Annotated in this window: 32 protein-coding genes and 1 pseudogene; 16 read left to right on the top strand and 17 right to left on the bottom strand. The window is 42.6% G+C overall.

From position 1 onward, the window contains the following. The 6 genes from AAGA18_11700 to AAGA18_11675 form a co-directional block, all read left to right on the top strand. Nucleotides 1-2,822: sulfatase-like hydrolase/transferase (locus AAGA18_11700; protein MEM9446000.1), on the top strand; the 2,822-nt coding region annotated here is incomplete at its 5' end. A 352-nt stretch (nt 2,823-3,174) separates the two neighbouring features. Then, complete coding sequence (locus AAGA18_11695) at nt 3,175-3,735, top strand: sigma-70 family RNA polymerase sigma factor (protein MEM9445999.1); 561 nt, start codon at nt 3,175-3,177, stop codon at nt 3,733-3,735. Next, on the top strand, nt 3,732-5,129 hold the full coding sequence (locus AAGA18_11690; protein MEM9445998.1) for a FecR family protein: 1,398 nt from the start codon (nt 3,732-3,734) through the stop codon (nt 5,127-5,129). Before AAGA18_11695 ends, AAGA18_11690 begins: the two co-directional genes overlap by 4 nt. Before the next feature lie 35 nt (nt 5,130-5,164). Then, a complete protein-coding gene (locus tag AAGA18_11685; GenBank protein MEM9445997.1) occupies nt 5,165-5,809 on the top strand; it encodes a hypothetical protein in 645 nt (214 codons plus the stop codon). A gap of 250 nt (nt 5,810-6,059) precedes the next feature. Beyond that, on the top strand, nt 6,060-7,550 hold the full coding sequence (locus tag AAGA18_11680; protein MEM9445996.1) for a hypothetical protein: 1,491 nt from the start codon (nt 6,060-6,062) through the stop codon (nt 7,548-7,550). 437 nt (nt 7,551-7,987) lie between these two features. After that, nucleotides 7,988-12,241, top strand: a complete 4,254-nt coding sequence (locus AAGA18_11675; protein MEM9445995.1) for a DUF5060 domain-containing protein — start codon at nt 7,988-7,990, stop codon at nt 12,239-12,241. Nucleotides 12,242-13,650: 1,409 nt separating this feature from the next. Here the strand turns inward: AAGA18_11675 and AAGA18_11670 are convergent. Then, on the bottom strand, nt 13,651-14,316 hold the full coding sequence (locus tag AAGA18_11670; GenBank protein MEM9445994.1) for a hypothetical protein: 666 nt from the start codon (nt 14,314-14,316) through the stop codon (nt 13,651-13,653). Nucleotides 14,317-15,061: 745 nt separating this feature from the next. Between AAGA18_11670 and AAGA18_11665 the strand changes: the two genes are divergently transcribed. Continuing rightward, complete coding sequence (locus AAGA18_11665; protein MEM9445993.1) at nt 15,062-15,796, top strand: DUF1080 domain-containing protein; 735 nt, start codon at nt 15,062-15,064, stop codon at nt 15,794-15,796. Between the two features lie 58 nt (nt 15,797-15,854). Here AAGA18_11665 and AAGA18_11660 read toward each other — a convergent pair whose 3' ends face one another. From AAGA18_11660 to coaE, 7 genes and pseudogenes are all read right to left on the bottom strand, one after another. Next, the gene (locus tag AAGA18_11660) at nt 15,855-18,215 is read right to left on the bottom strand and encodes a cation:proton antiporter (GenBank protein ID MEM9445992.1); all 2,361 of its coding nucleotides are present in this window, start codon (nt 18,213-18,215) and stop codon (nt 15,855-15,857) included. Nucleotides 18,216-18,244: 29 nt separating this feature from the next. Next, nucleotides 18,245-20,008: a phosphoenolpyruvate--protein phosphotransferase gene (gene ptsP, locus AAGA18_11655; protein ID MEM9445991.1), complete on the bottom strand. Its 1,764-nt coding sequence runs from the start codon at nt 20,006-20,008 to the stop codon at nt 18,245-18,247. Nucleotides 20,009-20,056: 48 nt separating this feature from the next. Then, entirely contained in the window at nt 20,057-20,362 is a 306-nt protein-coding gene (locus AAGA18_11650; protein ID MEM9445990.1) for an HPr family phosphocarrier protein, read from the bottom strand. A gap of 10 nt (nt 20,363-20,372) precedes the next feature. After that, complete coding sequence (hprK, locus tag AAGA18_11645; protein MEM9445989.1) at nt 20,373-21,341, bottom strand: HPr(Ser) kinase/phosphatase; 969 nt, start codon at nt 21,339-21,341, stop codon at nt 20,373-20,375. 16 nt (nt 21,342-21,357) lie between these two features. Then, nucleotides 21,358-22,329 carry a UDP-glucose 4-epimerase GalE gene (gene galE / locus AAGA18_11640; GenBank protein ID MEM9445988.1) on the bottom strand — a complete coding sequence of 324 codons (972 nt, stop codon included), beginning with the start codon at nt 22,327-22,329 and terminating at the stop codon, nt 21,358-21,360. A gap of 22 nt (nt 22,330-22,351) precedes the next feature. Beyond that, nucleotides 22,352-23,614, bottom strand: a pseudogene (gene rho, locus AAGA18_11635) (transcription termination factor Rho). A gap of 414 nt (nt 23,615-24,028) precedes the next feature. Continuing rightward, a complete protein-coding gene (gene coaE, locus AAGA18_11630; GenBank protein ID MEM9445987.1) occupies nt 24,029-24,646 on the bottom strand; it encodes a dephospho-CoA kinase in 618 nt (205 codons plus the stop codon). A 66-nt stretch (nt 24,647-24,712) separates the two neighbouring features. Between coaE and AAGA18_11625 the strand changes: the two genes are divergently transcribed. The 3 genes from AAGA18_11625 to AAGA18_11615 all read left to right on the top strand — a co-directional run bounded on the left by AAGA18_11625 (nt 24,713) and on the right by AAGA18_11615 (nt 28,334). Beyond that, nucleotides 24,713-25,909 (top strand): glycosyltransferase family 4 protein, encoded by a 1,197-nt coding sequence (locus AAGA18_11625; GenBank protein ID MEM9445986.1) that lies wholly within the window; start codon nt 24,713-24,715, stop codon nt 25,907-25,909. Nucleotides 25,910-25,948: 39 nt separating this feature from the next. Continuing rightward, complete coding sequence (locus AAGA18_11620) at nt 25,949-27,445, top strand: PrsW family glutamic-type intramembrane protease (GenBank protein ID MEM9445985.1); 1,497 nt, start codon at nt 25,949-25,951, stop codon at nt 27,443-27,445. A 70-nt stretch (nt 27,446-27,515) separates the two neighbouring features. After that, nucleotides 27,516-28,334 carry a chlorite dismutase family protein gene (locus AAGA18_11615; GenBank protein MEM9445984.1) on the top strand — a complete coding sequence of 273 codons (819 nt, stop codon included), beginning with the start codon at nt 27,516-27,518 and terminating at the stop codon, nt 28,332-28,334. Between the two features lie 54 nt (nt 28,335-28,388). On the opposite strand, the gene AAGA18_11610 is transcribed toward AAGA18_11615, so the two are convergent. The 3 genes from AAGA18_11610 to AAGA18_11600 all read right to left on the bottom strand — a co-directional run bounded on the left by AAGA18_11610 (nt 28,389) and on the right by AAGA18_11600 (nt 31,929). Further along, nucleotides 28,389-29,141 (bottom strand): hypothetical protein, encoded by a 753-nt coding sequence (locus tag AAGA18_11610; GenBank protein ID MEM9445983.1) that lies wholly within the window; start codon nt 29,139-29,141, stop codon nt 28,389-28,391. Between the two features lie 75 nt (nt 29,142-29,216). Beyond that, nucleotides 29,217-30,473 (bottom strand): 4-hydroxy-3-methylbut-2-enyl diphosphate reductase, encoded by a 1,257-nt coding sequence (locus AAGA18_11605; protein MEM9445982.1) that lies wholly within the window; start codon nt 30,471-30,473, stop codon nt 29,217-29,219. 49 nt (nt 30,474-30,522) lie between these two features. Continuing rightward, a complete protein-coding gene (locus tag AAGA18_11600; GenBank protein MEM9445981.1) occupies nt 30,523-31,929 on the bottom strand; it encodes a sigma-54 dependent transcriptional regulator in 1,407 nt (468 codons plus the stop codon). Between the two features lie 319 nt (nt 31,930-32,248). On the opposite strand from AAGA18_11600, the gene amrB reads away from it, so the two are divergent. Together amrB and ppk1 are read left to right on the top strand one after the other, a co-directional pair. Continuing rightward, nucleotides 32,249-33,169: an AmmeMemoRadiSam system protein B gene (amrB, locus tag AAGA18_11595; protein ID MEM9445980.1), complete on the top strand. Its 921-nt coding sequence runs from the start codon at nt 32,249-32,251 to the stop codon at nt 33,167-33,169. 76 nt (nt 33,170-33,245) lie between these two features. Next, the gene (gene ppk1, locus AAGA18_11590; GenBank protein MEM9445979.1) at nt 33,246-35,402 is read left to right on the top strand and encodes a polyphosphate kinase 1; all 2,157 of its coding nucleotides are present in this window, start codon (nt 33,246-33,248) and stop codon (nt 35,400-35,402) included. 26 nt (nt 35,403-35,428) lie between these two features. Here ppk1 and AAGA18_11585 read toward each other — a convergent pair whose 3' ends face one another. After that, complete coding sequence (locus AAGA18_11585; protein MEM9445978.1) at nt 35,429-36,400, bottom strand: ThuA domain-containing protein; 972 nt, start codon at nt 36,398-36,400, stop codon at nt 35,429-35,431. 332 nt (nt 36,401-36,732) lie between these two features. On the opposite strand from AAGA18_11585, the gene AAGA18_11580 reads away from it, so the two are divergent. Genes AAGA18_11580 through AAGA18_11570 form a run of 3 tightly spaced genes read left to right on the top strand, consistent with a single transcriptional unit; the run spans nt 36,733 to nt 41,079 of the window. Further along, entirely contained in the window at nt 36,733-38,301 is a 1,569-nt protein-coding gene (locus AAGA18_11580) for an alginate export family protein (GenBank protein ID MEM9445977.1), read from the top strand. Nucleotides 38,302-38,317: 16 nt separating this feature from the next. Beyond that, a complete protein-coding gene (locus AAGA18_11575) occupies nt 38,318-39,145 on the top strand; it encodes a phosphate/phosphite/phosphonate ABC transporter substrate-binding protein (GenBank protein MEM9445976.1) in 828 nt (275 codons plus the stop codon). Nucleotides 39,146-39,174: 29 nt separating this feature from the next. Then, nucleotides 39,175-41,079 (top strand): ATP-binding protein, encoded by a 1,905-nt coding sequence (locus AAGA18_11570; GenBank protein MEM9445975.1) that lies wholly within the window; start codon nt 39,175-39,177, stop codon nt 41,077-41,079. A 54-nt stretch (nt 41,080-41,133) separates the two neighbouring features. Here the strand turns inward: AAGA18_11570 and AAGA18_11565 are convergent, their stop codons facing one another. From AAGA18_11565 to AAGA18_11550, 4 genes are all read right to left on the bottom strand, one after another. Continuing rightward, nucleotides 41,134-42,348: an HD domain-containing phosphohydrolase gene (locus AAGA18_11565; protein MEM9445974.1), complete on the bottom strand. Its 1,215-nt coding sequence runs from the start codon at nt 42,346-42,348 to the stop codon at nt 41,134-41,136. Between the two features lie 5 nt (nt 42,349-42,353). After that, nucleotides 42,354-43,529: an HD domain-containing phosphohydrolase gene (locus AAGA18_11560; GenBank protein MEM9445973.1), complete on the bottom strand. Its 1,176-nt coding sequence runs from the start codon at nt 43,527-43,529 to the stop codon at nt 42,354-42,356. Then, nucleotides 43,529-44,725 (bottom strand): response regulator, encoded by a 1,197-nt coding sequence (locus AAGA18_11555; protein MEM9445972.1) that lies wholly within the window; start codon nt 44,723-44,725, stop codon nt 43,529-43,531. Before AAGA18_11555 ends, AAGA18_11560 begins: the two co-directional genes overlap by 1 nt. Nucleotides 44,726-44,881: 156 nt before the next feature. Beyond that, entirely contained in the window at nt 44,882-46,711 is a 1,830-nt protein-coding gene (locus tag AAGA18_11550; protein ID MEM9445971.1) for a glycoside hydrolase family 71/99-like protein, read from the bottom strand. Between the two features lie 321 nt (nt 46,712-47,032). Between AAGA18_11550 and AAGA18_11545 the strand changes: the two genes are divergently transcribed. Then, complete coding sequence (locus AAGA18_11545; protein MEM9445970.1) at nt 47,033-47,392, top strand: DoxX family protein; 360 nt, start codon at nt 47,033-47,035, stop codon at nt 47,390-47,392. A 150-nt stretch (nt 47,393-47,542) separates the two neighbouring features. Here AAGA18_11545 and AAGA18_11540 read toward each other — a convergent pair. Continuing rightward, nucleotides 47,543-47,878: hypothetical protein (locus AAGA18_11540; GenBank protein MEM9445969.1), on the bottom strand; the 336-nt coding region annotated here is incomplete at its 5' end.

The following is a 47,878-nucleotide window of genomic DNA, read 5'->3' as shown; positions in this document are numbered from 1 at the left end:
GCAGCGCCGTGATAGGCGGTTCTCTTTCGGGTTACGTTCATCGGGTCGGCTTTTATGCAGTCCTTGGAGACGGCTCGGCAAATGGTGCGGGCGGTCCTTTGTTGATGGATAACTTACAGATTACTTCTAAAAGACCCAATATCCTCTGTTTGGTGAGTGAAGATAACGGACCTTTTCTTGGTTGTTATGGGGATACGGTTGCACGAACACCAACTATTGACCAGTTAGCCCAAGAAGGTATTCGCTTCACCAATGCATTTGCCAATGCTCCTGTGTGTGCGGTTGCCCGGTTTTCTCTTATCACCGGCACCCATGGCACTCAGTTTGCGGGCCCTGGCCAGATGCGTAACCAGCAAGCTGATTTTCCTTCATGGCTTCGTTACTGGCCAGAGTATTTGCGTCAAGCCGGATATTACACCACCAATAACCGTAAGACCGACTATAATCCTACTATCCAAGAGCTTGCCGATGCTGCGTGGGATAAAAATAACAGCTCAGCGAAATGGTCAGCCAGAAGCGATGGCCAGCCCTTTTTCGCTGTCTACAACCAAAACAATACCCACGAACGTAAACACTTTCTCGATGGCTTAGATGAGGATGGGTTCCCAGACATCACCGATGATCCTCTCAACATAGCTACGGTGACCGATCCCGATTCAGTTGTCTTGCCGCCGATCCACCCGGATACCTTTATTTCTCGTATCACCTGGGCCCATGTCCACGATACCATCGAGGACACAGATAAATGGGTCCAACGAAAAATCCGCGAGTTGGAGGACGCAGGTTTGTTGGAAGACACCATCATCTTCTACTACAGTGATCATGGAGGCCCCTTACCCGGAGGCAAACGCCATGTCAATGATTTTGGCCTACGGGTGCCCCTGATTGTTCGTATTCCCGAGAATTGGAGTCACTTGTTTAATCTTGCTCGTGGCAGTGTGGTTGATGAACCGGTGAGTTTTCTAGACCTTCCGACAACCATGTTGGCCTTGGCTGGGGAGTCCATCCCAACTCATCTGCAGGGACGTATTGCCTTCGGAGTAAACAAAGAGAGTGCGATGGCCTACATTCCTTTTTACAGAAACCGCATGGATGAGCGTATTGCCTTAGCGCGTGGGGTGCACAATGATCGCTATCGATACGTGCGTAACTACCTGCCAGAGTTTCCTGTGGGCCGACGCATGGAATATCGCAGCAGAGGCTCTCTGGCAAAAGAGTGGGCTGCTTTGTATGCCAAAAATAGTCTTACAGAAACTCAAGGAGATTTTTATCAAACACCTGGTTATGAAGAACTCTATGATTTTCAAATAGACCCTTGGGAAACCAACAATCTCATTGATGACCCAACCTATGCTGCCCTTCTCCAAGAGATGCGAGCGGCAACCGATAGCTTTATTCTAGATAACCGAGATACCGGCTTTATTCCCGAAGGAAGCTCAAGCTATAGTTATATCAATGCTTCCTCAGAAAGCACTTACCCACTGCAATCTCAGATCCTTGACCTAGCCAACAAGGCCGCTTCAGGAGATGTGAGTTTTCTATCCGAGTTGACCACCGCTCTAGGAGATAGCAATTACATCGTGCGCTTCTGGGGTGCTATGGGATGCGCCCATCTGGGAATGGAGGCTCTACCAGCAGCTATGGCGCTGGAAAACCAGCTTAGCGATGTAGAACCCTGTGTGGCCACTGCAGCGGCTTATGCACTTTGTAGAATGGGGCAAACCACTAACGCGCTCACGTTATTAAACAACCAGATTCTTACCGAGGTCGGCTTCAACTTGCTATTTGCCTTGGAAATTGCCGACAGGATTGATGATCTGGCCTTTGCTCTATTGCCAAGCATCCAAGCTTCTCAAGGGGCAGGTGTTTCCAACAATGACGTTGCCTCTCTGCTGGACTTCCTGGTTGACAAACTCACCTCTGGGCCAAGGCAAAGCCCTTACCTCGGTGTCGTTGGCAGTATTCCCGGTCGCATTGAAGCCGAAGATTTTGACCAAGGACTCCAGTATTGGGCTTACGCTGATCAAGACCAAGGCAATACCGATACCGGAACAAACTATCGTCCCGGAACTGAAGGTGATGTGGATATCCTAGAAAGTGCCCCTGGGGAATACCGGGTGAGCAAGACTCGAAACGGCGAGTTTCTCGAATATTCAGTCAATGTGCAAGCCGGGGTCTATGATGTGATCCTTTATGCTGCTAGCGGTGATCCCCATCCCGGAAGTCTTGGCCTGAAGATAAATGGTCACTCATTAGGGGTGCTCGATATTGCTAATACGGGCACCTGGAACGATTTGCAGGCTTTCACTCTAGAGAATGTTACACTTGAAGGTGGAAACAATCATTACCTTAGGCTCGAGATCATTGATGGTCATTTCGATATGGATGCCATGGAGTTTGTTGCCCAGGGTGTCAGCAATAACTATGCAGAATGGATTGCCGGTTTCCCTGGTGTCGGTTTGTTTACAGGGATCAATGACGATCCCGATGGTGATGGATATAACAACGGTTTAGAGAATTACTTTGGAACTGATCCAAGTGTGTCGTCGGGTCGCATTGTATGTTGCACGATGGTAGATAGCGACACTTTCTCTTTCACACATCCTGAGAGTACTAATCCAGCCAGTAACATCAATTTGGTTTACAGCTGGTCGAAGGATTTGCAAACTTTCTACTCCAGTGGTCTAGCAGAAAGCGGTGGCACTTTAGTGACCATCCATGCTGAAAAAAACACGCCCTCGCCAGGCATTACGACCGTGACAGCAAATAGCTCCGGAACACTTACAAGTAGGCTTTTTGTTCGTTTAGAGATAGAGCAGTAAATACTAAGTTCCAGTTTCTATAAATCTTGCATCTTGATGCTAGGAACTCTATCCAATCGATTTTTAAGAATCTAAATAAATTCCATATTTACTATACAAAAAGCATTAAAAACATTAATTGATGCTTTAGATAATTCTTAATTTGATTAATAAAAGTAGATCTATTGTTGCTATATACTCTTAGTGAATCAGTAATAAACAAGCTTGCTAATGCTAGGAAAATGGCAAACGCGCTAAGTAAAGCATCTTAACAAAGCTTGACGATAGAAATGGATGATTTAATTATAAGGAATTAATCAGAGTATGAAGATTTCTGTAAGGATTTTCTTTTTCAGGCAAATACGTACTAGGAATGGCTGATTCTAAGCAATTCGAGAATATTGAAGCTAAGCGAGAATATTTGCTTATGGAAACCATGAAATGGTCACATGCGCTAACTGCTAACGCCTATGGTATTTTACGCGACTGGGCTCTAGCAGAGGATGCCTTTCAAGAGACTCTTATTGAGGTAAGCCGCAAAGCGAGTGAATTCGAAGAAGGTCGTGCGGTGTTACCCTGGGTGCGCCAAATCATTAAATTTAAGTCTCTAAACATATATCGGAAGCACAGCCGTGAGCAGACCGGTACCGAAGAGCGGCTTATCGATCTCGTCGATAGCACTCTTGGAAATTATTTGCAAGAGACTCCGCTTTCAACTCTAAACCAAAAAAAAGCCGCTTTGGAAGCCTGTCTTTCCAGGCTCGATAAAAGAATGCGTGATTTGCTTTTGTCTTTTTATGCAGACGGTGATCGCTGTGAAGTTCTTGCTCAGCGAATGCAAAAGACTGTGAACGCTATATATGTCATCCTTAATCGCCTGCGCGTCAAACTAAGGCAATGTATCACAAGTTATATGAGAGGAGTTGTTCAATGAACCAACCTCAATCAGAATGGGTAATCAGATATCTTGAAGGTAACCTCGATGAAGAATCAAAGGCAGAACTCGCCAATGCACTGGAAGAAAACCCCCACTTTGCTGAAGGCTTTGCTGAGGAGTTAGTGGAGGTCAGCTTGATGGTCCAAGCATGCTCCCGTTTGAAAAGTCTTGAGCCTCAAAGTCAGTATCCAATCAATCAATTAAGTGGACCACCAAGACGAGCAAGGCTTACTCATCATCTCCAGCGCTATCGCCAACAGAACCAACAATCTCCCGTTTTAATCGGCTTGGTAGCCGTACTTGTCATATCATTGAGTTTGGCGGTTTTCTTTAGATTTCAAAAAAATCAAGCGAAACCGATTGTTGAAAATAGCTCACCTCAGGCAGTTGAAGCGCCTGCACTGGCGCGTCTAAGTGTAGAGAAAGGATCCTTGGTCTCCTGGACTAGGGGTGGCACCCCTCTCGACCCATTAAGTTCTCAAAAAGCTAAGGCTGGAGATCAGATTAAGGTGCTCAATGGTTTTGCTAACTTAACTTATCTGTCTGACGAAACGACTCTTCATTTAAAAGCTGGCAGCATCTTAAAATTGTTGGCCCCCGCCCCAGGCAAGATGGTTCACTTTTCAGCTGGAGAGCTCACTGCAAATGTAGCTCCACAAGCGAACGGTCGGCCTTTCAAAGTTCAAACAGGAAATGCCCTCATTGAAGTTCTCGGAACTATTTTTTCGATTCGTTCCGAAAAAAATTCAACAAATGTAAATGTCCTTGAAGGATCAGTGGGTGTTCAAAGGCTATCCGATCAAACGTCTGTTCATTTAGAACAAGGCGACTATACGACTGTTAGAAAAACAGGAGAGTTAACTTCATGGCAATTGGCTCTAGGTGTCAATTTCAATGGTGATGCTTGTGTCATAGATGGAAACCAGTGGTGGTCTCAAAAGCAGGCAGAGCGTAACGGAATGATTGTTGAAGTAAATACCGAAATTAGAGGTTTTGATTCTGTAGTTACTCCGCTGGACGTTGAACCTGGAAGTAGTCTAGAACAAATGCTCATGTGTAATATCACTGCTAAAGACAGAAGGAAAAAAGATCTAGGTGGTGTCATATCCCTTCGCCAACCCCTTCCTAATGGCCGCTACCAAATTTTTCTTTGGAGCATGGCCAACAGCACATTTGGATTGGATTACGCTCGTTCTATAAACTTACAAGTAGAAGACAAGCTTGTGGAGACTGGAATGGAGGCTGATCTTCCTCACAGAGCATGGAAAAAGTATGGTCCTTATGAAGTTCTTGTGGCAGACGGCAGATTAGATCTTTCACTCGAAGCGGACAAGACACTCATGCTATGGGAACCGCATATATCAGGCATGGCAATCTTTAAGGCCAACTAACGCTTACCAAAATATTGCCCCATGCCCCCCAGTTGATGAGCATCAAAGTTACCTTTCAACTTCTGGCTATCACTTTTGCTCTGCTGAATTTTGCTGCGGCTTCTAATCAGGCAGGTTTCATTTTATTTGAAGCAGAGGAAACCACGCGAAGCAAAGGAAGATGGAAATTAAAAACCGATATCCAAGGGTACACGGGAGCCGGATATCTCGAATTCACAGGTAATTCGCCTATTAGCGGGAAAGCAAGTTCGCCGATCACATTTGATTTCACCATCGAAAAAGCAGGCCTATATTACCTCCATCTTTATTGCGCCAGAGAATCCATTACCGAGAAAGGGAAAGTCAGGCATGACCTAGCTAATGACTGCTATGTCCGGGTAAAAGGTGATTTTGATGCAGGACCTAATAAAGGAGACGCTCCACTAGATATGCTAAAAGAAGATACTAAGTTTTTTGGTGGAAATGATAAAGAATTTGCTTGGGTTTCCGGTGGCCGTCTTGACCAAGGACATAAAAAATTTAATGCCGTTTACAATTTTAAAGAGGGCAAATCCTATACTTTAACCGTTTCTGGGCGCTCTCAGTTATTCAAACTAGATAAAATTGTTTTTCGCCACGAAGACACTCCCAAAAATCTATTCGAGGGAGGTAAAAAAAAGAAAAAGAAGAAGAAAAAGTAACCTAATCTCGATAGTATAATAGAGTTTACGATAAGTGGGTAGACTTATTAAGTCTCTATTACAATATTCGGACATAAGCAACTTGTTTTGATTTGTTTCTTACTATTACAATCTCCTTCAACCCCAACCATTAAGACAAAAATAGCATCACAAATATCAGAATAATATTTTTCCATACTATTCATAAAATAGTGATTGCCTTTTTTTAGATTTTCTATATTTTTGTTATAACTACTAAAGAAAGGTCTATGTGAGATTAACACAGCTATTTTCACCTACTAATCAATCACTTATATTCGTATTAGCTATCACAATTAATACTATTCAAGCTCAAAGTTATCAATTTGAGGAATCGGGAGGTCTTGTCATCATGGAGGCTGAAAGTACCCCCTCACCTTATGGTTTATGGATCCTTAATACCACTACAGACCCTAAAAATATCACAGGAGAAGGATCATTAGAATATGCTAATGGAGAACCCGTTGGCTACAATGGTCCTATGAGCCCATTGGAATATACGTTCAAGATCAATCAAGCCGGCATTTACTTCCTCCACCTTCATTGCGCCAAATTAGATCAGGAAGTAGATGGAATACCAAGGGTCGACGTCGCAAATGATTGTTTTGTTCGTATGGAAGGCGATTATGAAGCGAGAAACCCCGATCCTGAGGATGTTTTTGAGGTAGTGAATGGTAAAAAAGTCTATGATCCTAAGTTCGACCAAAATGATGCGCCTCTAACCATGTTGCGCGATAATACCAAGTTCTTTGGAGGTAGACATAAGAAGTTTGCATGGTCATCTGGAGTTACACTAGATCCAGGAGGCCACAAAAATAAGCGAGCTTGTGTCTACAGGTTCAAAGAAGGCGAGGTCTACAAGTTGGTGGTTCACGGTCGCTCAGGCGACTTTAAAATTAACCGTATTATGTTGCGACTTAGTAGCATAGATCGAAAAGTAGCCGAAAACCTCAATAACCCTGAAACATTAGGTCAGCCTATTGGACCCGTTATTAATTCCCTTAGCATCACAAACATTGACGATTATGATAATTTCACTGATGACATCGTCATCAATACTGACCTTGCCGGAACGGCTGATCTCCACATCCGCGCCAACACTACGCCCGCTCAGGATTTTGGCAAAGTTGTCTTTGAACTTACTGGCGCCACCACTTCAACATGGACTGACAAAAGCTATACATGGGATTTTAAAGCCAGGAAGCGCATTCCAGAGGGCCAATTCAGCTATGGTGAACACACCCTTACTGTAACCCCTTATGATACAGAAAATATAGCAGGAACTCCATTCATCGTGAATATAGACGTGCAAAAAGGTGCTTCCAAGAGTCCGTATGAACTCTGGGAAGAAAATAATGATTTACCTCGAAATTCCGCTAACTTAGACACAGATAATGACGGTCATACCAATAAATATGAATTCCTCTTTGGTCTTGACCCCAATAACCCGCTTAACCCGAGGCGATATACTCATTACATCAACGAAGACGGTTATCTGACAATAAATTATACCCGCCGCCGGAATGAATCCATAACCTATACTGTTGAAATCTCCCAGGATCTCACTCAAGATTCTTGGAAGCCCTTGGCTGATGAGGATTATGCAATCACTAACGGTCCTACAGTTAACAGTGATGGAACTGAAACGCTTAGTCTCACTTATGAGACCGCCATAAAAGATATTGTAGATAGACTATTCATTAATATCAAAGCGTCGGAATAAAAATCAGAACCTTCATAACTTTAAGCATTACACATGATGTACGGTTCTAGTTTTTTGATTTAAGCAGGGTTCATGCAATAGGGATTGAAAGAGAAACCTAAAAACTTGAACCACAGGGCAAAGAAAAAGGTGTATTAAAAAGTCATGCCTCTAAGTGACTCGAGGATTCTTCAGGCCAAGATCTTTGAGTCTCTATGGCACCCTTCGGTTTTTAAGCATCAAAAAACAGTTAAAAAGAAAAGTATTTCCACTTGCATTCAAAATTCTGCTGGCCCTCACCTTCTTCTTTTTTACCTCCAACAAATCAGTCAAAATAAAGCAATTTAACTAATATAGTCCTAGAGCCACTATGCTTAGTATTATTAAAGTGGTAATTGCTTTTTTTAAAATTTTCTGTAAGTTTTTGCCGATTTACTAGAAAGGTATATGTAGAGTTTATGAAACTAAACGCAATTGTTATTATTCGGTTCATAGCCGTTTCTTTGGCCATAGAAACCCATTCAGCCTGGGCACAGAGTTATCAGTTCGAGGAATCAGAGGGTCTGGTCATTATGGAAATGGAAAGTACACTATCTCCGTATGGTGAATGGATCCTCAACACGACTACAGACTCCGCCAATACAACTGGCGAAGGTTCATTAGAATTTGCAGGAGATAGTCCAATCGGTCAACCTAACCCCACCAGTCCACTGGAGTACACATTTAAAATCAATCAAGGGGGCATTTACTTCCTCCATCTTCATTGTGCAAAATTAGATCAATTCGACGAAGATGGAGTATTTAGGACGGATATAGCAAATGATTGTTTTGTCCGTGTTGACGGTGATTATGATGCTAGAAATCCCGATCCTAAAGATGTTCCTGAGACTAAGAAAAATGGAAAAGTTGTATATGATGATCAGTATCATCTAGGAGATGCTCCTTTAAGTATGTTACAAAGCGATACGAAGTATTTTGGCGGTAAGAACAATCAATTTGACTGGGTAGACGGAACCAGGTTAGACCCAGGAGGTCATGATAACAAACGGGTCGCCGTTTATGACTTTAAATCCGGAGAGGTTTACAAGCTAGTAGTTCATGGACGTTCAGCGGACTATAAAATTAATCGTCTGATGTTTCGACATAAAAACGTAAAGCGGAAAGTTGCGGAAGACTTAAGCAATCCTGAAACACTAGCTCAGCCTGTTGGACCAGTGTATGTGAAAGGAGAACTCAAACGCTGGCACAAGGTTACCTTGGAGCTCGACGGACCTTCAACCGGTGAAATGGCTTCTCCTAACCCATTTACAGATTACCGAATGTCGGTCACTTTCACTCACACTAATAGCGGCTTGAGCTATAAAGTTCCCGGTTATTTTGCTGCTGATGGCAGCGCCGCCAACACATCAGCTACCAGTGGGAACAAATGGCACGCTCATCTATCCCCTGACGAAATTGGCCAATGGAATTATGAGATCAGCTTCCGAGAAGGAACGGATGTGGCTATCGATTCCGCTGCAATAGCTGGAAGTGCTGTAGTTCCCTATGACGGACTCACAGGTTCTTTCACAGTAGAAGAAACAGATAAAAGCGAGCCTGACTTCCGAGCCAGAGGACGTCTTACTTATGTTAACAAACATCATTTAAAGTTTGCGGGTAGCGGCAAATACTTCATAAAGGCAGGAGCCGATGCCCCTGAAAATCTATTTGCTTATAATGACATTGATGACACTCCTAATGATCCCAAAGTAAACCCCAATTTGCGCAAATCATGGGTTCCACATGCGGAGGACTACGATGCAACTGACGCATCGGGTTATACTTGGACAGATGCTGAAACAGGTGAACTTCAAGGGACTGAGCTCCTTGGAGCACTTCGCTACTTAAGTGAGATTGAAGGCCTCAATTCCTTTTCATTTCTTACCTTCAGCCTAGATGGAGATGATGACAATGTGTTTCCTCATCTATTAAGGAGCGATGTAGCAGGTTATGAATCCATCGAGGACGATCCAGCTGGATCTGAAGGCGGTGAATTGCCCACGACTGGACGTTGGGCAGACCCTACCCACGGTGTCCACCACGATCGGTTCGATATATCTAAGATGGCACAGTGGGGCAAAATTATGTCTTACGCAGGCAAGAAAGGCCTTTTCATGGATATTAAAACTCAAGAAAACGAGAATGACCGTAAAATGGATGGCGGAGACTTGGGCCGAGAGCGAAAGCTCTATTACCGTGAATTAATTGCTCGTTTCGGTCATCACTTAGGTCTGCAGTGGAACTTGGGCGAGGAAAGTGATATTCACCGCAATGACGAACTCGCAGATAAAAACCAAACCCGGGTCAAAGCATACACGCAATATTTCAAAGACAATGACCCTTACAACCATCTTGTCGCCATACATTCTTATCCTAATGAAAAGGAGAAAAAAGCGGTTTATAAACGCCTTTTAGGGAGTAAATCACAGTTGACAGGTGCGTCTCTACAGGCAGGCCAAGCTGATTTTTCTGACGTCTTCGATGAAGTTAAAAGTTGGGTAGACCAGTCTGCGGATGCAGGAAAACCCTGGGTCGTTTTTTGCGATGAACCAGGAGATGCCAGTTCAGCTTTAAGACCTGATTCAAATCCAGGAGGTGGAAGCGAAGAGGACCCCATTAACTCCCATGAGAACGGTCGCAAAGATGCGCTTTGGGGATCTGTCATGGCAGGAGGTGCCGGCACTAACTTTTACTTTGGCTATGAATATGATCATTCCGATCTAACCTGTCAGGACTGGCGTAGCCGCGACAATTTTTGGGATTATTGCAGATATATGTTACAGCTATTTGAAAACTACAACATTCCTTTTCAGGATATGACTAGTGATAATTCTTTGACCAGCAATCTTGATAGTTGGTGCTTGGCCAAGCCTGGTGATACCTACCTAATTTACCTCAGAAACGGTGGCACTACCACTATAGACCTTTCAGATGTCAGTGGTACTTATAACGTCAGTTGGTATGATCCCCGCAATGGTGGTGCACTGCAGCAGACTTCTACTGCCCAAGTCAATGGCGGAAATATCCGTAACCTTAAAAAAGCACCTAGCAAGACTAGTCAAGACTGGGTCATCCTCCTTCAAAATGCAGATAATCCTTCCAATCCTTATATGCTCGATGCAACCGCAGATTTCCCCAATATCACGGCAGGAGCAATTCCTTACTATAGAGACAATTCTCAAAACGCCCTTGCTATTGATGCAGCAAATAAAGGATACCGCGGACCTTTTGCTCGAGCAACTGCTACATTTGCAGGTGTGAGCGATGTCTATCAAGTAACCATCAATACTATAGGCGAAGAGGATGGGGATTGCTTATATAGATTTTATGTCGATGGCACCCTTATCGGCGAGGTGACGAATGATCCAACATCTGAGGCATTCGAACCGCAAGTTCACATCATTGCCACCAGTGTTGAAATCCCCGTCGGAGCTATCCTGGCAGTAGAATCCAACGCAGTAACTAATGGTCTTATTCCAGAAGGGGATGGAACAGCGTGGGCCAGAGGCCGCTGGACTGGCCTGTCTTTTGAACCAACTGACATTGTCACACCCCCTTCTGTGGAATCTTTTACCCTCATTAACGCAACCACCAATGAACCTGTTCCCGGTTTCGATCCTATTCCTGATAATGCAATCATTAATACCAATGAGATTGGGACTACTAGCTTGAATATTCGCGCGAACACCTTTCCCAATTCGGATTTTGGTAGTGTCATCTTTAGCCTCACAGGATCTACCAATCAAGATCAAGTGGAAAGTGGTTACCCATGGGCACTATTTCTTGACAACGGTGGAAATGACTCAGGTGCATCCTTCAATAATGGCCTTCACAGTCTTATAGCCACACCCTTTAACCAAGATGATGGACTAGGCAGCGCAGGCGACGCTTTTTCTCTACAATTTACCGTAACGGATGAAGATCCCTTACCACCCATCAGCGTGGACTCTATCAGCTTCACGAATATAGATGGTTATAATACTGTCACGGATGATGTCGTTATAGACACATACCTTGCTGGAACAGCAGATCTCCACATCCGCGCTAACACCACTCCCGCCGAGGACTTCGGCACAGTTACCTTTGAACTTTCTGGGGCTGCCTCTGTGACAAGAACAGATGGAGACTATACATGGAATTTCAAAGCAAAGAATCACCTTCCTGATAAAAAGTTCAACAATGGCCAATATACCCTTACCATTACACCTTACGATACTGAGGGTGTCGCCGGCACCTCGCTAACCGTGAATATCACAGTGGAGAGCAGCGCTCCCCAAACTCCATATCAACTTTGGGAAGATGAGAATGGTTTACCAACAAACTCTGGTGACTTAGATACCGACAATGATGGTTACAACAATAAATATGAATTCCTCTTTGGCTTGGATCCCAATAACTCTCTCAACCCGAGGCAACAAACTAGCTATATGGACGAAGACGGATTCATATTTAAGACTTATACTCGCCGTCAAGATGAATCCATTACTTACACGGTCGAAATCTCATCAGAGCTTACCCCAGATTCTTGGACAACCTTGGGTGATAAACAGTACGAAGTGACTAGTGGTCCAGTTGGTAATGGTGATGGAACCGAAACTCTTACCATTAAGTACAACACAGCCTTGGCAGATATTGGAGACAAATTATTCATCAATATTAAGGCCACTGAATAAACTACGAGAATTTTGTAATAGTAGTAGTAGTAGAAACCATGGGGCGGCAGGTACATCCTGCCGCTCTTTTTTTGCACTTATAGCATTTTAGAATTACCGGAACATACCGAAGTGGAAGAGATTTCCTACAAAGTTTCACACATCTGGAGACTAAAGTACCTCTGATCGGTAAAAGTCATTTTTTAGATCTTTAAAAAGCTATCGAAGGCTCTTTGAACTTTGAATCACCTCCGAGATGATATTACTTCCAGGTCTCATTGCCTTATTCTATAAAATGAGTTGTCATATTGAAAAGATATTCGACCAAATCAAAACCAAACTTGGAGAGAAAAAAGCGTGGGCTACCCAGCAAGGCTACCAAAGAAATGCAAGCGTACTTCATGTGCTTAGCTCATCATGCTATGTTTCTTTACGAATATCACATCAGAGAAAAACACAACATCGATTACACTGCTGAAAACAAAGATAGAGAAAAACGACATCGTAAAAGAAAAGTGGCTTTTCTTTTTGAAAGATTATTCCCATTCAGAGATTTATACTTTGGGCTCTTTGCTACCCAAAGAAGCCTGAAATTCATTAGCTTTAAGATCCTCCCTACAATCTCAGGCTTGTGAAAATCAAACTTTGCCTCGCCTAGCTACCTTACACCAAAGCTTATAACTCTATTCTTTGTACATGCGAATTCACATCTGAAACGCAGCACCAGCTTCCAGTCTTGGGTGAAAGAATTGCCTTGGACTGAGTTATTGTGCTTATACAACATAAGCATCTCACTCTCACTGAAAGAGGAATTATCGGCTATTTAAAGAAGGATGGCTTCTCTCTAATATTTGTTTATCTGTGGACCCTTTTTGTGTCTTCCCCTAGAGCTCCTCCGATCAAATCTGAGGGTGACATGGGGGACAGTCAGAGTGGTGATGAAAGGGTAAATAATCGAAAAGTGACGTAAAGAGCGTAAGGTCCCTTTCTTTACCCCACGACACCCTACACTCTAAGCCCCTGCAGAGATCTGTGTAGTCTCCTGGTATTTGGATCCATGTTGATATCAAGAAACCGATCCACCGGAAAAATCTATGAATACTTCATCATCTCCTGGATAGCATAGGATTAATCTCTCCTGTATACCCTTTTTGCTGTAGCGAGTATTTACCGGCAAAACGCTTATTGCCCGCTTTCTAACTAATCCTTGTGACTCGAAATTTTCAGCATCTCGTCCAGCTTCTATTACATCATTCTGGATCAAAAGGTGAATCATATTTGAAGGAGAGTAGGATATAAAATGAAGCCGACTGATCTAGTTTTAGGCTAATCTTGTCCTCTACTCGAAAGAGCCTAAAGAAACGAAGTAGTAACATAGTCTCTAATTCTTAGCGGAAACCAGAAACTGTATAAAAGAAGCAGTTTCTCTATTAAAGATAATCTTGCCACCAGCCTTCGATACGAGTCCAATCGACATCAAACCAATAAATCGCGGTTGACCCTGCTGTTGTTGACACTAAATAATTGCCCATGGTGGCAGGACCTCCACTATCTCCGCTGTCAGTTCCAACTTCGTTCTTATAATTTTTATCATAAATGTATCGTATCCTGTTTGGTGACCAAAAAACGTCTACTTCATTTCGACCGCCGCGCCAAATACCAAAGCCACCGACCCCTCTGCCTCGATTACCACTTAAGCTCGTTTGTCCGGATCTTCCCCTTCCTATTTTTTGGAAGCGGTCACCTACTTTAAGATCGGATGCTCTGGGAGCAACGCGACCAGATGGCAGTTTCTTACCAACTCGATAAAGCCGAGCATCAGAAACAGGATGAACCACATTTTTGGTGACTTTATATGTTTTACCATCTTGGTTAATTGAATTTTTTGCCCCACAGTGTCTTGCACTAGCAATCCATTTTTTTTGAACTTTGACGGCCGAACAACCGCCCACGCCGATCTTCCATGTTTTATTTTGTGCGAAGGCTTGTGCCTTCGATTCACTGTATTTATCCGAATCCCATACAATAGCTTGTAGCCAGCTTGTCCATTGGATCGCGATGTAAGCGGTAAATAGGACCGCGTAGTATTTTCCCATTTGTAGTCTCCTTTATGAGTTTAGGTAACCTATAGTTTCTACAATTAGTAGTAAGACTTTATAGATTTTAAAATGTTTACGTTTGACTAGATGCTACAACACCTTTGGAGAAATGCGAATGGTTTGTTTATTTTAAAACTGGATGATGCAGAGGCTGAAAATCCGTTTCCACAATCACCAGAATAGAGCTGGCGAATTTAGTAAATGTATTATTTTAAAATATCGTAATTCAGCAGTTTAAAAATCCCAAGCATAAGCAGATAGAGGACTACCGTGACCAGACAAGCGAGGCCTAGAGAAAGCATAAATGAAAAACGAGCAAGAAACCAGGGCAGTGTGAGGAATAGTCCTAATGAAGGAAGCACAAACCAAAAGACCTGGATGGAAAAGTTCGATATCTTCTGAATGTCGTGAGTGTCCGAGTAAATCCAGATCATAGAGATAATGGAAATCAAAGGGAGAGACGCTAAGAGAGATCCCCAGAATCCAAAGCGCTGCGTCATCTCTGAGATACCGATAATTAAAACAAGACTCAAGAGGATCTTTAATAGATAAGGCATTTTATATATGGAGCAGATTAACAGAAAAAGCTCAATAATTAATTGATAACATATCTCATTCTTAAAGTCTTTCTATTTTAAGGCCGTATAATGCCTGAGAGACCTAGAGATTTAGTCAAAAAAATGTTGCTGGTTGAGCTTTATCCGTGAGGAGCTCTTTGCTAGAGTAAAGAGAGTTCCAAGATATGAAAACAGTCATTGCTTACTGGTTACTTTTATTGACGAGCTGCACCCTGCTGTTGGCTGAAGAGGCATCTGAGGAGCTTCTAAGCAAGGGGGATTTTTCAAAGTTTAAGGCGGAAACGACTAGTGGGTGGGAATTTACCAATGAGGTAAAAGCCGTTTCAGGGGAAAAAGCATTAGCCTATGAAGCAACTGACGAAGGTCCTATACTGGTTAATGGAAAGACCAAGCAAAAAGCTAGTTATCTCTTTACTAAAAAAGAATATCGTGATTTACGCATTGAATTAGAGTTCATGGTGCCCAAGGGCTCTAACTCCGGTGTTTATGTTATGGGACGCTATGAAATTCAAATCCTTGATAGTTATGGTAAAAAGGAACCAAAATTTTCTGGCCTGGGCGGTTTATATCAACGATGGAAAACAGAGGGACCGAAGGAACAAAGAGGGTTTGAAGGTGTTGCTCCGAAGGTCAATGCAGCTAAAGCACCCGGCCAATGGCAAATTCTAGAGATAACTTTTAAGGCACCGCGGTTTGATTCGTCTGGTAAAAAAATAGGGCCAGCTCAATTTATAGAAGTGCTTGTAAATGGAGAGTTAGTGCATGAAAACCAGGCTGCCTTAGGACCTACCCGATCCGCACAATTCACTGATGAAAAAAAAACCGGCCCAGTAGTCATTCAAGGAGATCATGGCCCGCTAGCCATCAGAAAATTAACCATTACGCCACTTAGTCTTTAACCCGGTTGATGCCATAGAGACTTCATGATTTATTCAACTTCTATTACATCATCCGGGTTTACACTTTGGCTTTTGCATCCTCCAGCATCCAGCGGTTGAGCTCTGATATCTCGCTAGGGGCACCGATGACTAAGAGTTCATCACCAGGTAAGAGTATTTGTTCTCCTGAAAGCTTTTTAATCATCTCTTCCCCTCTAGCTAAGCCCACAATTTGAACTCCAAACTTCCTGGGCAAAGCCAAGTCAGCAAGTTTTGCTCGGCACCAGGAGGACTTTTCATCAATGGTGACATGTTCCAAAATCATATCTTCAAAGTTCGCCTTTGATATCTCAGTGACACGACGTTTTTTCAGATAATCTCTTGCTTCTCCTACTGCCTCTGCTTTACCGAGTAGAAGCAGTCTGTCGTTTGGATAAAGCCTAGTATCTTGTCTGGGGTTCCCTATGAGAAAACCTTGGCGTTCAATGCCAATGACTGTGACATTAAAGTTACGTCTTATATGTAAATCCTCTAAACTTTTACCGGCTAAGCGAGTGCGCTCAGGGATTTCAACTTCTAAGATTTCAAGTCCCCAAGATTCGTGCTCATCTAAGAGTCTTGGTAATTTCTCGGTGTGATCAAGGCTATCAGGTGCAATGGCCTCCTTAAGGGCATATTCGAGCTTGCTATGCCAAAAAATCAAACGACTTCTGAAAAATAAAAACCAAGCAATTCCAAAAAAAGCGAGCACTAAGATACTTTCCATGGAGAATGTTGGAATAGGCAGAATAGCCCACAGCCAAATAATGGTTACTCCGAGACAGATCATCTTCATGGTGTTCTCTACCATACGCCTGCGAGAGAGGGTTTCTTTTTTGGAAAAGAGCATTTCGCTATAAATCATGGTTAGGGCATCAATATTCCTCCATAAGGCAAATAAAGGAGCTGAAACTAACGCGATGATGCAGGTCCAGAAAATAACAGGTGTTCCGTGTACAAGTAAAATGTGCTCACCAAACTTTTCTTCAATTAAGCTTAATAGTGGTCTTGAGAAGACTAAAATAGCAGAAACACTTAGCACTTCTCTCATGATTTGAAAAATGCGTTTTTTGCTTAGTTGCCAAATCTTACTTTGTGAGCGAAGTTGACCAATTTTTTCCAAGGACTCATGGTAAGCACTTAGAAATCTACGCCAGAATTTGGGTGAACGATTTTGCATCCACACGCTCATACCATCCGAGTGTTTAAAAATAAAAGGTGCGACCACAGCTGTGACTAGAGAAACACCCACAGCGAGCGCATAGAATTCAGAAGTCAGCTTACCGCCTTTCAGGCCAATCTCAGCCATCACGAATGAAAATTCACCCACAGGAGTTACGAGTAAGCCTGTGCGAATTGCTTCATTCATCTTTACCCCCGAAACCATCAATCCCGTGCTGTAAGCCATGCATCTAAGTGCTAGAGTAAGAAAGGAAAAGAGGAGAATGAGCTTCCAAGATTCTAGTAGAACCTCTACTTCAATCATCATTCCAATTGCACAGAAGAAAATAGCGCCCAACACATAAGTGCTTCCACCAAGAAGTCGCTCGATTTGCCTTTTAGCAGAGGTATCCGCGACAATCGCTCCAAGAATAAAAGACCCGAGTGCCAAGGGATAACCCGCTCTAACGGCAACAATGGCAAAGACAAATACCAGAGCGATCATAAGGTTGGTAAATAATTCCCGATCCAAACGGGTTTCAAAGAATGCAAGAATTCGGGGAATGAAGACTAGGCCCAGTAATAATATGAGTGTCAAAAAAAGCAGTAACGTACCGACAACAGATAAGACTGAACCTACCTCAACACTGGAAAATTGAATATAAGAGGCAAGTAGTGTCATCAAGATGACAACCATGGCATCTTCATTGATAACAACCCCTAGGGCGTATTGAGCAGAGCGTTCGTGGGAGATCCCCTTTTCACCAAGTAGTTTACAAATAATTGCCGAACTACTAATCATAAACATGGCTCCGATAAAAATCGAGATATCTTGATTCCATCCTAAAGCTTTACTGACACTATAGAAGGCAAGAAAAAGGACCAACCCAGCAATAATATTGGCCAATATCAGCTTAAGTCCGACACGCCTGGCTCGACGAATACTGAAACCTAGACCAATCCAGAACATGAGGAAAACAAGGCCTATTTGTGCTAAAGCATCAATTCGCTCCTGGTCATCGATGAGAGTGGTACCAAAGGAATTAGGACCAATCACAATACCGGCAAGAATGTAGCCTACGACTGAAGACAAACCAATCTTTTGAAAGAGCCAACCACTCAAGCCAGCTGCCAAAAGCAGTATTGCCAAACTTTGAACGAGGTCATTAGCTGAAGATGCTGTAGCGAGCTGCATAGAATTCATGATACCGGGAAAGGCTACCATAAGGGGGGCATCCATTTTTGGAAATGACTTTTAGCGCTAAATAACTATTCCAATAATTCTGGATAATTCTGAGAAGCAATTTCTTCAAGACAGTCCTGTATTTCTTGCGCAGTATTTTTCTTTTCGATTTCCAAGACAAATGCACTCATCTCTTTATAACTCAGAGATTGGACGGCCTTCTTCACTCGAGGAATAAAGATAGAACCCATACTTAGCTCGTCTACACCTAGGCCGAGGAGTAAGGGCGTCAGAATGACCTCACCAGCCATTTCGCCACAGACACCTACCCATTTGTTGTGTTCATGTGCGACATCTACCGTGCGACGAATGAGTTGGATAATAGAAGGGTGACAAGGCTGATAAAGGTTTGCCACTTTTTCATTCGTTCGATCTATCGCTAGCGTATACTGAATCAAATCATTTGTTCCGATGCTAAAAAATTCTACTTCATTGACGATCCTATCAAGGGTGAGCGCCAGAGAGGGAACTTCTACCATCACTCCAAGTTCTACTTCTTTAGAATAAGGCAACCCACTGGCTTCGAGCTCTTGGTAACATTCTTGAAGAAGCTCCTTGCTCTTCATGAGCTCTTCATAAGTGGCTATCATAGGGAACATCATGCGGATAGCTTTGCCTCCCCCGGCACGCAAGATAGCCTTCATTTGCGTTTTAAAAACATCCACCCGCTCCAAAAGATAACGTATAGCTCGCCAACCCAAGAACGGATTGAGGTCGTCACTAATATCCGCCTCCTCAAGTAATTTATCTCCACCCACATCAAGTGTGCGGATAATAGCCGGGTAAGGCAGTGAAGCCTCGACCACTTTTCTATACATTTCCAATTGCTCTTCTTCTTCTGGCAAAACAACACGATTGAGAAATAAGAACTCTGAGCGGTAAAGTCCTATTCCCTCAGCACCGGTTTCAGCCAATAGTGCTAGATCATCCGGCAATTCTACATTGGCCGATACAATGATTCTCCTGTTATCCTTGGTAACCGCTTGAGATTCCTTTAGGGCAGTGAGTTGTTCATCGACTTCGTGACGTCTTTCCTCAATTTTCCCGTATACAAAATCCGTTTCCTGCAAAGGATGAATGATCAGCATTCCTTCATAACCATCGATAATAGCTGGAATATTAGAATCAATAAAATTCGAGACATCCTTAAGGCCTACCACAGCGGGGATATTCATAGACCGTGCCATGATGGCGGTATGCGAAGTCTTACTGCCCAGATCCGTGGCAAATCCTACGATAAATTTACGATCCAAAACCGCGGTATCAGACGGAGTTAAATCATGAGCAACAACAATAGTTGGCTTGGTTAATTTTAGACGCTTGGCGGAATCTAAGCCCAGCAAGTTATTCAAGACTCTACGACCTACATCCAAAATGTCTGAAGCTCTCTCTTGTAAATAAGGGTCATCCACTTCTTTCATGCTTTGGGCAAATGATTGAGTAAGATGATGGTAGATATACTCAACGCAGAGTTTTCTCATGTAAAGCTGCTTCTTTACAGCTTCCAAGATGGAATTATCCTCGACCACTAGTAGGTGCGCGTCAAAGATGCTGGCATCCTTTTCACCTAGGGAATGAGATAGATGCTCTTTGATCTCCTGAATTTGCTCACGTGTTTTTACTAAAGCGACCTCTAAGCGGGCAAGTTCATTGGGGATATCCGCCTCCTCTACAGGCGTGGGTGGGATTCTTTGCTCTTCGCGATCAATGACTAAAATTTCAGCGTGTCCAACTCCGGGGGCTACAGGGATTCCCGAAAACCGTCTTTCACTTTTCTCATCTTGCTCCACAATTTAAAATCTATATTCAAATCCACGAAAGGATTGCGAGCTTTTGAACTAATCTTCATCAAACTTTCGCTCAACGAGTTCATGCAACTCATTTAATGCATCTTCAGCCCCGTCGCCAATAGCTGAGACTTTCAATACCGAACCGCAGCCAGCAGCCAACATCATGAGCCCCATGATGCTTTTCCCATTAACCTCCTCATTATCTTTTTCTACCCAAATTTCACCAGAAAATTTATTTGCTGCTCGAACAAACATTGCAGCTGGCCTAGCATGTAAGCCCAACTTATTCTGTACTTCCATTTCCTTAACCACCCTGTCGTTCTCAGATTCTTGTTTTCTTGCCAAAGCACCCATCCTATTCGATTTACCTTTTCTGCATTTTGCTCACTAAGCGATCATTAAATTCGTTGGCCGCAAACTGTCCCATAAGCTTAAGCTTCTGGTCGAGAGCTGCCACTTCTACCAGTCCGGCTAAGTCTCTACCCGGCCGAACAGGTATTGTGACATGCGGAACTTTTATTTGCAAGATCTCGTAGTACTTTTGATCCAGTCCTATACGGTCAACCTCCTCAAGCCTATCCCATTCAATCAGCGTGACAACTAAATCTAGCTGTTTTTTGTAACGAATACTGCTTGCTCCAAAAATACTGGCAACATTTATAATGCCTATACCGCGAACTTCAATGTAATGTCTGGTCAGTTCTGCGGAAGTTCCCATTAAATCTCGACCTTCGATTAAACGAAATCTAGTGATGTCATCGGAAACAAGTGAATACCCGCGTTCGATGAGGCCGAGAACGCACTCACTCTTACCTATACCACTCTCTCCGCGGATAAGTGCTCCGACTCCATGAATATCTACCATGCTGCCATGCTCTGAAGCTGTCGGGGCGAAATCACTTTCCAAGCAAATGGTTACAGCATTTACTAAACGCATCGTCTTGATGGGAGAAATAAAGAGTGGTACACCGGAATGCTCTGCAGCATCAAGTAAATCTTGAGGAGGTTTAATATTGCGACTTATGATGATGCAGGGGATTTTATGGGCCAAGATGCTGCGAATTCTCTCTTTTCTGGTTCTGGCAGAAAGTGACCGGATATAAGCCATTTCGCTGCTGCCGATGAGTTGAACGCGTCGATTGGCAAAATATTTGAAAAAACCAGTCAAGGCCAGCCCTAGCCTATTGACTGAGCCTTCACTAATGACTCGATCCATGCCCCGACTCCCCGCTGCGAGTTTCAAGCTCAACGCTCCGGCATGACCAGAGTAAAACTGGCCTACCGTGATGGAGGAGCTTGCAACCGTTTTGCTTTTTTTAGTGACGCGAGCCATAGGAAAAAAGATCCGTCTAATCTTTGTAGCCTTCCGGATTTAATTTATGCCAGTTCCAAGCGCTGGTTACAATCTCCTTAAGCCCGGCATGTTTAGGACTCCAATGAAGCTCATTTTTGATCTTCCTGGGGTCTGCCACCAAGCGAGGAGGATCCCCTTCTCTAGCAGGCATCATTTCAGCAGGAATTGCATGCCCTGTAACCTCACGACACATCTCTATGACCTCCATGACAGAATAACCATTTCCGGTGCCCACATTAAAGTGCCCCGACTCTGTTTGGTCAAGAGCTGCAATATGAGCTGATGCTAGGTCTATGAGATGTATATAGTCCCTGATACAAGTGCCATCGGGCGTATCATATTGATCTCCAAAGATAAAAACCTTTTCCATCTGCCCCAGGGCCACCTTGAGAACGTTAGGGATAAGATGGGTTTCAATACGGTGGTGCTCACCAAACTTAACTGAGGCACCAGCAGCGTTAAAGTAACGCAATGCGGTAAAAGCAAGACCATGCACCTTTTGATACCACCGTAAAATTTGCTCAAAGGCCAATTTGGAATGACCATAAGGATTAATAGGATGTTGAGGGTTTGACTCATCAATGGGAACGTTAAGAGGAACACCATAAGTAGCGCAGGTAGATGAAAAGACGATCCGCTTGCACCCATACTGGACAAGCGCCTCGAGCAGATTAGTTCCACCATAGACATTCGTCTGATAATATAGGTAGGGATTTGCCATGGACTCCCCAACTAGGGCTTTACCGGCAAAGTGGATAGCGGCATCAGGTTTGTAAGAATTGACCACCTCCTTGACTGAATCTAAGCGGTGTAAATCCCCCTGGACAAATTTTGCGCGATCGTCCACCGCCGAACGATGTCCTTCCGAGAGGTTATCAAACACACAGACTTCATGGCCGGCATTTAAAACTTCTTCGACGCATACACTACCAATGTAGCCAGCGCCCCCCGTAACAAATACCTTCATTCAGTCTCAGACTAAGTAGTTATTAGTCCTTCAGATTCATTGCCAATAAGAATTCGGCATTGCTACGAGTCTTTTTGATGCGATCTAGTAGGAGCTCCATACCCTCTACAGATGGCAATGAGGTAAAGGCCTTGCGCAGCACATGAATTCTAGGCATCTCGTCGCGATGGTAGAGAATCTCCTCTTTACGAGTTCCAGACTTCGAAATATTAATGGCAGGATAAACACGCTTGTTTACAAGATCACGATCCAGGTGAATTTCCATATTACCTGTGCCTTTAAATTCTTCGAAGATGACTTCATCCATCTTACTACCAGTTTCCACTAATGCGGTTGCGAGTATGGTAAGGCTCCCCCCCTCTTCAAGGTTACGGGCTGCGGCAAAAAAGCGCCTAGGTTTATGTAAGGCATTAGCATCAACACCACCAGAAAGGATCTTTCCACTATGTGGTTGCAGCGTATTGTACGCACGGGCAAGACGAGTAATGCTGTCCAACAGTATGATAACATCTGTTCCCCGTTCGGCTAGGCGCTTGGCACGTTCAATGACCATCTCTGCTACTTGCACATGACGCTCAGCATGTTCATCAAATGTGGAGCTAATTACCTCTCCTTTTACGGAGCGAGACATATCCGTTACTTCTTCAGGACGCTCGTCAATCAATAAGACGATGAGGTGCGCGTTGGGGTTATTATCGGTAATAGCATTGGCAATCTTTTGCATCAATACAGTCTTTCCGGTGCGAGGAGGTGCTACGATCAAACCCCGTTGGCCAAAGCCAATAGGGGTAATCAAATCCATAGCTCGCATCGCAGGATCTGATTTTTGAGAATTTTCAAGAACAATGCGACGGTTAGGAAACAAAGGAGTTAAGTTATCAAAGTGAATGACACTCTTTGCTTTGGAAGGCTCTTCCCCTTCAAGTTTATCCATTGCCACTAGAGCAAAGTAGCGTTCCTTATCACGCGGAGGACGAATCTCTCCCCCAATGAGATCTCCTTTCTTCAAACCATGACGTCTAATTTGTGATGGCGAAACGTAGATGTCTTCAGGACAAGGTGTATAATTGTAGGCTGCTAAGCGCAGGAATCCATATGAGTCGGGGAGAATTTCTAAAACACCCTCACCAAATAGTCTACCATTGCGCTCGGCATTGCGCTTCATGATGGCAAAGATCAACTCATGTTTGCGAAGTGTCCCGACATTCTCAACGTTGAAGTCCTTAGCATATTCGTGAAGATCTTGGATATGCTTCTTCTGCAAGTCATTGAAGTGAAGGTCAATACCTGGAGGCGGCGGGGGCAAAGGCTCACCATTCTCATCAACTCCTGTGCCTTCTGGTGGTAAAATTTCATCATAGGCCATGTCGTTGTAATGATCATCACTTCCACCGCCTGAACCATTACCGCGTTGCTTATTGCTGAAGTTACGGCGGTTATTGTTGTTACGGCGGTTGTTGTTACGACCCCGGTTACGGTTGGCTTGCTTCTTTGATTCGGTACTTGCTTCCTCCACTTTCTTACGATCCTTTTCTTTATCTTGTTCTTTATCTTGGGAAACATCTTTCTTAGCTGAAGCATCAGGGGCACTGGAAACAGCGACCTTTGCCTCACTTGCTACTTCAGATTTTGTTTTTGTTGTCAGATGACTACCTTCTTCTGCCATAAGCTATCCTTTGATTTTTGGGGGGCTTCTATCTCATGCGCGAGAGAGCCAACTGCTATTGAGCTGCTCTGTCTGCATTTTCAATAACTCCAGACTGCCAATATTCCAAATGACTTTATCACTTTGTTTCATTTTTTCAGTGACTGACCACTGAGCTTCAATCCTTAAATGTGCCTCTTCTTTCGAAAGTCCTCTATCCATTAAGCGCGTGATCTGAATCTCAAGTGGGCACGCAACGCATCCGATGGAATCAAACCACTCATTCATTCCTGTTTCAAACATCAGTGGAATCACAACCACGGCAGGACCTGAATGATCTTCCGCTTCATGCCTAGCAAATTGGTCTATCCATTTTGCTCGGACAAGCGGATGTAGAATCGAGTTAAGTAACTTTCTTTTATCAGAATTCTTAAATACTATTTTACCCAATGCAACTCGATCAATGGATCTATTCTGTTTTAGTATCTTTACCCCAAATACGTCAACCACATTTTTATAGCCCTCTTTCCCTATCTCACACAAATCACGTGCAATCACATCCGTATCAATAATTTTCCAGCCTTTATCACTCAGGAAACCAGCGACTGTTGACTTACCGGCAGCAATACCCCCCGTCAGCCCAAATCTTTTTATTTTTCTCAGATGATTCACGGTTCTATTATTCTTTTCAGAAAGGCATTGTGCCTCGTTCATCTCTAGAGATAATGTCTACTGTTCATGAAGATTGTTTTAATTAATAGCACCTTCTGGCCTGTTGTTGGGGGAGCCGAACTGATTATGCGCCAATTAGCGGAATTGCTGACTAGGAATAATCATACCGTAAAAGTTGTAACGGGGATAGGAAAAAGTAGTTCCCATGATTATCAACTCGAGTTACTACCTGAACTTTCCCCCTCTTACCCCAAAAACTTAAAAACAAAACGTGCTGTAGATCAAGGACAAACAGACCATCATTATTCTGATTTTACCACGGAATTACTGGAAGCTCTGCAACCCTATTACCTTTGGGCAGACATCGTCCTATGCCATGGAAACTTTACCACTCATTTTAATTTAGCACTGACAGAAGCCTTAAGAAAGCTTGCCAAAACAAGAAGGACGCTGGTTTGGGTCCATGATTTCACTGCAAAAAACATGGACTACTCACTTCCCAACCCTACCAAACATCCATGGGCCATGATGCATACCAAGCATGAGGATGTCACTTACATCGCCCCGTCTAGGTTCAGGCAAAGGGAAATTGCTGAGACTTACCATATCCCGGAAAAAGACATTCCCGTCGTCCCAAATGGCATCGATCTTCATCGTGTTTTTGGACTTACATCAGAGTTTTCAAATTGGCTCAGTGAGCAAAAATTTATTGAGCGTGATCTTATATTTTTCCTCCCAGCACGCCTTCTGCAGCGAAAAAATATCGACATGACCATCATATATCTCAATGCGATTAAGACAGAGCTTCAAATCAACCCCATGCTTATCATATCAGGTATCCCCGGCCAACCCGGTGATAACAATGAGTCTTATGTGAAATATCTTGAGCACCTCATCTCTGATCAGTTTCAGCTTTCCGGTCATGTTTTTATTCTCAACCAGTGCCTTAAAACCTCTGAAGCTATCTGGCAGAACTGTTTACAAATAGCCGACGTGATTTTTTTCCTCTCTCGGTATGAAGCCTTTGGCCTTCCATATTATGAGGCAGCTCTTAGAAAAATTCCTTGCTGGGCTATTGAAAATGAAGCGATTGCGCAAGAACTTAAAGCAAATACTCTATGCCTAACAAATGAAGGAGATGCTATAGCTGCCGCTAAGAAGCTCCTTGCATCTTCTAAACATACATTGAGTAAAAAAATTATGAGAGAAAACAACTGGGATACTATTTATCACCAAAGCATTGAGCCTCTGCTGAAAAATTAAAAGGTACTCCAAAATCATTTTCTCCGAAATATCTCTCCTATGAATAAGTGGCAAAGTTGGATTTATTACCGTACTCGAGAAGATTCTTTTCTTTATAAAACCTGCTTTGGTATCCTTCTGGGGTCTGGATTACTAGGATTTATACTGAGCCACTTTTCAACACCTCAAATCGGTCTACCGCCTGAGGCCACCGTCAACCAGCCTGGTGATTTACTGGTTATTGCCTCCCAATTGCCCTCTGACTTATTACCTCAATATTTAGAAACCGTTGAGCAAGAGGCTTTCACGTCCGAACAAAAAACTCTTTTCCGGCTCTATACGGAAAGTCGTCTCAACCCCCAAGATAACCGGCCTGTGGAAAAAATTAAAACCCTTACAGAAAACTACCCTCCCGTGCTCAATAGTTTTTTAACTCTTGGTTTGGTTTATGAAAACCGAGTGGAATATCTGCTGGCTGCACAAGCTTTTGAAAAGGAAAATAAGCTAAGCCCGTATCCCTATTTAAGAGAGAAAGCTTTACATGCCTACCTTGTAGCCAAGAGCTATCAAGATCTGGACCGTCTAAAAGCAGATGAAGACTACAAAGCATTATTCGATTTGAATTTTGCGTACGACTACGCTGTTAAAAAGCAAGATTGGCTTTCCGTGATCAAACTCCAAATTCCCTGGGACTACCAGGACTATGATCTGGACCATATGGTTATATCGTGCATCGGTGGTGCTATATGGTTACTGCTTTGCTTTCAATGGTCTCAAGTTGCTTCAGAAAATAAAACGCAAACCTCGCTATTACTGGTAGGCGTTTGCTTGGGATTTCTCGCTGCTCAGATCAGTCTATTGACGCATACTTGGCAAACAGAAGTACTAGGCCTAAATGGCTCGGGGGACCTTCCAAGTTCCCTGGTCTATTCTTTTGCGGGGATTGGCTTACGAGAAGAGCTTATCAAGTTACTATGTTTTCTTCCTTTACTTGCCTTCTTACTCCGGGAGCAAAGACAACTCACAACTCTGTTCGTAGCAGCTGGCGTTGGTCTGGGCTTTGCCATCGAAGAAAATTTCCGATACTTCTCAGATCTAGGAACAGGAACAAGCGCACAACGCTCACTGATGTCCAATTTTTTTCATATGACAACAACAGGTCTTGTAGGGCTCTCCCTCTATAGAGCGCAGAAGCGAATTCACTCACTAGACCATTTTTTCTATGTTCTGACGAGTGTGATACTGGTTCATGGGCTTTACGATTCGTTGCTCTCTGTGCCCGAATTCGCGGAATTCTCGATGATCAGTGCTACCGTCTTTATCTTTTTATCCTTCTATTTTTTCTCTGAAATTCACGATCTCCGCGAACAACGACGAGATGTCCTGGCTTTCAAAGGCAGCTTCTTTATAGGGTTCTCTCTGCTCGTTGGTATCACTTTTATTTGGTTGGCTTGGAAATCAGGTGTGCATAAAGCTTTTCTCATCTTGGGAAGCAGCATCCTCTCATCAGGTATTATTTTGCTGATGTTTGCTCGAGAGTTCAAAGAAGATTCCTAAAGTCCGTTACAAGTGGATAAAGGGCTATTGGTCTTGCCAAGATGATCATTCAAGACCAGTTTAGAAACCCATGACTAGTGAATCGAACCGCATCATAGCCAAAGTAGGATGGAACGTTCTCCATCAGATATACGAAATCGACTACGCCTCCTGGGAGGAACTTGATTACTCTCAGGAAGAACACTTGACCTCCTTCAAGCAACTTGTTTCCGATTTTCGCGGTCAAGAGGACTGCCAGCTTCTTCTCTACAGCATCATCGGAAGGTCCGACTTCGGTTTCCTAGCCGCAGCTCCTGACTTACATCAAATCGATAAGCTTGAAAAACAATTTAACCAGGTGCTAGGAACGAGTGTGCTGAGTCGCGAATACAGCTTCTTATCACTAACAGAAGAATCCGAATACACGACAACTGATGAGGAATGGGGGAAAACGCTAGAAAAGGAAAAAGGACTCACACCTGGAACACCCGAGTTCGCACTTGCCATGCAAGACTTCACGGATCGTATGGCTAAGTATCGCCATGACCGTATCTACCCAAAATTTACGGATTGGAAAAGCATCTGCTTTTACCCCATGGCTAAACGCCGCAACTCCGAGCAAAATTGGTATGGCCTAAGCTATGATGAACGCCGCAAGCTGATGGCGGGGCATGCGAAAGTTGGCCGAACTTACGCAGGGCGGGTAAAGCAACTGATTACCGGCTCTACCGGCATTAGCGACTGGGAATGGGGCGTTACTCTTTTTTCCAACACCATTGACGAGTTCAAATCCATCATCTACGAAATGAGATTCGATGAAGTTAGCTACCAGTATGCTGAGTTTGGTCCCTTCTATGTAGGCATCCTCATGGAGCCAGATGAATTACTCAGTCGATTGGATCTAAGCTAGAGCGTTTTCTCTGAATTGAAAATTCATTGAAACACGCTAATAACTCATGATGGGCTATTTCGTATTCGCTTTTCTGAGAAGGTCATCGAGCTCTAGCTTTTTGCCTTCCAGGATTTTTCTATCCGCCGCAGACACGGATTTATCACGCAATTGGGTGCGAACTTTATTCCGTTCCGCTATAATCTGATCCTTGGTCATATTAGACGGATAGCCAGAGGAGCTAAGCATTTTATTACCAACTGTGCTCGTCTTGGCTTGGCCTTGTTGACTGACGGAAGCAGCCAATTTTTGAGCATTGATTTGTTCCTGAATATTTTTTGCGTAAGCGTCAGCCTGAGCTTTGTTATATCCAAAAAGCTCACGAATTTCCGATGGTAGATCTCCAATTTGAATTGATTTTGCACCGGTGGCATCTCGGTACGTTAAAGCCATCGGGTTTAAATCTGTAATGCTCTTGGTATCAATTACTTTACCCGAAGGTAAGGTTAGCTTATCCCGTTGTTTACGAATCTCCTCCAACTTAATGGCCCACTTCAGCTCCTCACGCTGCCCTTTGATATTCTCAATCACTATAGGGTCTGACAAATTCACACCCAAAATCTTCAAGTCTTCATCTTTAATCTGTCCCAACTTAATATTATGAACACCCTTAGAGTTCATAATTTTGACGTGTGAGTTGTTAATGTTACTGACAGAAAAATTGCTATAGGAATTGCCATCTAGCGTTTGCAGCTTTTCAGGCACAGCCATGAGGCTTAAAGGAAACAGGGACGATAATAAGACAACTAAGCAAACTCTTCTATTCATAAACACTCCTTAATCGATAGCTTATTGTAAATGTAACTTATAGTACAAAATGACAAATGATGAAACTCCAAATTTTTAGCGAGCAGATTCAGGTAATAACTCTAGAACGTTGACCCCACGAAACTCATAGAGGTGCCTAATCGTGTCTTCTATTACATTGCTTGGACAAGACGCACCGGCTGTAATACCAACAGTGACTTCTCCATCCGGAAGCCAGTTCTCACTTTCTTCTTCTTCATTCGTATGTTGATTGAAGTGAGATATTTTCTGCTCTGAAATCATCTTCGTATAATTTTTGATGAAATAAGTAGGTAGAACTTGTTCTCCCATTTCAGCAAGGTGGGAAGTGTTGCTACTGTTGTAGCCCCCTACGACAATAAGAAGATCCATTTCCTCCTTAAGCATTTCCTTCAAAGCATCTTGTCTTTCTTGGGTGGCTCCACAAATCGTATCGAACGAACGAAAATGGCTTTCTACCGCAGTTTCTCCATAACGATCCACGATAGACTTCCGGATACGCTTTTGCACCTCAAGGGTATCATTTTTCATCATAGTCGTTTGATTAGCTACGCCAACTGCCTGGAGGTGCTCGTCCGGATCGAAGCCTGGCGAATAAGCGCCTTTAAAGCGTTCTAAAAACTCTTCTTTGCTTCCCCCTTGACGTATATATTCGCAAATATAGTCCGTCTCCTCAAGAGTCAGGACAATCAGATAATGACCATAACCTTCCTCACTCAGGGCCCTTGATGCCGTGGCTTTGGTTTCCTCATGCCAGGCTTTTCCGTGGATAATAGAGGTAATTTTCTCCCTATTGTATTGGCGAACTCGCTTCCATACGCTCATGACATCTCCACAAGTGGTATCCACAATCATACACTGCTTAGCTTCTGCCTCTCGCATCGTCTCAACAGGAGCGCCGAAGGCTGGAACAATCACCACATCGTCTTCCTTGAGCTCTGAGAGATCATAACCATTTTCTCCTTCGAGAAGTGTGGTAATACCCATTTCTTTTAGTTGTTCATTCACTTCTGGATTGTGAATAATCTCTCCTAGCAGATAAATGGGTTTATCTTTAAAAGTCTTAGCGGCTGCATAAGCGAGATCGATGGCTCTTTCCACTCCATAACAAAAACCAAAAGCTTTGGCTAATTTGACAGTCAAACCATTTGCTGAGATCCCTTTACCCGAGAACCTAATGTAGTCCACTACTTTGCTTCGGTAGTCCTCGTTGACCTGAGCTTTTACGACATTCATCACCTCCGGGGTACGGAGATTAACTCTTTTACGCTTCGGTTTCTTCGGTTTAGGGGCAGCTGAAGTTATTTCTGGCATCGATATATATTAGGTGCAAGAGATATTTAGTCAACTTTTCCTGGAAGTTCTAGTCAAAAGTCTCTTTGCCAACATCATCTAGTGATTTGCCTTCCTCACGGTAGTGCGCCAGTTTATTGCGTATGGTTCGGAGGCTAATACCTAGTTTTTTAGCGGCATAGGTTCGATTGCCCCTATATTTCTCCAATGCTTTTCTGACCATGAAGTACTCTAATTCCTCCAATGTCATGACCTGTTCAAAATCCAAATCCCCTTCATCTTCATCCACTGACTGGCTCAAAGACAAATCCGTTCCTTTAAGGGCTTTTTTATCTGGAGCTAAAATGACTGATCTTTCCATAGTATTTTGCAGCTCTCGCACATTTCCTGGCCAGGAATGGTCCAATATCCTTTTTTTTGCTGCTTCGCTGAAACCTAAGATCCTCTTGCCATGTTTAAGACAAAAGCGGCTAAGAAAGTACCCAGCTAGTAGCAAGACATCTTCCCCACGTTGCCGAAGCGGGGGAATCTCAATGGGAACTACATTTAAGCGATAGTAGAGATCCTCTCGAAATCTTCTGTCTCTAACCTCTTCCTTCAGATCTCGATTGGTCGTCGCCAGAATTCGAACATCGACTTTAATACTTTTGGTGCCACCCACTCTTTCAAACTCTTGTTCTTGTAAGACACGAAGTAATTTGACCTGCAACTCAGGAGGTATTTCTGTGATCTCATCAAGCATCAGTGTACCAGTATGAGCTAATTCAAAACGCCCTAACCTTTGCTTATCAGCTCCGGTAAAGGCACCCCTCTCATGGCCAAAGAATTCCGTTTCTAAAAGATTTGCTGGAACTGCGGCACAATTTACTTTGATAAAAGGCTTATCTGAGCGGGGACTAGAAGCGCACAAAGCCCGAGAGATCACTTCTTTACCAACACCACTCTCGCCTTGAATAAGCACCGTGGTATCCGTTGGACCAATTTTTAAAGTCAAACTTCTCAGTTGCTGCATCACATGACTCTCACCCCATACGACATCCTCTAGGCGAGATTCCACTAGCTCCTGCCTGAGGCTTTCATTCTCGCGCTCCAGTCTGGTGAAGGCATCTAGCCGGTCGAGAGCCAAATCAAGGCGTGTATGGTTGATGGGCTTTGTCAAATAGTCAAATACGCCGATACGTATCGCCTCTACAGCAGAATCAAGCGTCCCGAAACCAGTGATCACAATGAGATATAGGTCAGGGTATTTCTGGCGTGTCTTCTCTAAAAATTCTAGCCCATTACCATCCTGCATCTGTAAATCACAGAGGACTAAATCAAAGGAGTCGTTTAGCAAAGACTCTTCCGCTTGTAATAAGCTGCCTACTGCTAATACCGTATGGCCTTTGTCGCTAAGGATGTCTCGAAGAACTCCCCTAACCCCACTATCATCATCCACTACCAAAATGTGCCGGGCTGTTTGGTTAACTTTGACCATTGTTAAAAAGCAAGCCTAAATGATCCCGCAGGATGCTATAGAGAGTTAAAGATCTGTGCGAAATCTTGGTCGCAAGAAACGCCGAAGCACCTTGAAGTATGACATTTGGATACATTCTCCTGGACTCACTTGTGCCCGTGGTTCAAGCTGTTAGACATCTCCTTTAACTTCCATTGCATCATTGAGAGTTACTAATAGTTTTATTACTAACAGAATTCCAAGAGTATTTCTAGGCAATATTTTCCTAGATCCTCTGCGTAGCATTTCAGCCTTTTGTAAGGATGCCAATTCCGCTATTTTTTGACACGTGGCAGAGGCAATGGAATTACCTTCAAAACATCACCACACTTCCTACCCGGAAGATCCTGAAAAAATCTTACAAAAATTTGCAGGGTATCTACGCAGGTTTCCTGCAAGCTCAAAGCTCAAGACATATGAACAGGCTGATTTCCTAATTGTACCCCATATTGATTTTCGGGTAAATCTCTCGATCTACGCTCAAATTTATAATCTACTTATTGGACGGAGTCGTTTTCCTTCTACTTTTGTTATCCTCGGGGTAGGACATCGCTGTCCTGCAGAATATAGCTGCTGTCCATTTACGTTTAGTACCCCGCTGGGCGAAGTCTCCACCCACATGGGTTTATGGAAGGAACTCGAGGAATCCTCTGCTGAGCCTATTGCTTTTTATCCTGAAACTTTTGAAGGAGAACACTCGCTTGAGTATGTCATCGTATGGCTACAAGTCATTCGTGAACTATTTTACCCGGAGCAAACTTTTCAAGTCCTGCCTATCCTAATGGGTGGACTCCATCAACACATACACTATGGAATCATTCCCTCATCCAAAGACCCTTTTACAGAATTTGGTACTAACCTAAAAGAAGCGGTTACCCGTCATATCAATTCGCCTGACGAGGTTTGCTGGATTGCAAGCATTGATGGTTGTCATGTTGGTCCTCGATTCCAACACAGCTTTTCGGGCAATAGGGTAACTCAGCAGGCTGTTAAAACTTGGGAATCTCACCTTTGGCAAGTTTGTGAAAGCAACTTATTAAGCACGTTTTTCTCTCACTTGAGTTCTATCGACAACATGTTTTACTTTGATGGAGTCGGGGTGCTTACCTTACTTCTTCAGCATTTTAATCTAAGAGCCATCACTGATAGCTACGAGTTATGGTACCAAGATTATGACCAATCTTTTGTATCTTTCACTGGAGGCATCATGACCAGGGCTTAAGAACTCTATGGATAGATAAAAAAACCACTTCTAGCCATGCATTTTAGTTTATGTTACTGTTTCGTGTTATTATTACATGACGGCACCGAATACAGAGACCTTCTTAGACTTAGATTCCCCTGAATTATATATTAACCGCGAACTGAGTTGGTTAGAATTTAATCACCGAGTATTAGAAGAAGCTCAAGATCCTACCCACCCTCTTCTCGAGCGTGTCAAGTTTCTCTGTATAGTGAGCTCGAACTTAGATGAATTCTTTGAAATACGCGTAGCGGGTATCAAACAACAAATTCAAAATAAGACCAGCGACTTTGGACCGGATGGGCTGTCCTCTTTACAAATCTTTCAAGGGATACGCCAAAGAACCTTGAAGCTCGTTGAAGATCAATACCGCACTTGGAATGAAGAGCTCTTACCAACCCTTGTCAAACAAGGTATTCGCTTCTTTAAAATGGAGGAGCTTGAGCCGGAGTGCTACGCTTGGCTCAAGGATTTCTTCCATGAAGAAATTTTTCCTGTGCTCACTCCATTAGCTATAGATCCTGCCCACCCATTCCCTCAATTGCTCAACAAAAGCCTCAATATTATTGTGATGCTGGAAAAGCCTGATAACCCCGATGAACTTCGCTATGCCATTGTTCAAGTACCTAGAGCACTGAGCCGTCTGGTGGCATTTCCCGGGGATTCTCCCGCATGCCATCACTTTGTCTTTCTATCCCGTTTGATCACTCATTTTATCAGCACACTGTTTCCGGGCTCTACTGTATTGGGTGCATGGGCTTTTCGAGTGACTCGAAATAGTGATCTCTATATTGACGACGAAGAAGCTCAAAATCTTTTATCCTCAATCGAAGAAGAGCTTCTTAACCGAAACAAGGGGGCTGCGGTACGTTTAGAGGTGGAATACGATTGTCCCGGTGAAGTCATCAACTACCTCCTGAAAGTCTTCGAGTTGCAAGAAGATGACCTCTACTTAGCCAACGGTTCTATAAATCTTCTGCGGCTGATGCCCATTTGCGAGCTAGACATAAATCCTAAATTAAAGGATGCCCCCTTCACCCCGTGCAACCCCCTGCCTTTCGCAGTCGGCAAAACGCCTTTTCAATCTATCTTCAGTCATGATATTCTCATCCACCATCCATATGAGAGCTTTTCTGCTGTAACCGAATTGCTGGAGTATGCCGCAGAAGATCCCAAGGTCCTAGCTATCAAAATGACTCTCTACCGCACTTCTGGTGACTCACCAGTGGTTAAGGCCTTGATTAATGCTTCTCATAGGGGCAAGCAGGTCACGGTACTCGTTGAATTGCGTGCAAGATTTGACGAAGCCAACAATATAGCTTGGGCACGGCGGATGGAAGACGCCGGCATTCACGTTGTTTATGGACTTGTGGGATATAAAACGCACTGCAAGACCCTACTCATTGTTCGTCGAGATGAGGACCGTATCCGGCATTATGCACATTTGGGAACAGGCAATTATCATTCCAAAACCGCCCGCTTTTATACGGACCTAGGACTCTTCACTGTTAACCCTGATATAGCAAACGAAGTTGCAGTCCTTTTTAATACACTCACAGGTATGTCAGACTACCCCGGCTTTAACAAGCTGCTAATCGCCCCCTTTGACCTCGCCAATAAATCTATTGAGTTGATTCTTGCTGAAGCGGATGCTGCTCGTAAAGGCAAGCCTGCTTACATCTTTGCTAAAATGAATTCCTTAGTAGACTCTGCTACTATTAAAGCACTTTACGAAGCTTCTCAAGCTGGAGTAAAAGTCGACCTACTCATTCGAGGTATTTGCTGTTTAAGGCCAGGAGTGCCTGGCGTTAGTGATAACATCCAGGTGCTTTCCATCGTTGACCGCTTCCTCGAACATAGCCGAATCTTTTATTTTGAGAATAGTGGCAACCCCAAGGCTTACGCAGGATCCGCGGACTGGATGCCTCGCAACCTTTTCCGCCGCATAGAGGCTGTTTTCCCTATTGAGGACCCCCAAATTACCGGGCGGATTAAAGATGAAATCATCGACACTTACCTTAAGGACACAGTAAAAGCTCGTGTTCTCAACTCAGATGGGTCTTACATGCGAAAAAATACTCCTAAAGGTCAGCAGCCTTTACGCAGCCAAATGTTTTTTATTGAAAGATCTCAGAAGGATAATGCTCTTCCCCCCACTAAAATCTCACAAACGCAAAAACTAACGGTAGTTCCTTCACCCAAGCTACATTAACTTGGTCAAGGGTGCGCGCTTTGTCTCTATTCCTTAAACTTGAAGTCGCGCTTAGATGACTTATCTGCAGTAGGAAAATCATCGGGAATGGGTATGGTCACCTTGCCAGTTGCCGCCCACTCCACGCTACGTTGTAGCATGGTGATCAAACCAACACCCTGAAATGCGTCAAGATCATGTCCAAGCGCTGTGTTGACAACGCGGCCTTTTCCGTAGTCGATTACCATAAGAACTGGCTCATGCCGATCTGTTGGAGCTTTTTTGGTTTGGTCTTTAGCTGTTGCAAGAACTGTCATATTTTCGGCGGGACCTCTGAGCATCGCCCAACATTCATCTTTGGATGCCATCCACACCATAGGCATATCCTTGGTAATGGGATGGTCCGCCACCCTTATGGTAACGGGAAACTCATGGGAGGGACCGTGCTTCCCACAAGCCCCTGGAGAATCATGATCAACCACCAACTTACCCTCATCTGTATAATACACATAGGGACCGGCATTTTTTTTACGCCCTCCCCAGCCTCCAAGACCTGTCATCTTATTGAACTCTTTCCAGTCCGCCCATGCATTATTCGCGGCATGGACTGAAACAAATCCCCCGCCATTGCTTACAAAAGCTTCAAAGGCACGTTGCGTCTCCTCAGGCCAATCAGCAGTCTTCACTCCTAAATTGGAAATAACCACATCATACTGATCAAAAGATGGTTTGAAATCGGGATCGTATGTTGGCTCCGGCTTGTCTTCTGTTTTTTTGCTCAGGCCGGCTTTGGGCAACCAAGCTCCCTCACGTTTCTCTCCTCGCCAGGTATATTTCATACGTTCAATATCTACCTCAAATAGGCCCGTGTCTTCGAGATACTGCTTCATCATCAGCGTCGATTTTGGCCAAATTAAGTGATTATTCTGGCCATCAACAATCAGTGCCTTTTGCTTTGCTTGAATACTGCTTGATATAATAACCAATCCAAAAACGATCATTAATCTTTTGATACACATTTTATCTCTATTTCTCCTTACCGTTGTTAATCTTAAGAGGCTATAACAACCATACCAATTACACTATTAAATAATATACGCCTCATTTAAATGGCTGCACACGGACACGGAGATGATTACATCCCAGGGTTAAATTTAACTCGTATCATAGAATGTAGGCTCAAAGATCAGCGCATCTCCTTCAACTTCATCACATCATCAGTCTTTAAAGTTACCTTAAGTCGCGCTCTTAAATCATCTTAAAGTTTTTTATAAATTTTCCGATCACTAGACAGCGTGTTTGCGTACACGGCGGGTCATAATTTTTAACCCAACCATAGGAAATATTGAACATGATTAAGACACACTATTTAGTGAAGTTGCTAGGAAATCTAGGAGCTGTATGCCTGATCACCACAATCATCCAGCTACTGATTCTCCAGGGAAGTATACTTGCCGGTGTTTCTAGCGAAAAGAGTACATTAGAAGTCATTAAATCAGAAAACCTTCAAGAAGTAAAAGATTCCAAATGGAAATGGGGAGATGCTATTGAATTCTATGATGGAAAATTACGTTGGGATTTTCAAATGCGCGAGCAATTCGAATGGCGCGAAAACTGGATTGATTTCAACGATAACAACGACCAGCGAGATGATGTTGCACTCCTTTCAAGAATTCGTTTAGGGCTCAAATGGATCGCTACGGATAAACTTACACTCTATGCTCAATTGCAAGATTCAAGAACTCTCTTTGATGAACCTCAAGGGCCAGTGACAAATCGAGAGCTAGGCCTAAATGATAGCCCAATTGATCTTCGTCACGCTTGGTTCAAGTGGTTACCACTTGAAGAAACACCTTTGAGCTTGAAAGTAGGAAGGCAAATATGGAAATACGGTGAAGGCAGACTTCTTGGCCCTGGCAATTGGAATAACCAAGCGCGCACTTTTGATTCATTAAAGTTGCGCTATACAGATACAGCATTTTGGCTGGAATACTTTGCAGGTTATCTCGTTCGCCATACAACTGATACCTTCAATGAATCTGATAGCGAGGACCTTGTCACTGGTTTGTGGGCTAATGTGAAAGAAATTCCCGTTTTCGATGCTCATTTCTATACCATACTCAGAAGCAAGAGTGATGTAGATGTCAACACCATCAGAACGAATGTCGATAATCAAAGTTCAGGAAATAACCACCCTGCTGGAGACTACATCAACTTAGGAACTCTCTTCAAAAGCAAAAAGAATGCCTTAGGACCATGGGATTTTGAGGCGGAACTTAACTTTCAGGTAGGAGAAATCAGTAACCCAACCCGAGCTGGTAATGCCCTCTCCGGAGTCATAATTAACACTGCAAGACAAGATCACCTGGCTTTTGCCAGCCATCTTGAATTAGGTTACCATTTAGATCACGCTTGGAAACCACGTCTCTATACAGAATATAATTATGCGAGTGGTGATGATAACCCTGGGGACGGAATAAATAATACCTTTCAAAACTTCCACCCAGCCAACCATGGGAAAGATGCCCGTTATGGGATCATGGACAGATTTGCTTGGATGAATCTGCATAATCTAACGTTTGGTCTAACAATCAAACCGATCAAAGAATTAGATATTCGTTTGGCCCATCACCTATTTTGGTTAGATTCTACAAATACACCTTGGAGATTTGCAGGGCAAGGGGCTGTTGGAGGCAATGCTCGCTTTGGAAATGCTATAGGTCGCAGCGTTTCAAATTTTGTCGGCAATGAATTAAACCTCATTGTTAATTACAAGCCCTATGATTGGTGGAATTTACAAGTAGGTTATGCGCATTTTTTCGCTGGTAATTACATCTATGAAACGGATCCTGCTCTTAACAGGTCTACAGGCCAAGATGATGCTGATTTTCTCTATGTCCAATCAACCATTTCATTTTAAATCAAGTGCAAACCAAATGAAAAATAAACACCTTCTATACCCATCAATTCTTTCACTTATATTTCTATTAAGCGTCTTTGAAACTATTAGCTTTAGCAAAGAATATAAAGTTGGTGTTGTGCCTCAATTTGAGCAAAGGCGCCTGCTAGCAACTTGGTCTCCCATATTAAAATATTTGGAAGATCAAACAGGAGACTTATTTAAACTCTCTAGTTCCACCAGTATCGGTGAATTCGAGAAGCGGTTCCTAGCTGGAGAATTTGATCTAGCGTATTGTAACCCTTATCACTACATCATGGCAAAAAGAGCTCAAGGGTATGTTCCCATCATTATGTCAGGGAGTAAAAAACTACAGGGCATATTAGTCGCATCGAATTCGAGCGGTATAAATGATATTAACCAGCTTCATAATCAGAAGCTTGCTTTTCCCTCTGCTAATGCCTTAGGTGCCTCGCTCCTCATGCGTGCAGAACTTAAAAAATTCCACGGATTAGATATCAAACCGGAATACGTCAAAACCCATAGCTCTGTTTACCTATTTGTTGCTAAGGGAGTGATGAAAGCAGGAGGTGGCGTGCAAAGAACCTTTAATGAACAAAAGCAAAGTCTACAGAACAAGTTGAAAATTATTTACCGCACCGCAAAAGTCAATCCGCACCCCATTATTGTTCATCCTCGATTAGGTAACGATAAAAAAATCGAGATTCAAAAGCTATTGTTATCATTAGCATCTATGCAAGCAGTGCTCTTTGAAAATATTCCCATGAATGACCCCATGCAAGCTACGGATAAAGACTATCTAAATCTGGAGCAACTTGGTCTCGAAGAATTTGTAGGCCCTTAAGGAATGCTTAATACCGCGAATCTTCATCAATGAATATTAGACTAAAGCTCTATATTTCCCTTATCATATTAGGAGCTGGCTTTACCTACTACTTTTCTTACTTTTGGTTACCCAAACTCAATATAGACTACATTCAGCAAAACCGTATACATCTAGAAAAGAATTTGTTAAGCGTAGCTGAAGGAATTTTCCCACTTTTGGCAGAACAAAAACTGTCAAATATTTACGATAACCTTGGGAATGTTCAAAAACAAAATCCTGATTGGATCTATTTGAGATTAGTCAATCCCGAAGGAATGGTGCTATACCCACTGGAGGAAAAACCACTGCCTAATGAAAGTGATGTCATCCAAATCCTAAGTCAAAAAATCTATCATCAAGATATTATATTAGGACAATTGGATCTGGTCTATGATTTCACTTCAGCTCTTTCCAATCTAAAAATCTATCTCAGAGAACTTCAATTTTTTATTCTGCTCAGTGTTGCCTTTTTTGGTGTACTGATTGGGCTCGCCCTGGAATATTTTCTTCTCAAACCCATGCAAGCCTTATCCATGGCCAGTAAAGAAGTAGCTGACGGCCGCTTTGACACACCACTACCAAAAACACGAAAAGATGAAGTAGGTGCATTAATCGATAACTTTTCAAAAATGACTAAAGAGCTAAAAATATCTCGGCAGAATATTGAACGAAAAGTTGAACAAAGAACAAGTCAGCTACAAGCAAGTCAGGAGCAATTTCGTTTTCTCAGCGAAAAATCACCCGTAGGTATTTTAAGGACCGATGCCAATGGGTGTTCTAACTACGGGAATGAACAGTGGATCAAACTGGTAGAATATTCAAAGGATCAATTTGCTGATTATCTAAATTGGCATGCTCTTATTCACGAAAGAGAACACCAAGAAACTATCCAGCTTTGGGACAGAGCATTGGCATCTGGTGAAGGATTCACTCACGAATTTCGACTCAAGACCTTTGAGAATAAGATCATTTGGGTCAATATGCAGGTATCACCTGTAGCGGGAACAGATACCCATTATAGAGGCCGTGTGCTAACTTTTATCGATATTACCCAAAGAAAAGAAGCTGAGGAGGAAAGGGACAAAATGGAGGTCCAATTACTGCATGCTCAAAAAATGGAGTCCATTGGTCAATTAGCAGCGGGTATTGCACACGAAATAAACACACCTTCACAATATATAAGTGATAACCTAAATTTTTTAACAGAAGTGATTGAAGGGTTTGATAATCTCATAACAAGCTATGACAAGGTCATCCAAAAAATTGATAGGGACGCCCCAGAAAGGGGTTTAAAAGAACAAGTTTCTCAGTTTAAGGAAGATGGAGACATAGACTTCTTGAGAGAAGAAGCACCACTCTCACTCAAACATGCAAAGGATGGCATCACACGTGTCACGAAAATAGTGAGTGCCATGAAAGACTTTTCCCATCCTGGCTCCAGCGAAAAGGCTAAAATAGATTTAAACCGCTCTATCGATAGCACTCTTATGGTTAGTCGAAATGAATGGAAATATGTTGCCGACCTTGAGACACAATTCGATAACCAATGTCCTCATGTTTTTTGCTTCCCTGACGAATTTAACCAGGTCATTTTAAATTTGGTTGTGAATGCTGCTCAGGCGATTGAAGAAAAAATGGAAGAAGGCCAAAAAGGAACTATCGAAGTAGGCACTAAAGCTTTAGATAAGGAAGTCCTCATCTGGATTAAAGATACTGGAGGAGGCATTCCCAAAGATATTCAAAGCAAAATTTTTGATCCCTTTTTTACTACCAAAGAAGTTGGTAAAGGAACGGGCCAAGGTTTATCTATTTGTCACTCTATTATCACTGAAAAGCATGAAGGTAAACTTAGTTTTACTTGCGAGGAAGGAAAAAGTACCACTTTCTCTATTCATATGCCCATGAGCGTATGATCAGTCTGTCGATTATCAGATTTTTTCAGACGGATTGTGATTCAGCCTATAAAATCATTCGCTATAATCTTCAATGTAAACGGGTTCTACTAAACCTATCAGTTCACTCAGATTGTGTAGTTGCTGAAGCCTGATAGCCGTTATTCTTTCATAGGCATCTAGCAAACAATTTCCATTAGGACTTACTATGTCCTGCATAATAATATCACCAATTTTGAGTTCATTGAGAGATACCGCCTTTTTCTTAGTTGCAGACACCTGGTGTTCTAAAAGCCAGCTCTTGAAAGAAAATAAAATTGAAGGATCGTACCATCCCTTGCGTTGAAACATCGTTTCAAGAGCCTGTTGTTTACTTTGACCATGTGATTGTAAATTGAGGTAATCTGAGAGAATTTTTATAATTCTTGAAGCTTTGGGAATATCATCACCCTCGCTACGATCCGGTGAATTGAACCCATTAAATTGAGTATCTAAGTGAGAAACAACATAAGCGACTTCTCCTAAATGGGGGATTTGGGATAAGAGTGTTGCAGTGTTTAGGGGTATCTTTGAAACAATTTCCTCCTCTTTTGCAGTAAAGCTCCTATTTGCTCTAACTCGACCTGCCAATTCATCCGTTATGGTCATAAAGCCTATTTGTGAGAGCATGATTGCTAATTTCATCACCCAAGGCTTTTCTGCTTCCATGTGTTTACCAAAATCTTCAGCTAGATCCTGAAGTTTAATCGCATGCTTAAAAAGCTGAGGCCGTGTCATGGAGAGAAGCTCTGTCATAATTTTTACGCTACCATGAAGTGTCTTTTCAAATAACTCACGCTCTGCTTGGGATAGCCAGTAATATTTTATGGCAGACTTGATTGTCATTTCTAAGACATCTTTATCGCAAGGCTTATTTAGAAATTGATATATCTGTCCTTGATTAACTGCATCTATAGCTGTTTTTTGATCTGCATTACCGGTGAGCATGATTCGAATAGAATCATGAGAAGCTACTTTGGCCTTCTTTAGAAACTCAACACCATCCATATATGGCATCTTCATATCGGCTACAATGACTGCATATTCTTCACCATTATTAAGCAACTCTAAGCCTGCTGCTCCAGATTCTGCTGTATCAATAATAAAGGCAGAGCGAAATTGCCTTTTCATAGTTGAGAGAATTTTGGCATCGTCATCCACGAATAAAACCTTCTCTTGGCAAAAATTATACGTTGGTGATGTGATTGTATCTTTCGAAATATTCTCAAGCATTTGTTTTGAAGAGGCCATGAGTTTTATCCTTTCTGAAGAACTTTTATTGAATAATTCGGTACACGCACTGTAATGGGAAATACTATTTTGGTAATTTCTGAAAAATTCTTAATCTTCTGAATATGCATTGAGGTCAATTCATTACCATTTGATAAAATCATAGTGCCTTGTTGGTCACTGATATCTCCTAGTAATATCTGACCTGGAGAGAAGTCTTTGATGCACGTAATCTCTTGGACCGTGTATTCCTCATCTTCCACCTCTTCAAAACCGGCCGCAGCAGCTGTTAAGATTTGAATATCATATACACCTTGCCTCTTCTGCATTTCCTCAATAGCAGAGAATTTATCTATGCCTCTTGACTCTAAATAGACTAGCTCAGAAAGAATCTTTAAAATGCGAGCGCCTACGGGTATATCTTCACCCTTTTTATTATTCAAAGGAAATCCTGAGCCGTCATAATTCTTGTTCTGGTAAAAAATAATTTCTGCAACGTCCTCTAGGCGAGGAATATTAGAGATAAGATTATGACTTAACTCGGGAACTTTTTCATATATCTTTTTTTCTTCATCCGTAAGCACTTGGTGATCTTGGATTTTTTGTAAAACAAGGGGTGGTATAGTAATTTTTCCTATATCACTTAACATCGCTGCAAGCTCTAACTCCCAAACTTCTTGAACATCGAAACAAGTGCAAAAGCGTTGAACCATTTTCTTGAGCTGTTGCGAACGACTAAACGCCTTTTGATCCATCATTGACAAAATATCTAGCAACGTCTTGATGCTTCCGTTTAAGGTATTTTCTAAAAGCTCCTTCTCAGCTGTTACTAACTTATATTGGCGTACTCCTCTAGAAATAGCTTTCTCTAGGACCTCAGAGCTACATGGCTTATTTAAAAATTGAAAAATATTACCATCGTTAACTGCATCAATTGCAGTTTTTTGATCGGCATTACCAGTCAGCATAATACGAACTGTGTCAGGAACTATTTCCATTGATTGAGCTAATAACTCAACTCCGGTCATGGAGGGCATCTGCATATCTGAGACAATAACAGCATAAGGTCCGTCATTTTTTAGCTTTTCTAAAGCTTCAACCCCACTCGTGGCTGTAATAATTTTAAAGGACTTTCTCAGGCTTCTGCGATATCCAAGGACCACGTTCTCCTCATCATCAACACATAGAATCTTTGTATCCATTAGAAATCACCTTGGTTGTTATTGATTAGTTCAATCCAGTCTGGAAGATGGTCATCAAGGCCTAATTTTTTAAGATATTCTAGATCCACCTTATCTTCAGTTGTCTTGAGAGATTCTTCTTTCATTTCAGCGCTTGCAACATGAACTGCTGTAAGAGCACTAAATTTTAAGTCTGAGGATAAATTAGGAGAATGATGCATACGAATTGCGTCAATAATTGGTAGTGGAAGCCCCCAAAGACCTAAGAGAAACGAGCCTACTTCAGCATGACTAGATCCAATTAATTCCTCTTCTAAATCTGAGAGACTTACTTGACCATTTTTAGTCTTTTCGAAGATCTCATTATAAGTATCAGGAAAATTGAAATATAATATCAATTGCCCTATGTCATGTAGTAAACCTCCAGTGAATGCTTCATCTATTGTCTTCTTCTCTGCTTTTTCAAATGCTGCTATCTTGGAAGCTAAATGAGCCGTTTTAAGACTCTGGTTACATAAGCTATCAATAGGGAAACCTCTTTTTTCTACTTCTTCGAATTGAGAAAAAATTTGACTAGATAACAAAAGTGATTTGACGATTTCTAATCCCAGATACTGAATAGCTTCTAATGGATCAACCATTTTTTGTGGATTGCCAAAAAATGCCGAATTAACAATGCTGAGTATTTTGGCAGTGCTGCCAGGATCCTGTTTGATTAACTCCGCAATCTCCTGCAAGTCGCAGGAAGGCTCATCTAGTTTTTCATTTACCGCTCTATAGAGAGACGGAATAGAAGGAACTCGGTTCATTCCCTTTAATAGGCTTTCAAGTTCCTTGTTACCTAGAAATTGCTCTATATCTTCTGCTCTTGCCATCGCTTCCATCAAGTGGGTTGGATTACAAGGCTTATTTAAAAACTGATGCGTAGCATTGAGTGATTGCAAAATCAGATCCTGGTCAGAATAACCTGATAACATAAAGCGGATGGTTTGCGGATCACGACGCTTAACTTCTTGTAATAATTGCGCTCCATTCATTTTAGGCATACGCATATCGGAGACAATAATGTCGTAATGACTGCTTGATATTTTTTCTAGCGCTGCGTGACCAGAATTTGCAAAGTCAGTCTCCCACTGACCCCGCATCTTGCGCATAGAGCGCTTCATGCCATCTAGAACAAACTGCTCATCATCAACAAAAAGTATTTTTTTCTTCATGACTCAAATCTGAGTATCAAGGAATAGAAATCTAAACACATAGATCTTGTTTTGATCCTAAAGATCTTCGTCAAAACAAAAGACTATAAATCTAATTTCTTAAGTATTCGGCCAAATTAAATAACTAATTAGGCAAAATAACCTATAGGTGTACTCTTAATCTCTGATAAAAGTGAGCGTTTTGATATCTACAGCAGCAAACTTTTTAGTTTCGTCTTTGCGATAAATCCTCAAATCTGTTTTGCCAGGTAATTGGCGTTTGCAAGTGATCCCATCCAATACAAATTGTAGGGATTGCTCACCGCCTTTAAGTCCGTTTATCTCTTCTTCAACCTTAGTTCTGCTTTGATTGCTTTTTAAATATTCAATTCCCAGGACACCTCCAGCATCAGCAAAGAAGTCGACCTTCACTGTCAACTGGTTCTTTACGGCGTTGCCATAACTCTCTCCTATTTGCAGATGGAGTGCTTGGGATTCCTCTAACCTCCAGACATGATTCTCGCCCTTCCAGGCACGCTCGTACCAAGAGTGCGGTGGCTTGCCCATCCTGGCTGTTTTACCATTTTTTAATGCCTCACCTATCTTAGTATTACGGATCGGACGTATCGCTATCAAAGCATCTGGTTTAGATGTAGCCTCACGTAGCAAAGGAGCCTCTAAGGGAAGGACTTCGCTGAGCGTAGAGGGATTATCCAAGGACTTATTAATTTCTCCTGCCACTTTTAGATAATGGTCACTCTGAATATCAAAACCATCACTTTGCATCGTTACAAAAAGACCTGGCGGATGCTTTCCTAAGGGGAACTGATTGACATTAGGAACCTCATCATGAGTAACCGTTGTTTTGAAAATAGCTGTGGCCTCATCGACTTCATCGAACATGGCTATTTTAATAGTCTTCGCTCCTCCTTTGATCAGATTGTAAGCTTGACGCCATATGAAGTGTCCCCCCTGTCTTGAAAAATTATTATGAACACTTTCCCCCTTGGTAGATTTCAAATTAGCCATGCAGCTTCCTGGAAAAATAATAGGTAGGTACTCGACACCAGCCTTTTTTAAGTGCTTGAGGTCTGGTTCCCAATATTCCTTAAAATGCTTATCCGCCAGTGCTTGATTACCATAGCGACCTACTGTCCAAGGGGAAATCACATCAAACATCGCATACACTTCGGCCCACTTTGGATCGGAGCGAGAATCACGATCTAATGTTCTCCATGCCGTAGGAACACCCCCAATCAATGTCGGACGACATGCTGGATTTTGATGATTCTTCAGTTTATTAATAAAATCAATGGCCACATCAGCTTCGTAGGGACGCGTCGTAAAACCAAAGCCCCAAATGCTCAACAATGGTTTTCCTTTATGGTGCAAATAAGACGGACTTTTCGTGAAGCCCTCCTCAACAATCCTCTCCCAATCTTTCAAGACAAGAGGTAGATTTTTTGCCGAACCACTTACATCATATTCGAGGGCAAAAACGCGTCCGTATTTTTCGCAGTGCTTTTTGACATTTTTCAGAATATGCAGATCGCGCTCTTCATATAACTGTCCAATAAACTGCTGTTGATAGACTCCATCGATATTGTATTCCTTCATCCAGCGAAAATGGAGATCAAATACTGCGGGATCCCAGCTTGAAAATACATAAGCCGGCTCACCGTTATTAAATTTTAAACCCGTATCATACTTCTTGGAGTATTCCGACATATCAGGCCACATTTCGACAGTAATATTTCTTGGATTCTGCCTTGAGCACCAGTGAACCCACCTGTCCCTATTCTTTTCGATTCCTCCCTTAGGGGTAGACCCATCTCCCGGATGTCTAAACCATGCCTGATAACCACACATGAGTTTGCCATGAATGGTTGAAGCATCTACTTGAGAATCTGCTTGTAACAAAACACCAGACTCAGAAACTAAACATACGATAGATAAAAGCAGACTGGAAAGAAAATTTCTCGATATAATACGTTGTCGTAACAGCATGCTTTCACTAATACACGACACTTAGGCAATTACCATTTAAATCTTGTGAGGGCAGTGACTACCTAGCTTAGTTGTTCTAATCCATATAAAAGCCATGTAGATGTAAATAACTGCGTGGCAAAAATAATATCAGCCTGGCATAGAGCTAGAGTATACTTTCCATTTAGTTAGTAGGCCTGTTTAGTAGTTCGTTCATCCATCAGTTTTCTTTGTATCGACAACAGACACCAGAATTGCTTCACTTGGAGAGGCTTTGCAGTAATGCGCGCTAGAACCGCACAGACATAACAACTACCACTCAACAGTATACTTAAACTACCCATGAAAAAAAGTAACAAGATAATCTACTGGATTTCTACAGGTTTACTCTCTGCACTGATGCTTATGAGTGCCTCAGTCTACATCATTCAACATGAGACAATTCTTGAAGCCTTTACAAAACTTGGCTACCCCAGTTATATCATATATCCATTGGCACTGATGAAGCTTCTGGGAGTCATTGCCATTTTAACAAGAAAGTCACCATTACTGAAAGAATGGGCCTACGCCGGATTCTTTTTTAATTTTCTATTAGCGCTATCTGCGCATATCAATGCAGGAGATGGAGAGTATTTACCTGCATCTGTTGCCCTTATTCTCCTAATCGTTTCTCGAATATTTGAAAGCAAGATGAATACGTAATGTCTCAATATTCAACCCGCATGATGCCTTAGAGAATTAAAAATCTTGGTAAGCCCCAAGCTTTGCCAGCTAATCAATACTGAGTAGGTAATGGCGGCTTAATCGGAGGGTGAGGAAAGCGGGTAGCTGTGGGGTGAAAGAAAAGTTAATCTACTTGGCCCATAGGCCTAGGTTATCCAGGAAGAGATCATCCTTATCATTGCTGGCATCACAGCGGAATCGAATCCGCGTTTTCTTGGTCAACTTATATCCCTTAATCACCAGGGATTCGAGATAGACTGTTCCATCATCCAGGAAATCCACATCCTTGACAAAAGTAACCACTCTCTCATAGGTCTTGCCTCCATCGGTGGAGAGTTGCAGCCAAAAGTCCTCCCCTTCTTCAAAGTCTTCCACTTGGTAATCAAATTCCACGATCAGTTCGGTGTAATCACTTAGATCTAAATTCTTGGTAGTCAGAACTGAGGAGCTCGAGTTATCCTGCAG

The sequence above is a fragment of the Verrucomicrobiota bacterium genome (assembly GCA_039192515.1).
In the GTDB taxonomy this organism is placed as follows: domain Bacteria; phylum Verrucomicrobiota; class Verrucomicrobiia; order Methylacidiphilales; family JBCCWR01; genus JBCCWR01.
This window is presented reverse-complemented; position numbering and strand designations above follow the sequence as displayed.

Excerpts from the sequence above, each read along its gene's own strand:
- AAGA18_11695 (MEM9445999.1), top strand. The coding sequence starts at position 3,175 with ATGGCTGATTCTAAGCAATTCGAGAATATTGAAGCTAAGCGAGAATAT.
- AAGA18_11690 (MEM9445998.1), top strand. The coding sequence starts at position 3,732 with ATGAACCAACCTCAATCAGAATGGGTAATCAGATATCTTGAAGGTAAC.
- AAGA18_11685 (MEM9445997.1), top strand. The coding sequence starts at position 5,165 with ATGAGCATCAAAGTTACCTTTCAACTTCTGGCTATCACTTTTGCTCTG.
- AAGA18_11675 (MEM9445995.1), top strand. The coding sequence starts at position 7,988 with ATGAAACTAAACGCAATTGTTATTATTCGGTTCATAGCCGTTTCTTTG.
- AAGA18_11670 (MEM9445994.1), bottom strand. The coding sequence starts at position 14,316 with ATGGGAAAATACTACGCGGTCCTATTTACCGCTTACATCGCGATCCAA.
- AAGA18_11665 (MEM9445993.1), top strand. The coding sequence starts at position 15,062 with ATGAAAACAGTCATTGCTTACTGGTTACTTTTATTGACGAGCTGCACC.
- AAGA18_11660 (MEM9445992.1), bottom strand. The coding sequence starts at position 18,215 with ATGGATGCCCCCCTTATGGTAGCCTTTCCCGGTATCATGAATTCTATG.
- AAGA18_11650 (MEM9445990.1), bottom strand. The coding sequence starts at position 20,362 with ATGGGTGCTTTGGCAAGAAAACAAGAATCTGAGAACGACAGGGTGGTT.
- hprK (MEM9445989.1), bottom strand. The coding sequence starts at position 21,341 with ATGGCTCGCGTCACTAAAAAAAGCAAAACGGTTGCAAGCTCCTCCATC.
- galE (MEM9445988.1), bottom strand. The coding sequence starts at position 22,329 with ATGAAGGTATTTGTTACGGGGGGCGCTGGCTACATTGGTAGTGTATGC.
- AAGA18_11625 (MEM9445986.1), top strand. The coding sequence starts at position 24,713 with ATGAAGATTGTTTTAATTAATAGCACCTTCTGGCCTGTTGTTGGGGGA.
- AAGA18_11620 (MEM9445985.1), top strand. The coding sequence starts at position 25,949 with ATGAATAAGTGGCAAAGTTGGATTTATTACCGTACTCGAGAAGATTCT.
- AAGA18_11615 (MEM9445984.1), top strand. The coding sequence starts at position 27,516 with ATGACTAGTGAATCGAACCGCATCATAGCCAAAGTAGGATGGAACGTT.
- AAGA18_11610 (MEM9445983.1), bottom strand. The coding sequence starts at position 29,141 with ATGAATAGAAGAGTTTGCTTAGTTGTCTTATTATCGTCCCTGTTTCCT.
- AAGA18_11605 (MEM9445982.1), bottom strand. The coding sequence starts at position 30,473 with ATGCCAGAAATAACTTCAGCTGCCCCTAAACCGAAGAAACCGAAGCGT.
- AAGA18_11600 (MEM9445981.1), bottom strand. The coding sequence starts at position 31,929 with ATGGTCAAAGTTAACCAAACAGCCCGGCACATTTTGGTAGTGGATGAT.
- amrB (MEM9445980.1), top strand. The coding sequence starts at position 32,249 with ATGGAATTACCTTCAAAACATCACCACACTTCCTACCCGGAAGATCCT.
- ppk1 (MEM9445979.1), top strand. The coding sequence starts at position 33,246 with ATGACGGCACCGAATACAGAGACCTTCTTAGACTTAGATTCCCCTGAA.
- AAGA18_11585 (MEM9445978.1), bottom strand. The coding sequence starts at position 36,400 with ATGTGTATCAAAAGATTAATGATCGTTTTTGGATTGGTTATTATATCA.
- AAGA18_11580 (MEM9445977.1), top strand. The coding sequence starts at position 36,733 with ATGATTAAGACACACTATTTAGTGAAGTTGCTAGGAAATCTAGGAGCT.
- AAGA18_11575 (MEM9445976.1), top strand. The coding sequence starts at position 38,318 with ATGAAAAATAAACACCTTCTATACCCATCAATTCTTTCACTTATATTT.
- AAGA18_11570 (MEM9445975.1), top strand. The coding sequence starts at position 39,175 with ATGAATATTAGACTAAAGCTCTATATTTCCCTTATCATATTAGGAGCT.
- AAGA18_11565 (MEM9445974.1), bottom strand. The coding sequence starts at position 42,348 with ATGGCCTCTTCAAAACAAATGCTTGAGAATATTTCGAAAGATACAATC.
- AAGA18_11560 (MEM9445973.1), bottom strand. The coding sequence starts at position 43,529 with ATGGATACAAAGATTCTATGTGTTGATGATGAGGAGAACGTGGTCCTT.
- AAGA18_11555 (MEM9445972.1), bottom strand. The coding sequence starts at position 44,725 with ATGAAGAAAAAAATACTTTTTGTTGATGATGAGCAGTTTGTTCTAGAT.
- AAGA18_11550 (MEM9445971.1), bottom strand. The coding sequence starts at position 46,711 with ATGCTGTTACGACAACGTATTATATCGAGAAATTTTCTTTCCAGTCTG.
- AAGA18_11545 (MEM9445970.1), top strand. The coding sequence starts at position 47,033 with ATGAAAAAAAGTAACAAGATAATCTACTGGATTTCTACAGGTTTACTC.